The sequence below is a fragment of the Thermalbibacter longus genome, from assembly GCF_023806485.1.
Taxonomy (GTDB): Bacteria; Chloroflexota; Chloroflexia; order Thermomicrobiales; family Thermomicrobiaceae; genus Thermalbibacter; species Thermalbibacter longus.
The window spans coordinates 230686-287472 of record NZ_JAMSLR010000002.1 but is presented as its reverse complement, the minus strand read 5'-3'; the positions used below and the strand labels follow the sequence as shown (position 1 = coordinate 287472).

The window sequence follows — 56787 nt, the reverse complement described above, 5'->3', positions numbered from 1 at the left end:
CGACAGCGTGCTGTTGCGGCACCAGCGTGAACGTCTCGCCCTCGTACTCGGCCGTCAGCCGGGGCTGAACGCTGGCCATGTTGGTCATCCAGACCACGACCGGGCGGCCACGATCGAGCTCCGAACGCAGCACGCTGGCATCACCCTGGGCATAGACCACCTGCGCCTGGAACCCGTAGCGCTCCAGGAGCGGCACGAGTGGCTCGGCGTAGACGCCGTAGTCATCGGTGCCGCCGAAAGCCCCGTTCATGTCGCCGCGGAAGCCCCGGTGCGGGTTGGGGTGGTACGGCATGTTCTCGATGAAGACCCACTCCGAGACCTGCCGGCCGTAGTAGGCAGTCACCATGCTCAGCGAGGCGGACTCACAGCTCAATGGGAGAGACTGCCGCAACGCCGGCACGCCGCTCAGCAGCACGCCCTGGCCGGACTGGGTCGTGGTCGGGCGAGCTGCCGGTACCCGGAGCATCTGTCCCTCGAAGATCCGATTGGCATCCGGCAGGGCATTCGCCTGCATCAGCGCGGCGACGTCCACACCGTAGCGCCGGGCGATCGCGCTGAGCGTCTCACCTGGAGCCACAACGTGGATCAGGCTATCGGGCTGGCTGGACGCTGGCTCGTTGCTCTCTGCGGGGATCACCAGCTCGACCCCGGCCGGCACCAGGTCGGGATCGGCCAGCTCGTTCGCGGCGGCGATCGCCTCGACCGTGACGCCGTATTGTCGCGCGATCTCCGCGAGGGTCTCGCCCTCCTGGACGCGGTGGCGCCTGGCAGTGATGCTCGATGCTTCGGAGATGCGGAGCTCGCTCCCGGCGAGGATATAGTCGGGGTTCGCGATGCCGTTGAGCTGGACCAGGGCCTGCACGGTCGTGCCGTAGCGGGCCGCGATCTCGCTGAGGGTCTCGCCTGGCTGGATCAGGTGAGTGGTGGAGGCGTCGACGACCCCGGGGCTCGCCAACATGGCCGAAAGTCCACCGAGGAGCAGGGCCGGTGGGACATGGCGGCGAGGTGAGCGCTTGACCGGCCGCCGGCCGAACTGGTGTACCCGGCGTTCCGGTACCGGCAGCGCCAGGAGGCGCTCGCGCCGGAGCTGCCGTTGCCTGGTCGCGTAGAGTGCCACCAGGCTCCGGTTGGTCTCTCTCCGTCTCTCCATCGGCACCCTCTCCCTGGCTCACTGTGACCGTACATACTGTACGTACAGTATAGCCACGGTTAGAGACGCTGGCAAGCGGCTAGCGGGCTGCCCGGGGCTGCTCGCGGCGCAGCACCCGCACCCCATCCGGCTCGCCGACGATGACGGTATCGGTGAGGCCGAGGAAGAGCCCGTGATCGACGACTCCGGTAATCAGCTTGATCTCGCGCGCCAGCGCCTCCGGCTGGTCGAGCGGGCCGAAGTCGACATCGAGGATCAGGTTGCCGTTGTCAGTACGGTACGGCTGGCCGAGCGCGGTATGCCGGAGCACGGGTTTCCCGCCCAGGCGCTCGAGTTCCCGTGCCGGCTCGATCCAGGCGAACGGCACCACCTCTACGGGAACCGGCGTCCGTTCCCCTAGGCGGTCGACCAGCTTGGAGACATCGACCACGATCACCAGTCGCCTGGCCAGCGCGGCGACCAGCTTCTCGCGAACTAGCGCGCCGCCTCGCCCCTTCAGCAGGTGCAGCGTCCCCCGCTCGACCTCGTCGGCGCCGTCGATCGCCAGATCGATGCTCGGCGCCTCCTCCGGGGCCAGCAGCGGGATCCCGAGCCGTCGCGCCAAACGCTCCGAGCGTCGCGACGTGGAGACGCCGGTCAGCACGGTTCCGGCGCGAACCCGGGCCGCCAGCTCGTGGATGACCAGCTCAGCCGTCGAGCCGCTGCCCAGCCCGACGACCATCCCCGGCTCGACCAGCTCGGCGGCAGCCGTCGCCGCCAGGCGCTTGAGCCTCGCCGTGCTGCCCCGGTCACCCCCGGACCTTGTTGTCACCGGCGCGCCACCACGCTCTCGGCAGCCTCGACGATCCGCTCGGCGGTCAGGCCGTAGGCGCGTAGCAGGTCGTCGGGCGCGCCCGACTCAGCATAGGTATCGTCGAGGTCGACGAACGCCATCGGGCAGGGATACCGACGCGCGACCGTCATCGCCACCACGCTCCCCAGCCCGCCGTAGTGCAGGTGCTCCTCGGCGACGACGATACCGCCGGTCTCGCGGGCCGCCGCCACCAGGGCCTCTTCGTCGATCGGCTTGACGGTCGGCATGTCCAGCACGCGCGCCTGGATCCCCCGGCCCGCGAGCTCTTCGGCCGCATCGAGCGCCGCCGCGACCATGATGCCGTTCGCCACCAGCGTCACGTCGTGGCCCGCGCGAAGCTGGTACGCCTTCCCGATCACGAACTCGAACGACTCGTCGTAGACGACCGGAACCGGCGGGCGTCCCAGGCGCAGGTAGGTCGGCCCCTCGTGCAGAATCATGGCGCGCGTCGCCGACCGCGTCGCGTGCTCGTCGGCCGGCACCAGCACCGCCAGGCCGGGCAGCGCGCAGGCGAGCGCCACGTCCTCGATCCCCATCTGCGACGGGCCATCTTCGCCGATGCTGATCCCAGCATGGCTGCCCACGAGCTTCACGTTGAGGCGCGGGAACGCCACGCTCATGCGGATCTGGTCGAAAGCGTTGCAGAGGAGAAAACAAGCGAAGCTGGCAGCGACCGGGATCTTGCCGCTGGCTGCTAGCCCCGACGCGACACCGACCAGGTTGGATTCGGCAATGCCGACGTTGAAGAAGCGGTCGGGGAACTCCTTCGCGAACCATTCGGTGCGGGTCGAATTGCTCACGTCACCGTCGACGACGACGACATCCGGGAATTCACGGCCCAGATCGCGCAGGGCCTCGCCGAAAGCGTCTCGGGTCGCCTTACCCAGCTTGAGTCCAACGCGAGTGCCGAGGTTCATCCGAGCTCCTCCAATGCCTGTTGCAGCCGGTCGCGCGGCACTGCCCGCCCGTGCCAGGTAAAGTCCTGCTCCAGGAAGCGCACCCCTTTGCCCTTGACCGTGTGGGCAATGATCGCGAAGGGGCCGTCCTCGAAGGCCGTTGCGAAGCGCAGTGCCTGATGGACTGCGACCAGGTCGTGCCCGTCGACCTCGTCGACCTTCCAGCCGAAGGCACGCCACTTATCGGCATAGGACAGCGGGTCGGTGACGCTTGCCACCCCGGTCGTCTGCTGGTAGCGGTTGTGGTCGACGATTGCGACCAGGTTGCCCACGCGGCTGTGGGCAGCGGCCATGGCGGCCTCCCAGACCTGGCCCTCCTCGATCTCGCCGTCGCCCAGGAGGACGTACACGTGGTAGCTCCGGCCTTCCAGCCGTGCCGCCAGCGCGTGCCCAAGCCCGATGGAGAGACCCTGCCCCAGGCTGCCCGTGGAGGCTTCGACCCCAGGCAGCCGCCGCATATTCGGATGACCCTCCAGCGGGCTGCCGAGCTGGCGCAGCGTCCGGAGCTGTTCCTTGGGAAAGTACCCGGCTTCCGCCAGCACCGCGTAGAGGATGGGGGCGGCATGCCCCTTCGACATGATGAAGCGATCGCGATCTGGCCAGCGTGGCTGAGCGGGGTCGTACCGCAAGATACCGCCGAAGTAGAGCGCAACCAGGATCTCCACCGCCGACATCGAGCTCGTCGGGTGGCCCGACCCAGCCTCGGTGGTCATGATCAGCACCTCGCGTCGCAGTTCGCGGGCCAGGGCTGTGAGTCGCTCGATCTCCGTCGTGCTCAGCGTGGTTTGCACCTGTGCCATTGGACCTCCCATCCCGCCTCTCCGCGCAGGCACGCCCTTGATTGTACTCTCTGCCCGATCCATGCCGGCCCCGCGTGGTCTCACACTCTTTTCCTGGTTGCGCTCGAGCGCGAGCGGTGGTAGCCTCCATCACAACAAGAGAGCCGTATCCAGGACCGTACACCGGCCGGGGGCCGCGGAGTCGACCAGCATGGGGGAATGACCCGCGTGGCCGGTGCTACGTTGCAGGCACGGTGATCGCCCGGTCACGCATGAGCGATCACGGAGCGGGACACCTGGATGGGGAAGGGGAGCCGATTGGGGAAGAAGCGGGTTCTCGTTTGTCTCGCCCTCTGCTCGCTCCTGCTCTGTACCACCGCTCTCTCTCCTGTTCTTGCCACCGACTTCGCCCCTGGCGGCATCGCTCTTGTCAGCGGTACCGATGGCGACGGGCTGCGACTGCGCGATGGCCCGAGCTTCGCGGCCGCCACGCTCGCGGTGATGCCCGAGGGAGCCGAGGTACGGGTCACCGGCACGGCGACGATTGACACCGAGGGGAACGTCTGGATCCCGGTCAGCTACGGCGACCTCGCCGGATATGCGCTGAGCGATTTCCTCGCGTTGTCCTCTGATGATGACGCTCCCGCTCGGGCCCAGCAGGCGAGCGGATCGTCGGCTGCCACGAGCCTGGGAGTCGGTGTCACCGCGCAAGTGTCCGGCACCGATGGTCAGGGTCTAAACGTCCGCCAGCAGCCCGGCTATGGCGCGACGGTGCTCACGGTGGCACCGGAAGGGGCAGCCATGCTGGTGATCGGCGGTCCCCAGGTAGACGGGCAGAGCATCACCTGGTGGCAGGTGAGCTACAACGGCCTGGTAGGCTGGGCTCAAGCAGACTACCTGCGCGCGACCTCCGGCGAGAGCGCGTCGCCTCCCCCTCCGCTCCCCGGTTCCCCCGGCGCGACCTTCCGCGTCTACGCGCATCGCCTGGGGCTGGTCGGGCAGGTGACCGCCAACGGCCACGTGATCCAGGAGAACGACCGGTTCGTGGCCCTGCCCTGTGCCTGCGTCCTCTCCTCGAACGGCGGGAACGAGTACCAAGTACTGATCGAGTACAAGGGGCGATCGGTCGTGTTGCCTGTCTGGGATGTCGGCCCCTGGAATATCGACGATAACTACTGGGACCCGCCGGAGAAGCGCCGCTGGAAGGGTTTGCCCCAGGGGACTCCGCAAGCGGCGGCCGCCTACTTCAGCGACTACAACCATGGCCGCGACGGCAAGGGGCGCGAGGTAAAGAGCCCCGCCGGCATCGACATCGCGGACGGTGCCTTCTGGCACGATCTGGGCATGACCGAGTCGGACTGGGTCACAATCACGTTCCTCTGGATGGTCAAGGCACCGGCCCAGCTCCCAGCCGCCCCCTCCGGCTACGAGGATGTCCCGACCGTCAACCCGGGCAACCGGCCACCGCTCGATCCGGTGCCGGCCAAGGACCCCTCACGATACGCGTACTTCCCCGAGACCGGTCACAACGTCCCGAAGCTGCTCATGGACTACTGGTCGGCCAACGGCGGCTGGCGCGTCTTCGGTCTTCCGATCAGCGAGTTCTTCCGCGAGGTTCGCGTTGATGGGGCAGTACGCTTCGTCCAGTACTTCGAGCGGGCGATCCTGACGTACGACCCGGCGGCTCCGGCGGCCGAGGCGATCCAGCCCGTGCCGATTGGCTACTACACGTCGGCCCCAGCGGATGCCTGGGTTCCGGTGGCGCCCTTCGAGGACAGCGCGGAGCGCTGGTACTTCCCCGAGAGCGGACATTCGCTGAGCTTCGGCTTCAAGCAGTACTGGATCGACCACGGCGGCCAGCACACGCTAGGGCTACCGATCACTGAGGAATACCGCGTCGACCTGCCGGATGGGCGCTGGTACACCGCGCAGCTCTTCGAGTACGGCCGTCTGGAATGGTGGCCCGATCAAGCCGGGACAGGCAGAGAGATCACGCATGGATTGCTAGTGGTCGAGATGCTGCGTGAAGCCGGATGGCTCCCACCCGGTCCTGGATAGGCCCCTCGACTGCTGATCAGCGTGTACCGATCTTTACGACGAGCCTGGCCAGTACCGGTGTTGACCGAAGAGCGATTCATGGTACAGTTGAGGTGGCGTCCACGAAGGGTGCAGTCTGACGAGGCTCCGCGGGACGATGCCGAGCGAACGCCTCGCGGACCCGATGTGATCGATCCGGCAGTCGATGCGGAGCCGCGCAGGTTTCAGCGCCTCCTGGCTGTGAGGCAACAGGTGGGAGGGACTACCCGGCCAGCATGAAACGGCTGGTTTTCTTCGTCGCAATTTTGGCTTCGGTTCTCGCTATAGCCGTCCTCACCGACCTCAGCGCGCTCATGACGGCATTGCTCAGCCTGTCGGCTGGGACAGCCCTCTCGCTGCTCATCGTCCTCCTCGCGAACGAGATACTCAAGGGACTTCGCTGGGCGTTCTATCTCCGCGCGGCTCATCTCGACATCCGGGTTATCGATGGCTTGACCAGCTACCTCGCCGCCCAGGCAGCCACGGCCATTCCTGGAGGCTCCGTCCTCAGCGCGCGGCTGGTCGAGGAGCATGCCAGGGGTCGAGTACGCATGCGCCAAGCCGCACCTGGCCTGATCGTGCAGATGTTCGGTGACTTCCTGGCGGTCTCCGCCCTGGCGACGGCGGCGATCTTGCTGACGGAGCAGCGCCCCGTTCAGCTCCTGATCCCGGCCCTCGCGGCGGTGATTACTACCGTATTGATCGCGGTTTTCCGCAGCGAGCGGCCGGCCGAGTGGCTGCTCCGCGCCATGAGCCAGCGCCGGATCACCCGCCGGCTTGTCCCGACCGAAGAGGATTTTCGGATCCACCTGAAGCGCATGCTGCGCTCCGGCGTGCTTACCGGCGGCACCGTGTTCAGCGTCGGCACGACTCTGCTCTCGGTCACGGTCGTCTGCATCCTGGTGAACGCGCTGACCGTGCGAGGAGTGGCCTTCGCCGAAGGGCTGTACGTCCACAGCTTCAGCATGCTGGCCCACCTGTTCGTCCCCACACCTGGTGGAATCGGAGCCAGCGACGCGAGCCTGGCCGGCATGCTGAACTACATCGGCATCGGGCTCGGCCGCGCGACGTTCATCGCACTCACCTATCGCTCCGTGGGCGTGCTCTTCCGCACAGCGATCGGGATGGTCACGTTGCTCGCCCTCTACCCCTCGGTGCTGGTCGAAGTCCGGCGCGGCGAGCAGCCAGCGCCTGCCCGCTCCTCGCCAGCGCTCATCGGCCTCGGCTCTGCAGGGCTCGCTACCGCTTCCGAGCTGCCTGCGCCGGCCGGTGAGAGCCTCGTCACCGGCGGCGAGGACTGACCGGCCACCTTCAGGGTGATCTCGGGCTCAGCCTTCAACGGCGAGCAGCGGAGAGCCTCGTCCGCGCCTGTCTCCACTCGCGCAGCAGCGGCTCAACGACGACGATGAAGCGAGCGAGTCGCCGGCCGATCTCTCCCGCCAGCGCTTCGGTCAGCGGCTGGTACGGAAGGTGCTGGTAGAGGTGGCCCCAGCTCTGCGTCCAGCGTTCCAGCTCCGTCTCCGGCCCCAGTTCATGCTTCAGTTCCAGGATGTGCCGGTCGAGCCAGAGCAAGAGCTGCTCGGTGCTCTCGGGCCCGTCTTCGAAGTGCAGGCCGATCTCGATGTGCCTGTCACGGCCATTCACCCAGACCTCGTAGTGGATGCGCGGTTGCGCGTAGTAGATCTTCAACAGATGCTGCGCCTGCGCGATGCGAAAATCTGCCAGCCCGGCAGGTAGCCGGCTGCGCAGCGCTCCGATCACGTCGTGAAAGAACTCTCGCCGTGTCAGCGTCGTCATGGGTGAACCAGATCGTGCAAGCGCTGCTCCTGTGAGCCACACCGGCCCGGCTGCCAGAATAGCATCCTGAGAAGAGGAGGACAGGTGGAAGAGACGGTACGCTTTCGCCAACTCATCGAGGCGGCGTTCCCGGAACTGGACATTCGGAGCATCGTCTTCCTCGGCGCCGGCTGGGACAGCACGACCGTGCTCGTCAACGGCGAGCTGGTATTCCGGTTCCCTCGCCGTGCCGACGTCGCGCGGGCGATCGAGGTCGAGCGCTGCCTCTTGCCGAGCCTTACGCCACGCTTGCCTCTGCCGATCCCGCGGTTCGACTTCGTCGCTGGGCCACTGCCCGGCTACCCCTGGCGCTTCGTCGGCTACCGTGCCCTGCCCGGCAGGCCGATGGCTGATATGCCGGCCAGTAGCCTCTGCCTGGAACAGATCGGGCGCGCGCTCGGGGCCTTCGTGCGCGCGCTCCACGACGCGCCAGTCGAGCTGGCCGACCGCTGCGCGGCGGTCTTCTACGCTCCGGAAGCCTGGGTCGAGCGACATTGGCAACTCGCCCAAGACACGCTGCCGATCGTCGAGCGAGCGCTCGGGGAAGAGCCCGCTCGGCGGCTCCAGGCGTTCTGGGCCGAATACCGGAACGACCCGCGCTCGCGGCGATTCACTCCCGCCATCGTGCACGCCGATCTCAACCCCGACCACGTATTAATCGACCCGGCAACCGGCGAGGTGACCGGTGTCATCGACTTCGGCGACGCCTGCATCGGCGACCCCGCCATCGACTTCGCTGGCTTCCCTGAGGAGATCGTCGCGGCGATGCTCGCGACCTACGGCCGGGACGATCCTGGCCTGCTCCACCGAAGTCAGGCGCTCGCCCGCGCGATCCCGCTGCACGCAATCCATTTCGGCGCGCTCGTCCGCGACGAGACGATTCTGTCCGCGGGTCTGGCCGAGCTGGCTCTCCAACTCGGCGGCTGATCGCGACCCTTTCCCAGCCCGCGTACGACCGCTATAGTTCTGCTACGGATACCGGTACCACCGTGGAGCAGCCATGCGCAACTTGCTGGGCCGCTTAATCGAGCGCTCGCCACAGAGCCTGTCCAGCGTCGCCCAGTTCTGGGAGGTTCCGCTGCAGGGGATCGACCCGCACCGGGAGGCCGGCCAGCTTTACCCGGTGCTGACCGATGCCTGGAGCCTGGCGCTGGCCTGGGAACGGATCTCACCTCGCGAGCAGCAGGTGCTCGGCACGCTGGTCAAGGCGCCGCGGCCGCTCGACCTGGAGTCGCTGGCAGCGGCGCTCGGGCTGGACGCGCACGCGGTGTTGCCCTCGCTGCGTCGCCTGTACCGCATCGGCTTGATCGCCACGGAGCGGAGCCAGGAGCCGGACGACCCCAAACTGCACTTCTACGTGCCAACCGAGATCGCTCATACCTTATCGAGACTCGATCACGAGCGATCCCACCCGCCCACTGGGGACGAGCCGCTCGCGTGGTTCCTCGAGCGATTGGAGGACGTCGAGCTGCTGGAGCTGGCCGAGCACCTGGGCATGACTGTCCTGCCGGCCGTGACGCAGCGCCAGGAAGCGCTTCGCTTCGCGGTGCAGCGGTTGCAGGACCGGCGCTGGCTGGCTGAGAAGCTCGATGCCTTGTCTCCGTCCGCCGCGCGGCTCTGGGGCTGGCTGAACACGAAATCCAGGCCAGCACCGGCCGGCGAGGCCCAGTCGGAGACGGGGACCTCCTTCGGCGAATACCGGCGAGCGGTCCGCGAATTGGCACAGCTCGGCGTCCTGTGGCGCGGTTACGACGCCCAGGGAAGACTGTTGCTACTCGTCCCCAGCGCGCTCCGACAGCCAGCCCAGCCACAATCGCGCCCGCTGCCGGCTCTGGCGACGTCGGAGGCCGTGACCACCTCTCCACTCGCCTACCCCTGGGCGATCGCCTGGGATCTGCTCACCGTCCTGCGCGCGCTCATAGTTGCCGGGGGTCGCTGGCGCCCGGACGAGGAACTTCCACCGACGGCGGTTCTCCGGCGGGTGGACGGCCGGCTGTGGATCGGCCGGCCAGGCCAGGCGCCGCCGGCCTACTTCGCGCTCCTCGGAGCGCTCGCCGTGGGCCTCGGGCTGATCGACGGTGACGGCGCGCCGGCCCCACGCGAGCGGATCCGCTCCTGGCTTCGCTTCCCGTTCCCCGAGCAGGGGCGCCGGTTGCTCCGCGCCTGGCGTCGCCTGCCGGGCTGGCCCGAAGGCCACCACGAGGCCCTGATCACCGGGCTGGGCATCGACTGGCCGGCCCTGCGCGCGCGCCTGCTCACCGGCCTCCGCGAACTGCGGAGCGAGCAGTGGTACGTGCTGGAAACTGTAGTCACCCGCTTGAGCGCGCAGATGGCTAGCTCCGGGCGGAGCCCGTTCTCGGAGCATCCGCGTGCAGCCTGGACGGATCGTGACCGGGCAGAGGCACTGGAGCAGGTCATCGCGGCCACGCTCGGGAGTGCCGGCCGCTGGCTGGGGATCGTGGAGTACGGCCGTGATGCCGACGGAGCGGTCGTCGTCAGGCTGACCGATGCTGGCGCCTGGCTGCTCGGGCTGCACGGCGCGCCCCCCTCACCGCACCGCACCGGCCCAGCGATCGCAGCCGACGAGGACGGCTGGATCGCCGTCATCCACCCGTCGCCAGCTCTCGTCTGGGCACTCTCCGCCTTTGCCGATCTGGCGGAGCTCGGCCCGCCGGCGCGCTACCGGGTCACGCGAAGTAGCCTGCTGCGAGCGCTGCGCAGCGGGCTGCAGCTCAGCCAGATCCTGCGCTATCTCGAAGCGCAGCTCGGCGAACCGCCACCCGGCGAGCTGGCACAGCGACTCCAGCGGTGGATGACGGAGCACCGCCCCGCCTGGCTCGCGCATGCCCTGGTCGTCAGGGCGGCTGAGCCGGACCAGCTCGAGCAGGCACGCGAGAAGCTCGCTCAGGCCGGGTTCATGGTCGAGCTGGTCGCCAGCGAGCGGCTGCTGGTGGAGCTACCCGAGCGGGCCCAGCCCGATGCCGTTCTCCGGCGCATTCGCCAGCTCCTGCGCGAGGCCGGGCTCAGCCCGGAGTGGCGAGCAAGGCCAGGCCTCTGAAACCCGATAGAATTGCGGCGGTTCGATCCCGGCCCCTCGCGGCCGGCCACCACGTCAGAGCGAACGGTCGGAAAGGGAGCATCATGAGCCGAACCACGTCCGTGTACCTGGCCAGCGCTGTGGTTGTGTGGGCGGCCATCCTGGCAGCGTCCGCGCTTATCCTGCGCGGCACGCCGCTGTTTGGCCAGTTGCTGCCGATCCTCGGCGCGGGGGCAGCCTGGTTCGTCGTGATCGTGCCTGGCATGCTCACGCGCAGCCGGCAGCGATGACCGGCCGGCCACCCGTCGCCTGGCGAGGAGTAACCGTCTACCTGGCTCTGGCGTTCGGGCTCGCCTGGGCCGCCCAGATAGCCTTCGTATCGGCTCAGCGCGCCCTGGCTGACCTCCCCGCAATACTGACCGGCACGGCCATGCTGGTGAGCGCTGCCGCGCTGATGTGGCCACCGGCCGTCGGGGCGTTCGTGGCGCGCCGCTGGGTCGAGCGCAGCGGCTTCGCCGACGCGGGACTGCGCTGGCCGCGCGGGCGCTACATTCTGTTTGCCTGGCTCGGGCCCCCGGTGCTGACGCTCTCGGCGATCGCCGTCAGCCTGCCGCTGTACCCGATCGACTGGAACCTCGAGACGCTCCGCGAGGCGCCGAGCCAGAGCGGGCAGGTGTTCCCTCTCCCTCCAGCCGCCGTCCTGCTGATGCAGGCTCTCCTGGCCTCGACGCTCGCCGTGCCGATCAACAGTGTCTTCGCCTTCGGGGAGGAGTTCGGCTGGCGCGGCTATCTGCTTCCCCGACTACTGACGGTACTCGGCCCCTGGCCCGGTCTGCTCGTGCACGGAGCGATCTGGGGGTTGTGGCACGCGCCACTGATCTACCTGATCGGCTACAACTACCCGGGCCACAATCTGCTCGGCGTGCCGCTCTTCATTGTCTTCTGCACGCTGGCGGGCGTGCTGCTGAGCTGGCTCCAGCTCGCCTCGGACAGCGTCCTGGCGCCGACGATCGCGCATGCCTCGCTCAACGCGATCGGCGGGTTACCATTGCTGCTCCTGCACGGCGTCGACCCGGCAGTAGGAGGCGTCATCTACAGCCCGCTGGGCTGGATTCCCCTCGCAGTAGCGATCGTCCTGGCGCTACGGATCGGCGGGCTCGCCTCGCTGCTACACCGGCCAGCTTCCGCGGCGAGTACCCCCGGTATCGCGCCAGGATAGGGCACCGGTCCTGACCCGGCAGGCTACCCGCGATCCGCCTCCGCGCTGCCGGCAGACGGCTCGCCCGGCGCCTCGTCGCGCTGCGGGATCCGCCCCAGCTTGCGGTTGAGCACCAGCGTGCCGAGAACCTCCATGATCACCCGGGTGCCGAGCAGCGAGGTCACATCGGCCACATCGTAGGGAGGCGAGACCTCCACGACCTCCATCCCGGCCAGCCCCTCGCGGGCGATCAGCCGCAGCATCTGGAACACCTCGCGCGGCAGCAAGCCGCCTGGCTCGGGCGTCCCGGTCCCCGGCGCGAATGCCGGATCCATGCAGTCGATATCGAAGCTCAGATAGACGCAGCGCGCGTTCTTCCAGGCGATCTCCAGCGCGTACTCGCAGACCCGCTCGATCCCGTAGCGATCGACGTCGTCGATGGTGATCACTGTCGCCCTGCGCTCGCGGGCATTGCGTAGCCCGTCGCGCGAGCTCGTCCAGCCGCCGATCCCGATCTGGACGAGGTTAGTAGGCGGCGCGTTCGGGATGTTCGTCGCATGGAAGAACGGGGTGCCGTGCATCCGCTCGTCCATGTTGTACTCGCTGAGATCGCTGTGGCGGTCGAAATGGATGATCCCCACATTGCCGTCGATGTAGCGCGCGAGGCCCCGGATGTCGGGATAGCCGATCGAGTGGTCTCCGCCGAGCACGACCGGGAAGACGCCGCGCTCGATGATATAGCCGATCGCTCGGTCGATCTGGTCGAAGCTCTTCTCGATGTTGGCGGGAATCACCGAGACATCGCCGACATCGACCATCGTCAGCGACTCTACGAGGTCGACGCCGAGCACCAGGTTCGACCCGCCGCTGAGCGAGGAGATGCGGCGCATCGCCTCCGGCCCCCAGCGAGTCCCCGAGCGGAAGGTCGTACCGGTGTCGAGCGGCACACCGACGAACGCGACGTCCTGCCCGCCGAGCTCGCGCATATCGTGGAGGAACGGGACGCGCAAGAACGTGCCGCTGTTCGAGAAACCCCATTGCCCCCGGTTGAAGAGCGGGATCTCTCGATCGCGGATCGACTCAGCCGATTCCAGCCCGTGCTCGAGCGCGAGCCGGGTCAGCTCTTTCCGTCGTGCAGGTGGGATATCGTCCGCATGCTCCATGGCCCAGGTGCCGCGGAGATCCTCGCGCCTGATCGGATCCTCGGGAGCCATTGACCCCTCCTCGCACCTATTGCAAAGATTTGCTCTACGGCCTGTCGTCTACTGCATCATAGCATCTCGTCCACCGTTCCGGTCGTGCGTCGAGGAACGCGTGACGTTTGCGGCACGTTCCGCCCGGATGAACAAGATCGCGCGCAGAACGGCCTCCGCCGGGTACGGCGCCACCACGTTGGCGAGCGATCGCCCGGCCTCGTCGAAGGCGAGGCAGGCATAGTCCCCCTGGTTGTAGTCCAGCACGAACACCGGCGCCTCTTCCTGGAGCAGGCGCAGCAGACGCTCGAGGCGCGGGAGCAGCACCTGCTCCGGGCTGCGCCCCTGCGGGGGCATAGTCACGATCTCTACCCCGTTCGCTGGCCCCCATAGCCAGTCGCCAGGCTCGGGATCGAGCTGGCTCGTCAGCGAGCGGGCGAAGCCCTGGCAGAGCTTGAGGTAGGAGCGCGGAAACGGCCACTGCTCGGTGGTCTCTTCGGCCACGCGGGATACCCTCCCTCCGGTGCGCTGCGCGTCCGCCCGCGCTGATCGTAACCCGTCGCGCAGTGTGGAGCTAGCCCGGCGTGAGCTGCTGGGAACTGGCTTCGGGACCTCGCCGTGGGCCTGCAGTGGAGCCACGTTCGCGCAGGACAGGAGTCGAGCGCCGGTGTACACAGGGATCGTGTGGCTCCTGTCAGCTCCACCGGCGCTGGTGCACTGTACGATGCAAGAGGCAAGCGGTAATGCAGAGAGCCAGGAGGGTCACTCCTGGCCCCGACGATCGCACTGGTCTCGGTTTCGCCTGGAACGCCCGCGCGAAGGTTACGCCACGCGCTCGCCGCGCATGCGCTCCCGATCCTCCATGATCTTCCCGAGGATCAGGAAGGTGGGGACCCAAAGGCCAACGAACACGCCCATCCGCTCCCAGCGCGGGCCCTTGGTGAATTGGCCGCCGAACAGGCCGGTAACGAACTCCGCCAGGCTGACCAGGATCGAGAGCATGCCGGCCAGATAGAGTCCGGAGCTGCTCACTCCCAGTCGCTCGAGCGTGCGCACCAGCGCGTTCTCAGCCTGGATCATGCCATGCCGCTGCTGCTGCATGGCCTGCATGAACTCTTCTCCCTCATGGCGCATCCTGATTCACTCCCTTCACCCAGGTCGATCAGCTCGCTCGACAGCCGCGGAAGTAGGAGCACCGCGGAGAGGCGCCGCGAGACTGGGCCAGGCTGGCTCTTCCACCGCGCTGCCGGTCACGTCCACGCCACCTCATCCAATCCGGTGCTCCCGCCTGCTGGTGGCCGGCAACCATGATGCCGCGCATGGGCAGTCTACGCTGCCTGGAGAAATATGTCAAGTGAGTGCCCCGGGCCTTGAGCCGTCAGGCAAACCGTGCTACCGTCCCATCGCCTGTCGGTGACCGGTCAGCGCGGGCTGTGAGGAACAGGAGACAGTACATGGCAGATGCCTTCCTGATCACCAACGGCACGATTCTGACGATGAACCCAGCGCAGCCTGAGGTGGAGGCAGTCGGCGTCATCGGCGAGCGGATCGTCGCGACCGGCGATCGCGAGTCGGTCGCGAGCGCCCTGCCGCGCGGCTACCGCACGCTCGACCTGGCCGGGCGCACCTGTCTTCCAGGGTTCAACGAGGCGCACAACCACATGATCAGCTTCGGGCTCACCTTAGGACACGTGCCCTGTGGATACCCCGCTGTGCGCTCGATCGAGGAGATCAAGCGGGGTGTGGCCGAGCGTGCCCGGCAGCTCCCGCCCGGGAGCTGGATCCAGGGCCGGGGCTACGACGACAATAAGCTCGAGGAGCGCCGTCACCCCACCCGCTGGGATCTGGACGAGGCCGCGCCCGACCACCCTGTCATCATCGTCAACGGCTCGGGTCACATGTGCGTCGTGAACTCGCTGGCGCTCAGGCTCGCTGGCGTCACGCGGGAGACACCCGACCCCCAGGGCGGGCATATCGTGCGAGACGAGCACGGCGAGCCAACCGGCCTCCTGCAAGAGACGGCCCAGGAGCTGGTCTACACGGTCATTCCGGAGCCCACGGTCGAGGACATGATCCAGGCGCTCCGGCGCTGCAGCGAGGCCTACGCCGCCGCCGGCATCACCTCCAGCACCGATGCCAGCAGCGACTCACCGCTCCAGATCGAGGCGTACCAGCGGGCGGTCCAGCGTGGCGCGCTCAAGCTGCGCACCACGCTGATGATCCGGGAGAACCTGCTGCCCCACCTAATCGCGCTGGGGATCAAGCAGGGCTTCGGGGACAACCGGCTGCGCATCGGGCCGATCAAGCTGTTCATCGACGGTAGCCTCATCGGCCGCACCGCCGCCGTCAGCCGCCCCTTCCTCAACGACCCGCGGCCGGACAACTACGGCCTGACCATGATGCCCCAGGAGCAGTTCGAGGAGTACGTCTGGCAGGCCCACCACGCCGGCTTTCAGGTGGCGGTGCACGCCATCGGCGATCGAGGCATCGAGATGGTGCTGGACGCTTATCAGAAGGCGCTCGAGCGAGAGCCGCGGCCCGACCACCGGCACCGGATCGAGCACTGTGGCATCCTGCGGCCCGATCTGATCGAGCGGATCGCGGCCCTGCGCGTGCTGGTCGTGAGCCAGCCGATCTTCATCACCGAGTACGGCGATGGCTTCATCCGGCATCTCGGCATGGATCGCATCCAGCTCACCTACCCGTTCCGCAGCCTGCTCGAGGCCGGAATCACGCTGGTGTTCTCTACTGACTGCCCCGTGTCGTCGTACCAGCCGCTGAAGTGCATCCAGGCAGCCGTGACCGAGAAGACCGGGAGCGGTCGCTCCTACGCGCTGGAGGAGGCGATCAGCGTGGAGGAAGCACTCCCCCTCTATACCGTGGCCGGGGCCTACGCGACCTTCGAAGAGCAGGTGAAGGGGCAGATCCGGCCCGGAATGCTGGCCGACTTCGCCATCCTGGAGCAGGATCCCCGCGTCGTTGACCCAGAGGGGCTGAGCGAGATCCGGGTCAGCCAGACCATCATCGGTGGCGAGACCGTCTACGAGGCGTGACCGTCGTAGCAGGCGCCTGGAGCGATTGGCTAGGAGGAGCAGGGTGGTGCCCGAGGGGACGCATGCGGAACGACCGCTGGCGGTACCGACTCGCCAGCTCGAGACCGATCGAGTGATCGTGACCGAATGGCGGTTCGCGCCGGGCGCACACACTGGCTGGCACGTACATGCCTACGACTACGTGGTGGTGCCGATGACGACCGGCCAGCTCCGGCTCGACACCCCCGATGGTCCAGCAACGGCCGAGCTGGTGGCTGGCCAGGCCTATAGCCGGAGCAAGGGCGTGGCCCACGACGTGATCAACGAGAACCCCTTCGAGTTCGTCTTCATCGAGATCGAACTGAAGGGGTGAGGTAGGCCTCAACGCGCAGCGAACCCCTGGCCCGTGATGCCAGGGGTTCGCGCACGTGCTCGCCTGTGCCAGGCTAGCCGGCCGGGGCGAGCCGATCGGGACTACCTGGTGGACGCGTCTCGCGCCCACCAGGGCGCGCAATGTTGCGCTAGTTGCGCTAGTAGATCAGCGCGCGGCTGACAACGCGCCGCACCGACTCGAAGTCGCGCCGGGCCTCGCTGGCGCTCGGCGCGCCGGCGCCCGTCCGGCTCAGCAGCGCGCTGTAGTAGTCCTCGAACATCAGATCGGTCCCGGCACCGTCGCGGAACCGGCGGAGCAGCTCACTCAGCGTCCTCATCTCTTGACCCTCCGTCGTCGAAGTGGCAGCGCCGAAGCACAACCCTTTTGCACACCGCTTCTACTATATCACAATATCGCGATATGTGCAAGTCCGCAAAGTGCGGTTGCCCATCCCTGATCACAGAGGACTCGAACATCTCTTCCGGGCACCGGCCCCGCCGGCAACACAGCCGCATCTCGCGATCGCCCTCGCGCCTGCGCGAGCCTCTCTCGTCTTCCGCTGCGCCACGCCGACCGGTACACTGCGGCCGGTTGGCACTAGTCCCTGAGCAGGAGAGCGGAGCGAGCGATGGACAAGCTGATCATCTCGGTGGCGACCACCGGAAGCTGGACCACCAGGCAGCAGACACCGTATGTCCCGATCACTGAAGAGGAGATCGCCGAGCAGGCCGTGCAGTGCTGGCGCGAGGGCGCCGCCATCGTCCACATCCACGTGCGCGATGACGAGGGCCGGCCCACCTGCGACCCGGCCCGCTACGCCCGGGTGCGCGAGCTCATCCGTGCCCGCGGCTGCGACCTGATCATCAACATGTCGACTGGTGGCGGGGCGGGCCAGGTGCCCGACGAGGAGCGGATCGCCCCGGTGCGGCTGCGGCCGGAGATCGCCTCCTTCGACGCCGGGTCGCTCAACTTCGGCGAGCGCGTCTTCGTCAACTCGCCACAGTTCCTCGAGGCGCTGGCACAGGAGATGCAGGCCTACGGCGTCAAGCCGGAGATCGAGTGCTTCGAGAGCGGCTTCATCGAGAACGCCCGCCGCTTCATCGAGCGCGGCCTCTTCCAGCCGCCCTACTGGTTCCAGATGGTGCTCGGTGTCCGCGGCGGCGCGCCGGCCACTGTCGACCAGCTCGTCCACATGGTGCGCCAGCTCCCGCCGAACTCCCTGTGGTCGGTGTGCGCCATCGGCCGGCACCAGCTCCCGCTGAACGTGGCCGCGATGGTCATGGGCGGGCACGTCAGAACCGGGCTGGAGGACAACATCTACTACTCGTACCGGGTACTGGCCGAGGGCAACGCGCCGCTGGTGGCCCGGCTGGTTAGGATCGCCCGCGAGTTAGGCCGCGAGGTGGCCACCCCGGCCGAAGCGCGCCAGATCCTCGGCCTGCCCGAGCAGCCGGAGGCCTAGGCCCGTGCGGGTCGCCATCGCCGAACTATCGCACGAGACGAACGTCTTCAGCAGCGTGCCGACCGACCTGGCCGCGTTCGAGCGTTCCGGCATCCGCCGGGGTGCAGAGATGGTCTATGCCTTGCGGGGCACCGCGACGACCATCGCCGGCTTTCTCGATGCCGCCGAGCGTGCTGGCTTTACCGCGCTGCCCATCCTCGCCGTCTGGGCGACCCCCTCGGGGACGGTCACCCACGACGCCTTCGAGGCGCTGGCCGGGGAACTGGTGGACGGGCTCGAACGGGCTGCCCCGCTCGACGGCGTGCTGCTCTCGCTCCACGGAGCCATGGTAGCCGAGCACGCCCGCGACGCCGACGGCGAGCTCCTGCGACGAGTCCGCGCGGCCGTTGGGCCGGACATACCGGTCGTCGCGGTGCTCGACCTGCACGCCAACATCAGCGCGTCGATGGTGGAAGCAGCCGACATCCTGATCGGCTACGATACGTACCCGCACGTGGACCAGCGAGAGCGTGGGCGAGAGGCGGGCGACCTGCTGGTTCGGCTCATCCGCGGCGAGATCCGGCCAGCGAAGGCGCTGGTGAAGCCGCCGATGCTGCCGACCTCGCAGAACATGACGACCGATCGTGACCCGATGCGAACACTGATCGCCCGAGCGCACGAGCTCGAAGCGATGCCTCACGTGCTGAACGTGACCGTCGCAGGTGGCTTCCCGCCGGCCGACGTGCCGGAGGCTGGGCTGAGCGTCCTGGTCACGACCGACGGCGACCCGCCCCTGGCACAGGAGCTGGCCGAGGAGCTGGGGAAGCTGGCCTGGGAGCTACGCGAGGGCTTCCTCGGTGGTGTCTCCTCCTGGGATGAGGCAGCCCAGGCGATCCGCGAGGTCCGATCCGGGCCGCTTGTTCTGGTGGACATCGCCGATAACCCCTGGACCGGCGGCCCGGGCGACAGCGCCGAGCTGCTGCGCTTCCTGCTCTCGAACGGTGTCCGGGACGCAGCCCTGGCGCTGATCAAGGACCCAGACGCCGTCGCGGCCTGCCTGGCGGCCGGGGTAGGGCAGACCGTCGAGCTCGAGCTGGGCGGCAAGACCGACCGCCTGCACGGACCGCCGTTGCCGGTTCGCGGCTACGTGCGCATGCTCTCCGACGGGCGCTACGTCAATCGCGGGCCGATGCACGCCGGAGTCGTCGTCGACCTGGGACGCAGCGCCGTGCTGGTCTGCGACGGCGTCGAGGTGCTCGTCACCGAGCGCGCTGAGTCGCCGATCGACCTCAACGTCTTTCGCTCGCACGGCATCGAGCCGTCCGAGCGCCGGGTGATCGCGCTCAAGGGGAAGGGGCACTTCCGAGCTGCTTTCGAGCCGATCGCCGAGCGGGTGGTGCTGGTAGAGGGCCCAGGGATTACCGGCAGCGATCTGACCCGGCTGCCGTTCCGGCACATCCGGCGACCGATCTGGCCGCTCGATCCGTTGCCGTGAACCGGGCCGACCGCCGGCCGCGAGGAGACGGCGACTGACTGCCACCGTCCCGACACCACCGGCGGTCGCGCTAGATGTCCTTGTTGAGCGTGGCCAGGAACTCGGCGTTGTTGGCTGTCTTGGCCAGCCGGCCCAGCACCAGCTCGGTGCCGTCGGTACCGCCCAGCATCGAGACCATGCGCCGCATCGTCCAGACCTGGCGCAGGGTCTGCTCGTCGAGCAGCAGCTCCTCGCGCCGGGTACCCGAGCGCTGGATGTCGATCGCCGGGTAGATCCGCCGCTCGGCCAGCTTGCGGTCGAGATGCAGCTCCATGTTGCCGGTCCCCTTGAACTCCTCGTAGATGACGTCGTCCATCCGGGAACCGGTATCGATCAGACAGGTGGCGACGATGGTCAGGCTGCCGCCGCCCTCGATGTTTCGGGCAGCGCCGAAGAAGCGCTTGGGCGGGTAGAGCGCCACCGGGTCGATACCACCGGAGAGGGTTCGCCCGCTCGGCGGGACGGCCAGGTTGTAGGCGCGCGCCAGCCGGGTGATCGAGTCGAGCAAGATCACCACATCGTAGCCGCACTCGACCAGCCGCTTGGCCCGCTCGAGCGTCATCTCGGCCACCTTGATGTGGTCCTCGACCGGCTCGTCGAAGGTCGACGAGATGACCTCCCCCTCGACCGAGCGGCGCATGTCGGTGACCTCCTCCGGTCGCTCGCCGATGAGGAGGACGATCAGGTGGATGTCCTTGTAGTTCGCGGTAATGCCGTTGGCGATGTGCTTGAGCAGGATGGTCTTGCCGGCCTTCGGCGGGGAGACGATCAGCCCGCGCTGGCCCCGCCCGATGGGCGCGACCAGGTTGAGCAGCCGGGTCGAGAGGATGTGCGGTTCGGTCTCCAGGTTGATCAGCTCCATCGGGAAGATCGGCGTCAGGCTATCGAAGTTGGGCCGGCGCCGCGCGGTCTCCGGATCCATGCCGTTGACCGTCTCGACCCGCAGCAGGCTGTAGAACTTCTCGTTCTCCTTGGGAGGCCGCACCTGCCCGGCGACCCAGTCGCCGGTGCGTAGCCCGAAGCGGCGGATCTGCGACTGCGAGACGTAGACGTCGTTCGGCCCCGGCAGGTACCGCTCGCCCCGGAGGAAGCCATACCCCTCCTCGACGATCTCGAGCACGCCCTGGCCGAAGATGCCGCCCTGCTGCTCGGTCTGGATCTGCAGGATACGGTTGATCAGCTCGGGCTTGCGCAGGCGGGTCGCGCTCTGAATGCCGAAGTCGCGAGCGATCGTCTGAAGCTCTTCGAGCGATTTCGTCTCGAGCTCAGACACGGTAAGGCCGGCTGCCTCCTTGACCTCCTCCACGGATGTCGGTGTCGTCGTCTTCATGGTTTCCGATTCCTCCTCTAGGACAGTTCTAGACTCTGGTCTCGCTGGATCTGCGGGGGCACGACCAGGCATCGGCACGCGAGGCGGATGCCGTCGCGCCGGGAGTCGGCGCTGGGGGCCCAGCGCCCGACAGGCGACTGTGGGAGAGCAGGCTCCTCATCCCGTATCGGTCCTCACCCTCGAGGCGATGAGGGTGCCGCGCACACTGCTGCCGGCTGCAACGCCACAGCCGCGCAGCGCGTAGCGGGGTCTAGCCCTGCAGCGCAAGGATCCAACCTATCGTCGGTGTTGAAACGCGGCAACGGTGCCGATTCCGCGTTGGGCTTATCGTCATCCAGTCGTTACCGTGCGGCGGAGGATGAGGCGGGAGCGAAGAATACGGTACCCGCGACATCTACTTTAGCACACTTACCTTGTCTCGTCAAAGGGCAACGCCTCGTACTCCCGCAGCTTCCCGAGCCGGTGCTCCGCCTCGATCCGCCGGATCGTGCCGGTGCGCGACCGCATCACCAGCGAGTGCGTCCGCGCTCCCTCATGCGTAAAGCGGACGCCATCGAGCAGGTCGCCGCTCGTGATCCCGGTCACGGCGAAGAACACGTTGTCCGAGCGAACCAGGTCGTCTGTGTGCAGCACCTTGTTGAGGTCGAGGCCAGCCGCTTCGGCCGCCTGGCGCTCCTCCTCGTCCCGCGGGTAGAGCGTGCACTGGATCGCCCCGCCGACGCACTTGAGTGCGGCCGCCGCCACCACCGCCTCCGGGGAACCGCCGATGCCCATCAGCACATCGACCCCGGTCTCCGGGAAGGCGGTCATCAGCGCGGCGGCGACGTCGCCATCGGTGATCAGCTTGATCCGCGCCCCGGCCCGCCGGATCTCCTCGATTAAGTCCTGGTGCCGCGGGCGATCCAGCACCACCACCGTGAGCAGCCGTACGCTCATCCGCTTGGCATCGGCGATACGGTGCAGGTTCTCGGTCGGAGAGCGCGTGATGTCGATCGCGTGCGCGGCTTCGGGCCCGACAGCCAGCTTGTTCATATAGACGATCCCCGGCGGGTAGTACATCGACCCGCGCTCAGCCAGCGCCACCGTCGAGACGGCTCCCGGCATGCCGTTCGCGCAGAGCCGGGTCCCGTCGATAGGGTCGACGGCCAGGTCTCCCTCCGGGGGCTCCCCAGTTCCCACCTCCTCGCCGATGTAGAGCATCGGCGCCTTGTCCTTCTCGCCCTCGCCGATCACCACCACGCCTTTCATGTGGACGGTCGAGAGCATGCGTCGCATGGCGTTGACGGCGGCCTGATCGGCCGCGTTCTTATCGCCCCGGCCCACCCACCGGGCAGCCGCCAGGGCAGCCGCTTCCGTCGTGCGCACCAACTCCATCGCTAGGTTGCGATCGAGGTTGTCCACCTTACGCCTCCTCTCCAGCCGGCGACGTCGCCAGGAACGTCTCCTGGCGCCGATGCAACCACTCGCTGGCCTTGCTCGGCAGCTCGGCGAGTGTTGTCACCTCGAGCCGGCAATCCGGCAGCGAGCGGAGGAATGTCCGACCATAACGCCGGCTCAAGATCCGCCGATCCAGCACGACACAGACGCCGTAGTCGGTCCGGCTCCGGATGAGCCGCCCGAACCCCTGCTTGAGCCGCAGCACGGCCTGTGGCACCGCGTACTCCTGGAACGGGTCCGCGAACTGCTCGCTCCGCGCGGCGAACACCGGGTCGGTCGGCACCGAGAACGGCAGCTTCGCGATGACGAGCACGCTGAGCGCCTCGCCCGGAATGTCGACCCCCTCCCAGACGCTGTTCGTCCCCAGCACCACCGTCTCCGGCCGGCTCTTGAGCCGCTCGACGAGCTGGCGCGGGCTACCGTCGATCCGCTGGCCGAGCACCAGGATCCCGGCCGTCTCCAGCGGGCGCTTGATCGCCCGGTAGGTGCTCTGCAACGCGCTGTGCGAGGTGAAGAGCACCATAGCCCGGCCCCGCGTTGCCCGCAGCAGTGGCACGAGCACCTCGTTGAGCTGTCGCTGGTACCCTGGCTCTCCCGGCTCCGGCAGGTCTTCGGCCACGCACAGGAGCGTCGAGGACGCGTAATCGAACGGCGAGGGGACGAGCAGCTCCCGCGCCTCGGGGAGTCCCAGCCGCTCGCGGATATAGCCGAACGACCCCTCGATCGTCAAGGTCGCCGAGGTCAGCACGACTGAGTCGCAGCGACTGAACAGATGCTCGCGCAGCGGGCCGGAGACGTCCAGCGGAGCCATATTGAGCGCCACCTGACCGGTGCTGGGATTGAGCGAAAGCCAGTATACCCGCTCCGGGGACGGGGCCGCGACCGTCTCGACCAGGCGATCGTGCAGCTCATGGCCGACGCGGACGAGCAGATCGAGCTCGGTGACCAGGTCATCCTGACTCGGGAGCTCGTCGCCGGCGAGATCGCCGAGCCGGGTCAGCGTCCAGCTCAGCGCGCCAAGCAGGCCGCGCAGCTCGATCGCGACGTCCTCCGCCGCCTCCTCGACCAGATCCCAGGCCGGATCGTGCCGCACGGCGGCCGTCAGCCGCACCTGGCGCTCGTAGCTCCCCTGGTCGACCTGGTAGCGCAGCGCGAAGTCGCCGAGCTGGGTGAACAGTCGCTCGACCTGCTGGATCCCCCGCTCCACCGTTGGCAGAAGCCCCTCGATCCTGGCGTGCAGATCCTGAGCCAGGTCACGCGCCCGGCGGGCGGGCACGTCGGCCAGCGCCTGCCAGAGCTCGCCGAGCACTCCGCTGAACCGGCCCAGGCTATCGAGCGAGAGGCTGCGCCGGAAGAGATCCCGCACCTGCTCCTGGGTGAGCCGGAAGCCGAGCTGGGCAGTGGCCTCGTCCTCCAGGTTGTGCGCCTCATCGATGACCAGGTGGCGGTACGGCGGCAGGACGCGGTTGTCGGCCAGCATGTCGGAGAGCAGGAGCGCGTGGTTGACGATGACGATGTGCGCGGCTTCGGCCTCCGCCCGTGCCCGGAAGAGGAAGCACTGGTTGCGGCGATGGAAGACGCAGCGCCCAGGCACGCACGCGCCCTCCTCCTCGGCGAGCTGGGCCCAGACAGCTTGCTCATCGGGGCTAAGATGCAGCTCGGCCCGGTCGCCAGTGTTCGTCTGCGGCAGCCAGGCGGTGATCTTCGCGTACAGCAGCGCCTCGGCCGGCGAGCGCGCCGGCTCGCGCTGGCGCAGGAACCAGCGGCGCAGGCAGAGATAGTTGCTCCGCCCCTTCAGCACCGTGGCCCGGAAGGCCGCGGCCGGGGCCAGCTCAGGGTCGCGGCGGGCGGCTTCCTCCAGCGCCCGCCTCAGCAGCGGCAAGTCCTTATTGAAGAGCTGATCCTGGAGCGCGATCGTGTTAGTGGAGATCACCACCGTCTCGCCGCGCTCGACCGCATGCAGCACCGCCGGCAACAGGTAGGCCAGCGACTTGCCGGTACCGGTGCCGGCCTCGACGAGGAGCTGACCGCCGCGGTTCAGCGTCTCCGCCACCGCTTCAGCCATCTGCACCTGCTGGGCCCGCGCCTCGTAGGCTGGGAACGAGCGAGCCAGCGGGCCGTCCTGGCCATACCAGGCGCGCAGCCGGGCCAGGTCGATCGGCCGCGCGCGGCCGGTCGGCTCCAGCCGCTCGGGACGATCGCGCTGGAGCAAGAAGACTGCCTCCGGGGCATGGCTCACGCCCGGCAGCGCGGCTCGCAGCCGCTCAGCCAGCAGGTCGGCCAGCCCGCCAGCGCCCTGGCCGGTCAACTCGCGATGCACCTCGTCGAAGAGGCGAGCGACCGGCAGGCCAGCCGAGCGGGCGTAGTCGGCCAGCCGGCGCAGCGTCTCCGGGTCGTACTCGAGCAACAGATCGCGCAGCCCGAGGAAGACCGCCATCGTCGTCTCGACGTCGGCCATCGCCCGGTGCTGCTGGTTGACCGAGATACCCAGCCGCGCGGCGATGCTTGCCAGGCTGTAGGCCGGCAGATCCGGCAGCAGGATGGTGGCGAGCTGGAACGTGTCGTAGACGGGGTTCTGGAGAGCCAGCCCGGCCGCGGCCAGCATCTGCAAGTCGAACTCCGGCGACTGCCCGACGATCGGGTGGTTGCGGACGAACTCGCGCAGCCTGGACGCGACCGCGCTGAACGGCGGCGCCTGGCGCAGGTGGCGCATGGTGAGCCCGGTCAGGCTGGTGATGGACAGCGGCACCGTCGCCCGCGGGCGAACCAGCGTCTCCCAGCGATCGAGGACGCGGTCGTCGCGAAACTTGATCGCGGCGATCTCGATGATCTCGTCGCGCTCGGGATCCATCCCGGTCGCTTCGAGGTCGAGCGCGACGTAGATCTCGCTCACGCGCGGAACCCTCTTCTAGGCCGAGCGTTCTGGCGAGGGCGCCGGGCCGGCCCCGACGGGGAACTGCTGGACCAGCCGGACGAGCTGCGCCAGGCCCAGCCGGATCGGCTCGATCTCGATGCGCTCCTGTAGCGTATGGCTTCCCCGGCCCCGGGTCAACCCGACGCAGACCGCCGGGATCCCGTGCGCGATCGGGATATTGGCGTCGGTGCTCGAGGCGTCGAGCGCAGGCTCCAGCCCCAGCTCGCGGAGCACCCCGATAGCTGCCTGCACCAGCGGCGCTTCGACCGGCGTCTGGCCGGCCGGCCGCTCGCCCAGCACCTCTTCGGCGATCTCGACACCGTCCACCCGGTGGCGCTCGACGATGCCGGCCAGCGACTGGCTGAGCCGGGCCAGTTCGGCTGGATCGATCGAGCGCAGATCGATCACCGCCGACGCGCTCGGGGCGATCGTGTTGACCGAGACACCACCCTCGATCAGGCCGACGTTGTAGGTCGTCTTCGGCTCCTTGGGCACCGGCAGCCGGGTCAGCTCAGTGACGATGCTGGCCAGCACGTGGATCGCGCTGGGCTGCCCGAAGGCACCCCAGCTATGCCCGCCCGGCCCCGTCACGGTGAGGCGCAGCCGCAGGGAGCCGACCGCGATGTGGGTGACCCGTCCCAGGTTGTGGCCTTCGACCGCGATGACCGCGCCCAGCTCCGGGCCGTACCGCTCGACCAGCGCGCGGATGCCGCGCAGGTTGCCGAGACCCTCCTCACCGACGTTGGCGGCCAGCAGCAGGTCGCCCGGCGTCCGCGCGCCGGCGGCCTGGAGAAGGTCGACCAGCGTCAACAGGGCGGCCAGCCCCAGGCTGTTATCGCCGATCCCCGGGCCCTGCAGCCAGCCCTCCCCGTGCTCGACCGAGATCGGCGTCTCCGGCGGGAAGACCGTATCGAGATGGGCGGCCAGCAGCAGGGCCGGCGCGCGCCCCTCGCCTGGTCGCCGCGCCACCACGTTGTCGAGACTATCGACCTCCACTGCCAGGCCGCGCTGGCGGAACTGCTCCGCCATGAAGCGAGCGCGCTCGGCCTCGTGGAACGTCGGGGCCGGGATCGCGCAGATACGCGCGGTGAGATCGACGATGCGGGGAAGATGCTCCTGGATGAGGCTACCGAGCCGATCGTCCTGTCGTCCCTGCATTGTCCACCTTGATCACGGGATACGAAATGCCACGCGCCCGGCGCCGGCTCCTGGCGCCGGGCCAACAGCTCGCGCGACCGGTTCTTGGTGCACCGCTCGGAACGACCAGCGCAGAAGCCCGATCGCCAGGCTAGTGTAGCACAGCCTATGTTCGGCCGCTCCTGGCCGGCCAGCACCCCGGCGGAGCAGCAGAAACCTGACGTGTGTGGAGTGATCCCTTAGGGCTCGGGGTGCTCGGCTCGCCCGGCGTGAACCCTGACACCCGCGGGCCGGTCCACCAGCGGGGCGATCCTCGTGCCAGTCTCTCTGCATGAACCCTGACGCGCGTGGGCCGGTCAGGTACAATAGGAGAGGCCCGAATGGGCGTTCGGACGGCTGGGTAGCTCCGCGGAGCGGGCATCTGCCTCGAACGTGGCCCGAGCGTCCGGGCGAGCGAGCATGCCCCCGTAGTTCAGCGGATAGAACGGCGGCCTTCTAAGCCGCATGTCGCAGGTTCGAATCCTGCCGGGGGTGCCGTGGTTTCGCGCTCTGCCCCTCCAAGGCAGGCCGGCCGGCTCGGCCGCCTCGCTGTGACCGCGGTCAGCCGCCACCTAAGCTGCCAGTCGTCCCACCCTGCATCGGTCGCTTCCCTCGTGCCGGCTCGGGCTGAGCTACCAGCGCCGGCAGTGATGCGCACCACCCAGCCCGAGAGCGATGCTAGCTGCACCGTGCAAGCGTGAGTGCCCGCAGCCTCCTGGAACCAGCCCATCGCCAGTGCCGTGACGGCCCCTGACTGGTCATAGTTGACCGGCGGTGAGATACCAGGCCGGCTCGCGCGGGAAGACGAGGCCCCCGGTGACTGGGGGCCGTCCACGGTCGGGAGAGAGACGCACCCGACACCTGGCGAGAGCGTTCGAGAGCACCGCGTCCTCGGGGCGTGGTAAATTCCCCTCGCCGGTGACCATTTCGAGCCGGACAGAGCTCGCAGGCGCCTCGCCAGTGAGGTCGCACGATGGGCAGGCAGGGTGGGAGCCGTCGCACAGGTGATCGAGCAGAGATGACCAGGTACCATTGGTGGAGACGCGCAGAGGATAGTTGGCGCCGGTAACGCCTGGGCAGTGATTGCGTGATGGGAGCAACGTCATGGACTGGCGAGAGCGGATCACGGTCGACCCGGAGGTTCTCATGGGCAAACCGGTGATCAGGGGCACGCGGCTCGCCGTGGAGTTCATTATCGACCTGCTCTCACAAGGCTGGTCGGAAGAGGACATCCTCCGGAACTACCCGGGGGTAACAATCGAGGACATCCGCGCCTGCCTGCGGTATGCGCAAGAGGTTTTGAGCACCGAGCGCGTCTATCCAATAGGGCCATGATGCGACTCCTTGCGAACGAAAACGTGCCTGCCGCAGTCATCGACCGGCTGAGAGAGCTCGGTCACGACGTTGCGTGGATAAGGGTAGAGAATCCGGGTTGGCCAGATAGGAAGATCCTGCGGAGGGCAGCTACCGAGGATCGAAACCTGATGACCTTCGACAAGGATTTCGGAGCGCTCGCCTTTCATGCCGGTCTCCCGGCATCTTCCGGCATCGTTCGACTGCGGCTGAATGCACCCCTCTCCCGAAGAACTGGCAGACAGGGTGACCGCCGCATTAGAAAGCTCGATTACCTGGGAAGGATGTTTCACCGTCATCGAGGAGAACCGCATCCGTGTTCGTCCCTCGCAGCGCAGGCAGAACGGGCGAAACGCGCAGTAGTACCCTGACCCGCATCCCCAGCCACCCGGCGCCGAGCCCTGGCGGAATGCACTTCGCGGTCCATATGCCGATGGCTGAACCCTCAAAGCGCTCTTCGGTGCATGGCTGGCGAGCCGCTCACCAGCCGCGGGCAGCGAGGGTATCCGCGCCCAGCCTCCCGAGCTGTATCCGGTACGGTTCCGGGTGTTCGGGTGGTACTCGAAGTGCGCTCGCTCGAAAGCACTGCACGGTCAGGCCCCTGGCCGGGTTGGTGAACTCCTCGCTGATCGGGTAGCCGAAGAGCGCGAGCGACTCCCAGAAGCTCACCCGGGATCCCCGAACTCCAGCCCATGCGACTGCCAGTAGGCGCGGAAGCCGAAGCAGAGCCGGTGCCCGGTCTCGCGGATGAAGGTGCAGTGAGCATCGCTGCCCGTCTCCGCCGGGAGCGGGCGGAATGCCTCGGTACGACCACGGTCACGCCGTCGATCCGCGGCGAGAAGCCTTCCCCAAGCACGCTGACGAGCCTCCGCTCGGACAACGCCGGCTCCGAGCACCACCGTGAAGGCCAGGGACAGGGACAGCACGATCACGACCAACCATGAACGCACCGTTGTCTCAGATCAGAGCGGGTAGCAGTACACGGGAGACAGGGAAACAACGGCAATCCCCCACCGCCCCGATCCTATCAGCTCTTAATTACGTTATGCCCGCAGGCCGGCTTCACTCGGTAGCTATGAGGAAACCTGGTACTTGCGACTTCGCCGCTGAACCTGCTATCGCGCCTGGCTTTCCTGTCCATAAGACCATAACGCTGTCCCGTAGGCGTGAGTTGACGCCCCTGATTCGCGGACGTATCCTGCCGGACGATAGACCGGTAAGATAGCTTCGTGGTGGTCCTCGACGCCATCGTCCAGCCGGTACGCCGCAGGGAGCGAACGAAGGAATCGCTTCCGCTCGAAGAGGTAGTCGCGCTGCTGCGGGAGGCCGAACAGGGGCGCGCCGAAGCAGCCAGGGCTAGCTGGAGTCCTGGAACCCTCGGGATTGGAGAGACTGCGGGATGGAACTACGCGAGGGAGAGCAGATCGAGCTGAAACGCCAGTGGACCGATGAGGCCCTTAAAGACCTCGCGGCTTTCGCCAATACCCGAGGCGGGACGCTTTACATTGGCATTGCAGACGATGGTGAGGTTATCGGGACCGAAACTGGTGAGGAGCACATCCGCCGCATCGTCAATGTGATCAGGTCTCGTCTAGGGATCGCGCCATCCGTACAGATCGAGGAAGTGTCCGGGAGACCAGTGATTGCGATCCAGGTTGAGCCGGTGCGAGAGCTGGTCCATTGCAATGGCCGCTACCTGCGCCGAGTGGGTAATACGAACCGCGATTTCACCCCTGAGGAGCTGACCCGCCGCGTGCTCGAACATTCAGCGCTGACTTGGAACGAGCTGCCAACGCCCTGGGGACCGGATCGCGTCGACAGGGAGGCACATCGGAGATTCGCATCCTTAGCACGAGATCGCCTACCCCAGGTCGACCCAGAAGATCCCATCCTTACGTTAAAGAATCTGGGGCTCATCCGCGAGAACCGGCTTACCCGAGCTGGCGCTCTGTTGTTCGCTGAGAGACCGCAGGAGTTGTTCCCGCAGGCTCGGCTCCGCGTCGGTGTCTTCAAGGGTGTTACAGAGATCGCAGACAGTCATGAGTTCGAGGGGACGCTCTGGGCTCAACTGGAAGGCGCCACGGAGCGTTTCCGCCGCCTCCTCCAGGTACGATTTGAGGTCACGAGCGGACAACTGTCTCTCGAAGGCTTACGCCGTCAGGAGGTGTGGGAGTACCCGTTGCCCGCACTCCGTGAAGCGATGATCAATGCTTTGATCCATCGAGATTATACGTTGTCCGCGGACGTTCAAATACGTTTGTACGACGATCGCCTCGAGATTTGGAGCCCGGGTGGACTACCGCCTGGGATCACTATCGACGACTTGCGTCAACCAGGGCACCCATCTTACCCGCGCAACCCCCTCCTGGCGAGAGCCTTCTACTTCGCCAACCTAATAGAGCAATGGGGAACGGGAACCACGCGCATCATTGAACAGTGCCGACAAGCTGGGTTACCGGAACCCGAGTTTAGGGAAGACGCTGGCGGCGTCAGGGTCGTCTTCATCAACGATTTGTATACCCCCACGAGGCTGCGGAAGCTTGGCCTGCAGGAGCGTCAGATCCAAGCGGTGGTGTTCGTGAGGCATCGGGGCAGCATCACTAACCGTGAGTACCGCCAGCTCACAGGGGTTTCCAACAAGACAGCATACCTCGACCTGAACGATCTCGTTCAACGAGGCATCCTGGTGCCAGCCGGCGAGGGTCGGCACGTTCGATACGAGTTGAAAGTAACGGAAAAGTAACGATACGGTAATGCAAGAGGGGACACCACCCGGAGATCACCGGTCAGTCCCTCGGGAAGCTCTCGAAAAGGTTTACCCGTGACCGAACTCGGGTCCTCCGCTCGAGGATTAGAAAGTCATGCACCTCACAGAAAAGGCTCGCTGTGCCGCGAGAACCGACGAGCGAGCAAACCACGGGCACAGGCTCTGAGATGCTGACACCTGCGGTATCGAAAATGCGGGAGGGGCATTGCCCTTCACTGCATTGGCCACAACGGTGGAAACTGGGGATCCGGGCAGTCCCCTCACTTGACCAGGGGCTGCGGCCTCTGGCACGCTATCTGCAGGAAAGCAGCGCGTCCGTCTTGTGCAATCGGGAGGGGCGTCCGGCGTGCCGACTGTCTCACGCAACGCGGCACTGCTCTTCTTCTGCGGCAGCGCTCTCGAGGCCGCGCGCTCGCTCGTCGAGCACGGGCCTGGTATCCAGCTCGACGACTTCGCCGGCGGGCTGCTGACCGGCATCGGCATCGGCTTGCTCGTCCTCAGCCTGCGGCTTCAGCTCGGCCCGGCGAAGGCCAGTAACCGTTGATCGCTCGTCTTGCGTCCCTTCTCGGAGCACCGCTATGCGCGTCACTGTCCGCTACTTCGCTATCGTCCGCGAGCTGCTCGGCCGGGCCGTCGAGGAGCGCGAGCTGCCGGCCGGCACCACCGCTGGCCACCTGCTCGACGAGCTGGCCCGCGAGCACCCGGCTATCGAGCGGCTCCGGCGCTCGACGATGCTGATGGTGAACTACCAGTACGTGCCGCCCGAGCACGTGCTCCAGGAGGGCGACGAGGTGGCCCTGATCCCGCCCGTCTCCGGCGGGTCCGGCCCCTTCGCGATCACCACCGATCCGCTCGATGCTGAGTCCGTGGCCAGGGCCGTCGCCTGGCCGGGCGCCGGGGCCGTCGTCACCTTCACCGGCACGGTGCGCGCTACCGCGCGCGGCAAAGCCGTCCACTACCTGGAGTACGAGGCCTACCCGCCGGCCGCCGAGCAGGCCTTCCGGCAGATCGCCAGCGAGATCCAGGAACGCTGGGGCATCGACCGCGTGGCCATCGTCCACCGGGTGGGACGGGTCGAGATCGGCGAAGCCTCCGTCGTCATCGCGGTCGCCTCCCCCCACCGGGCCGAAGCCTTCGATGCCTGCCGCTACGCTATCGACCGGCTGAAGCAGATCGCGCCCATCTGGAAGAAGGAGGTCTACGAGGACGGCGAGGTCTGGATCGGCAGCGAGGCAGCCTACCAGCAGGCCTTCGGCCACAGCACCCCGCCTGTCTCCTGACTCCGATCCCTCAGTAGCTCGGGCGTGAGGCGACGGTTCACCGCGAGCGCCTGGCACCGAGACGACTGAGACGTCGCTCGAGGCCGCGAGACCGTCGTCGCGAGCGAGGGGAGACCGAGGAGGGGCACTGGAGAACCAGAGGGGTAGGCGATCGCGCCCTCCTTCGACCCACCGGTACCCTCGCCATGCCGCCGGGCGTGATCCCGCGTCGAGCTTCCATGTCCGGCTGCAGCGCGGCACTCACCAGCTTCGGTATCCCAGGGCAGAACTCCGGTCACCGGCTCGCCCCATCGAGAACGGGTATGCGCGCGGCCCAGCTCGAGCGCCCACCGTTGCCCGCTGGCGGGAAGCGACATACCATGCCGCTATGACGGTGCGGTTCCTGAGCCTGCGAGGGGGCAAGGATGGCGAACCGGTTGGACCAACTGCTCCGGATGGTCGACGATGCGCGCGACGAGGTGATCGCGCTCACCCAGGAGCTGGTGCGCATCCCGACGGTCAACGACGGTACGCCGGAGAGCGGGCACGAGCTGGCCGCGGCCGAGTTGCTGCAGCGCTCGCTAGCCGAGGACGGCATCGAATCGCAGATCTTCCGCTCCGCCGAGCACCGCGGCAACATCGTCGCCTCCATCGGCTCGGGCTCCGGCCCGCGATTGCTCTATATGTCGCACACCGACGTGGTGCCGGTGGAGGACGAGAGCCAGTGGACCCACCCGCCCTTCGGCGGGATGATCGCCGAGGGCCGCATCTGGGGCCGCGGCGCCGCCGATATGAAGTCGACCGTCGCCGCGCAGGCCATGGCGCTCAAGCTGCTCCAGCGTGCCGGTGTCCCACTCCGGGGCACGCTCGCGCTGGCGAGCTGCGCCGACGAGGAGGCCGGCGGCGCCTTCGGCTTCGGCTGGATGGCCCAGCACTACCCAGAGCTACTGCGCGCCGACTACGCCATCAACGAGGGCGGCGGCTGGCCGATCCGCTCGGGCGGCCGGCTCGTGTACCCCATTCCTACCGGTGAGAAGGGCAGGCTCGAGGTGCACCTGCGGATCAAGGGCCGCGGCTGGCACGCCTCGCAGCCGTGGCGAGCGGACAATGCCATCTACAAGGCGGAAGAGGTGATCCGCCGGGTGCGCTCCTATCGCCCACAGGTCTCCACCGCTCACGACCTCTTCCGCCACCTCGATACCCTGGCAGGGGTCGACGGGCCGGTGACCGACGAGACGATCGACGCCGTCCTGGAGCAGATCGAGGCGCGCGACGTCAACCTGGCGTCCATGCTCCGCGCCGCCTCGCGGATGACGCTCGTCGCCACTATGATCCACGGTGGGGTGAAGTCCAACAGCGTGGCCGAGCGCTGCCTGGTCACCTGCGATGTCCGTACCTTGCCGTGGCAAGATCGCGAGTACGTCCGGCAGGAGCTGGAGCGCCTGCTCGCCGGGCTCGACGGCGTCACGATCGAGGTGGTCGAGACGGCCATCTCCAACCAGTCGCCCTACGACCACCCGTTCCGCGCGCTGGTGGAGCAAGCGACCCGCGACGCGCTGGGCCGCGACGACCTGGCCTTCGTCCCCGGGCTGACCGTCGGCTTCACCGACTCGCGCTTCGTGCGACCGCTCGGCAACGTCACCTACGGCTTCGTGCCGAGCCACCCGGACGACGACCCATCCAAGAGCGGCGCACACAACATCGACGAATCGGCCGGGATCGAGAGCCTGCTCGCGGCGACGCGCTTCCACGTCGCGCTGGCCTGGCGCACGCTGGGTGAAGCGTCGTAGGGTGTGGGGGCGATTGCCTACTAGCTCCCACGACCGGGCTCCTCTGATTGCCCGTTGCCTGCGGCCCGGGATGCGGCACAGCGGCACCACCCGCCAGCCTCGCCTTCGTTAGGGTAGGGGCGAACAATCCTTCGCCCCTACCACGTTGCAGGGGCGACCGGCCGGTCGCCCCTGCAACAGAACAGGTCATCCGCGGCGAACTGTCCGCCTCCTGGCAGCCTGCCGGGTACGAGCATACGGCCAGCCCGCACCGCCCCTGCCGGGGGCTAGACCGAAAGCAGGCGGTCGAAGAGCGAGCGGTAGCGCTGGAGCGCCACCCGCAGATCCTCGGTCGAGACATCGCCGCCCTGGGCCCACTGGCCCTCGAGCCGGCTCCGCTCATCGGCGAAGATCTCGGCGAGTCGCTTGATGATCTGGGCAACCAGCTTGTCGGCCTGCTCGACTGCCTGCCGCGGCTCATCGACGAAGCCCGCCTGGATCTCGGTCCAATGCGAGCGGAACCGCTCGGCCTCGTCCGCCTCGAACAGCGGTGTCGCCTCCACCGGCGCTGCCGCTCCAGGCGCGGAGGTCGCTCGTATCTCGGCCCGCGCCGCCTCGCTCTCGGCGATGTCCGGCTGATCCGGGCGCTCTACCCGTGGCCGCTCACCGGCTCTGGCCAGGTCTTCGGTCGTCGGTTGCTCAGCCCAACGCTCGTCCATCGTCTATCCTCCGTCTTACACCACGCCCGCGAAGATGCCGGCGCGGTCCGCGTGTCACGCCTTCCGGCCGGATTCCACGATGCCTTCAGTCTCCAGCAGATGACCGAAGAGCGCTCGGTAATGGACCATCGCTTGCCGCAAGTCCTCAGTGGTCGCCTGGCCTCGCTCGTTAGCGAGCGCGATCCGGTGCGCAGCCCGGTAGTGCTCCACCACGTCAGGATGGTCAACCGAGATGTCAGCCGCGCGCTGCTCGAAGTCCCCGACCGGGTAACCGCGCGCCTGCATCACCTCGGCGACGAGCCGGTCCGCGTCGGCCACCGCGCCGCTCGGATCATCCACGAAGCGCGCCTGGACCTGTCGCCAGGCATCAGCGAAACGCTGGGCTTCGCTCAGCGGCAGGGGCCGAATCTGCAACTGCTCGACCCGCTTCTCTCGCCGCTCGAGCTCGGTCTCGGCCCGGCGCCGATCGCCGATCTGCTGCACCGTCCGCTCGTACTCCGGCCCGAACCGCTCGCGCAGGTACGTGCTCCGCCTCCGCTGCAGAACCAGCCAGGCGGCCAGCATCCCCGCTACCAGGGCCAGCGCGATCAGTCCAAGCCACACCCAGGATTCCATCGGTGTCTCTCCTTTGCCCGAACGCATCAGATACTGGAGCGACGCGCCTTCGAAGCGACGCTCCGCTCCAGGGTACTCCGAGGCAGCGATATTGTCAATGTTATGTCAATGAAGGAGACGAGGGGAGATGCCAGTGGAGATCGAGCTGGCTCCCGAGGAAGACGGCGAGCCGCTGAGCCTCGGCCTCGATCTGCTCACGAGCCCAGGCGGGCAGGCCGTCGAAGGGCTCGACCTCGACGCGCAGGCGGCGGCCGCGTCGCGTATATGCCCACACGCCTGCCATCCGGCCGTCCAGCAGCAGCACCGGCGAGATCCAGCCCTGTGGCCGGAAGACCCGTTCCCTATAGCGCGGCTCCAGCGCGGCGGGCTCGGCGCGCGACGCGCCCGCGACCCAGGGGTCGAACGCCGGCAGTAACCGAACGACGCCGGGCGGCGCAGCCCGAGCCAGATGCTCGACATCCCGCGCCAGAGCCCAGCGCGGTCTCTCGTCGAGCCACACCTGCACGATGTCGTCGCCGAGCGCGGCCAGCATGCGGTGCGCCCGTGCTGGGCCGACACCCCACCAGCGAGCCAGATCCTCGGCCGTGGCCGGCGCGTAGGTAGCCAAGAAGCGGCGCGTGACCTCGCGGAGCGCCTCCTCCGGCTCCCAGGTCGCCAGCCGGTCGCCGACCCAGAGGTGCTCGGCGTGGTGAACCGCACCCGCCCGCGGGCGCCGGGCGCGAAGCAGACGAGGCCGCGGAAGGCCAGCGCCTTCAAGTAGGAGCCCCAGCTAAACCTCATCCACTCGCCGAACTCCCGCGAACCGGTCCTCTGCTCGACCGCCTGCGCCAGCTCCTCGCGTGTGAGCGCCCGGCCATCGAGCGCCCCGGCGACAGCTTCTGCCAGCCTGCTGGTGACCGCCCGGTTATTCCCGTAGCCGGTATGGGTACCCAGCGCAGCGAGCCAGAGTCCCAGCTCGGCCGCTGGCAGCAGGTGGAGGGTGCCGCGCATGGCCCACGTCTTTACCAGATCCCGGCGCTCCCACAGCGCCTCGTCCAGCGCGCCGGGCTCCAGGCCCTCGATCCGCGCCCAGAGGCTCAGCTCGACCGAGGACATGAGCTGGGCGTGCAAGCCACAGAGGTCACTGGCTACCCGCACGAGGTCGGCGGGTGCAGCCCGCTGGGCCAGGTGGTGCCGCTCCATCCGCCAGGCGAGCGCTTGCTCCCACGAGAGCCGGTGTGATCGCTCGCTCCCGCTCGCCATGGAACGCTACCCCGCTCGTCCGGCCCGCTCGCATCAGTGGTATCTACGATGCGCCCTAGCCTAGCACGCCGAGGCCGCGGAGCATAGAAGCGTACCCTGCGGCCGCCGCGCGGTACGCGTCGGTTTGCTGGTACCCTCGGCAGTATCCCCCGGCTGGCCCGGCGGATACGAGGGAGCGCGGCGAGCAGTCTCTCCGATGCGAACGAGCGCGCCGGCTGTGGTCGTGCCTTCGCTGCTAGCTCTCCTGGTCGCGGCCGGCCGGCGGCTCGCCGCTTCGCGTCCACGGGGGCGCAGGTCGCTCTAGCAGGAGCTGACCGAAGCGGAGGAGTTCACTCGGAAGCCGATGATGGAACGCGCTCCGCGCTCGCGGTCACAGCCAGCGGTCGAACCAGCCGGCGATCGCCTTCAGTCGCTCGACCCGATGCCGCGGCTGCCCGGCGCGCGACATGCCGTGGCTCTCGCCGGGGAAGCGCAGGAGCTCGACCACCTGGCGCCGCCGCTTGAGCGCGGTGAAGAGCTGCTCGGACTGCTCGGCAGGGCACCGGTAGTCCTCCTCCTGGAGGATGATCAGCAGCGGCGTCGCGATCCGGTCGACATACGCGATCGGCGAGAGCCGCCAGTAGAGGTCGTAGTCCTCCCAGACCTCCGCCCCGAACGTGGCCCGGTTCCAGCTCAGGCTGATATCGTCGGTGCCGTAGGTGCTGACCAGGTTGGAGACGCAGCGCTGGGTCACCGCCGCCTTGAACCGGTCGCTGTGCGCGATCGCCCAGTTCGTCAGGTAGCCGCCGTAGGAGCCGCCAGTGATGCCGATCCGCCGCACGTCGATACCCCCGCGGGCGATGGCGGCATCGAGGCATGCCAATACGTCCGGGAGGTCGGCTTCGCCCCAGGCCCGGTGCAGCCCCTGGGTGAAGGACTCCCCATAGCCGACGCTCCCGCGGGGGTTGGCGTAGAGCACCGCGTAGCCCCGGCTCGCCAGCATCTGGAACTCGTGCATGAAGCCGTTGCCGTACAGCGTGTGCGGCCCGCCGTGCACCTGCACGATCAGCGGGCTCAGCGCGCCGGACCGGGCACCTCGCGGCCGCAGCAGCCAGGCGTGCACCGGCGCGCCGTCCGGCGCGGTCACCCAGAACTCCTCCGGCTCGCCCAGCCAGACGCTCTGCCTCCAGCCACGGTTGAGGTCGGTCAGCCGCCGCTCCCCCTCGCCGTCCGGCCCGCAGGCGAACAGGTCTCCGGGGTCGGTCGGGGTGCTGGCCAGGAACACGAAGCCACGGCCCCCTGGCAGGGGCGCGACGCTGATGATCCGGCGTCGCCCGCCGACGATCCGCCGCACCTCTCCGCCCGCGCTCGAGACCTCGAACAGGTGGGTGTTCCCCTGGTCGCTGGCCAGGAACCAGAGCCGGCTCCCGTCGGGCGCCCACCAGGCTGCCGGTCCGGCTGGGTACTCCGCTAGATCACCCATGATGTGGTCGCCCACCCAGCGATCCAGCCGCCCGGTCAGCGGCTGCGGCGCGCCGCCGGCCGCGGGCACGACCCAGAGGAGCTGGTTCGAGTCGTCGGCCCGTGTCAGGTCGCGCGCGCCGACCAGCGCGATCCGCGCGCCGTCGGGCGACCAGACGGGGCGGCCCCAAGTACCCGGCGACTGCGTGACCTGCCGTAGCCCATCGCCGTCGGGACGAACAGCCCAGATATCGCTGCGGACATCGAGTTCCCAGCCAGGGTAGCGCGCGGCGGTGAAGGCCAGCTCGTTCCCAGATGGCGACCAAGCGGGTGACCGGTGCTCGTAGGGGCCCTCGGTGAGCTGGCGCGGCTCCCCGGTGACGCGGCGCTCCGAGTCGACGTCGACCACCCAGATCTGGCGGTACTTGTCGTCGAGGAAGCCCTCGCCGTCGAAGCGGTAGCGGGCGGTGCGGATGACCCGCACGTCGGTATCCGGCCGTTCCTCGCCGATCCGCACCTTGCTGACGAAGGCGATGGCGCGACCATCGGGCGACCAGGCCGGGCTCTCCACCCCCTCGCTGAGCCGGGTCACCTGCCAGGCCTCGCCGCCCTCCACCGGCAGGCACCAGAGCTGACTCTTCTCGCCACCCCGGTCGGAGAGGAACGCAAGCCAGCGGCCATCAGGCGACCAGCGCGGAGAGTGGTCGCGCGCCCCCTCCCGCGTCAGCGCTCGGGGAGACCCGCCCTCGACCGGCACGACCCAGATGCGGCTCAAGGCGCGGTTCCTCTCCCAGTCGGGCGTCGTGACCACGAAGGCGACGAGCCGGCCGTCCGGGGATACCTGCGGATCGCTCACGACCCGGATCCGCAGCAGATCCTCCGCCTCTACCGGTCGTCCCCCAGGCATGCTCCATCTCCCCTCGTCAGGTCACCAGCTACACCTCGAGATCGCGCAGGCCGCTGTTGACGGCGGCCCCGAGCAACAGGCCGACTAGCCCGCAGAGGAGCCCCAACAGCGCCGCCAGCACCGCCTGCGTCAGCCCGTAGTTGCTCAGCCGCACCGCGTAGGCCGGCACGACGATCCCCGGCCCAGCCAGCAGGCCCCAGGTGAATACTCCACCGAACAGCGCCGCTGCCGCCACCTCCACGAGCGAGCGGCGGAGCTCGACGGTGGCCAGGGTCACCAGCGTCCCGACTAGGATCATGCCCAGTGCCATCCCCCAGATCGGCAGCCGGACCGGCGCCAGAGGCCCCAAGGCCACCGAGGCCGAGCCGAAGCAGCCCGCGAACGCCGCGCCACCCAAGAAAGCGACAACGAGCGCTCGGGCCAGGGAGGTCATCCTCGCTCCTCCCAGGTGCCCAGATACGGCACCAGTACCCAGTCGGTGAGGCGATCGACCCGCAACCGCACCTCGCCGGCCACCTGCCAATCCAGCCGGCCACCCTGCCGCTCGCGGTGGAGATAGTCGCGGAGATCGGCATAGACGCCGGCACGTAGCTCGAGGTCGTAGCGACCGCCCGGGACAAGCTCCACCTCGCTGAGGCTCGCCTCGCCCGCTGTCAGGCTCCGTCCATTGAGCCAGAGGCCAGCGCGCGCGGACGAGAGCCGCAGTGTCCGGCCCGAGCCGTTCTCCAGCCGCAGCCGCACGAGCACCGCGCTCTCGTCGTCCGTCACCTCGATACCCGTGAGGGTGACGCGGAGATCATCGAACGCGCGCCAGACGTCGAGCCACCGCCCGGCCGCCACGCCGGCGTTCGCGCTCGCCAGCGCGGCTACCAGCGCGAGCAGGGCCAGCGGCCAGCTCAGCCGCCGGGTTCCCACCCGCCGTCTCCTTCAGGCTGCCCCTCGATCGGCTCCCGGATGATGGCTCGTACCCGCTCGCCAGCTCGATAGAGCCGGTCACGCGGCGGGATCAGCAGGAACGCGTTGGCACCGATCAGCGACATCAGCCGGGCCGAAGACTGCGAGCCGGTGTTGCGCGCGCGCAGCACGCCCTCGCCGTCCGCCCAGACGACACCGCGCTGGTACTCGATCCGGTCGCCGCTTTCCACGTCGTGCTCCAGGACGACCGTCACTGGCCGCGGCAGCACGGGCTGCTGGCCAGTCATCGCCCGCAGCGCGGTCGCCACCAGGATCTCGAACCCGACGATGGCCGAGACGGGGTTGCCGGGCAGGCCGAAGACGTAGGCCTGGCCGACGGACGCGAAGTGGAACGGCTTGCCTGGCTTCATGAAGAGGCGCCGGAAGTGCACTGTGCCGATGTCGTCGAGAATGCGGGTAATCAGGTCCTTCTCGCCCACCGAGACGCCGCCGGACGTCAGCACCACGTCGCTCTCGGCACACCGCTCAAGCAGCACTCGGCGCAGGGACTCGGCGTCGTCCGGCCCGCGCCCGGACCAGACCACGTCGGCCCCGGCGCGCCGCGCGGCTACCACCAGCGAGAAGCGGTTGGAGTCGCGGATCTGGCCTGGCCCCGGCTCCTGGTCGGGATCGACCAGCTCGTCTCCGGTCGAGAGCACGCTCACCCGCGGCCGGCGGCTGACCGCGACTTGCGCCCGGCCCAGGCTGGCCAGCAGCCCGATCTCGGCTGGGCCGATCACCGTGCCTGCCGGGATGAGCACCTCGCCCCGCCGCAGATCGGCCCCGACTGGGCGGACGTTCTCGCCTGGCCGGACGTCGTCTTGCAGGATGATTACATGGTCATCCCTCACTTCGGTCCGCTCGACCGGCACGACTGCATCAGCGCCGCGCGGTAACGGCGCACCGGTCGTGATCCGGGCAGCGGTTCCGGGCGTCACCTCGACGTCGACGACCTGCCCGGCGAACTGGTCAGCGATGATCTCGCGCCAAGGGGAGGTGTCGTCGTGGATCACCGCGAAGCCGTCCATGGTCGCGGCAGGGAAGGGAGGGAGATCCTGGTCGGCGACCAGCGGCTCGGCCAGCACGCGGTCGCCAGCCTCGGCCAGGGGCACGACCTCGACCGGCAGGCGTCGCACCTCTCGCAGGATGATCTCGATAGCCTGGGTCGGTGGCAGCAGGCGATCGGTCACCGTCATCGCGGATTGCCCTTCGGCCATGCAGACAGGCACGCTCTCACAGCGATGATCTTAGCACCGGCCAGCAGGCGGAGTAACGACCTCCGTGGACGCCTGGCGCGAGCTTCGGGCGGGCAGCAGACAGCACAGGATCAGTCGCGATCCCCTGAACCCTTCAGGACCGGACGAATCACCAGCGGCGAGCCCGGTAGACAGTCCCCCGTGAATCGGCTCGCCTCATCGCCAACAGGTGGAGCGATACCGGAAACGGCGCCCGCCGGCGCCTCAGCTCCCGCCTGGAGTGCCGGCAGGCGCTGCCGGGGCCAGGCGTTCTGCCACGCCGCGCTCGGTTCCGAAGAGGGAGTGCACCCGTTGCCGGTAGCGCTCGATCTCCCGCTGGCGGGTCGCCTCGTCCCACCCCAACTCCCGAGCCATGATGGCGCTGATCCTCTCCAGGGCAGGCAGGCCGTGGTCCCAATCGGCGAACAGCACCCACACCCGCCGCTCCAGCGCGTCGGCCAGCGTCTGCGCCAGCTCGTACCGGCAGGCGTGCACCACCTGAGCCTGGAGGTACGGCAGATCGGGTACGACGGGGTGCCTGAGCGACTCGTCCTCTGCGACCTGCTGTAGCACCAGCTCGGCAACCACGCCGTGCGAGTGAATCAGCGCCGGCAGGCTGGCCTCCACCCCCAGTTCGGCAGCCAGCCGCTCTAACCGCGGGCGCGCTTCGGCCAGCCCGATCGTGCCGACGAGCGGGAGCCGGTGCGTCACGTGGCGGCTCGGCTGCCCGAGCCGGGCGGCGACTCGATCGACGGTCTCCTCGGCCATGTGCCGGTAGGTCGTCAGCTTGCCACCCAGGATCGAGATCAGCCCGTTCTCGTGCTCGACCAGCACGTGGGAGCGGGAGAGCTGGGCAGTCGACTCGGCCAGGCCGCGCCGGATCAGCGGGCGGTACCCCGCGTAGGCGCTGACCAGGTCACGGCGGGACAGCGGTCGCGTCCAGTACTGGTTCGCGTGCTCGAGCAGATAGTCGATGTCGTCGTCGTCCGCCCGGGGCTCATCCAGCGGCCCCATCCCGGTATCAGTCGTGCCCAGGATGGCCCGCGGCCCCCAGGGCACGACGAAGAGCAGCCGCTTGTCGCTCGTCTCCGGCAACACGACCGCCGCTTCGTCTAGCTGGACAGTCTCTCTCGGCAGCACGAGGTGCACGCCCTTGCTGGGGACGATGTGCACCTCCGGGCTATCGCCGGTTAGCCGCTCGACCTCCTCGCCGTGGATTCCAGTCGCGTTGACGAAGACATGGGCACGCACAGCGAACTCGTGCCCATCCAGGGTATCGCGCACGCGGGCTGCCGTGAGCCGGCCATTCTGCCGCTCGAAACCGGTGACCTCGCAATAGTTGCAGACGACTGCGCCGTGCTGGACGGCCGTCAGCAGCACGTTCATGACCAGGCGAGCGTCGTCTGTCCTGGCGTCATAGTAGGCGTAAGCATCGAAGAGCCCATCGCGTTGCAAGAGGGGTGCCAGGCGAGCGATCTCGCTCTGGGACAGGCGGCGATGACGCCCCACGTTGAGACGGCCAGCCAGCAGGTCGTAGGCGAGCAGGCCAGCGCGCACATAGAGACTCATCGCCAATCCCGGCGGCGGCGTTCGCTTCAGTCCCAGGGGGTGACGGTTGAACCGGTAGAGCGGCAAGACGAACGGCAAAGGCTCTACCAGGTAGGGAGCCAGCCGGATCAGCCGGCCGCGCTCGACCAGCGCCTCGTGCACAAGACCGATATCGAGCTGGGGCAGATAGCGGATGCCACCGTGCACCAGCTTGGTCGACCAGCTACTGGTGCCACTGGCGAAATCCCGCCGCTCTACCAGGCCGACGCGCAGGCCGCGCGCCGCCGCGTCGAGCGCGACACCGGCCCCAGTGATGCCACCCCCGATAACCAGCACGTCGAACTGCTCGCGCTCGAGCTGTTCCCGGATCTCCTGACGATCGAGCCGGCGTAGCGTGACCATGGGCATCTCCTCCGGATCGCATGGCGCCAGGATGGGCCGAAGGCAAAAGGTTTACCCCCGAAGCGGCGCTGGAGCTGCAATGGGTCGAACCCGGTGCCTTCGACTGGTTCCGGCACGAGGGCGCGGCAGCCAGCGGCTTCCGTGGAACCTGACAAAAGTATACCGGGCTGTTCGGCTCCTGGCTCTCACCGGCCTCCACGCGCCCCGGTTGCCTGCGCGAAAGTCGGCAGCTTGGCAGCCGGCCCCGAGCTGCTAGACTGAGGGAGGCTTGTTCGCTAACCCGAGGCCTGGAGGTGGCTCCGTGCGCACCGTCGCGCGTATCCTGGCCGGCCTCGCAATGGCAAGCGCCGGCGTGGCGGCCTGGTATCTGGCCGGTCTTCTGATCATGGCCTACGACGTCGGGAGCGTACCAGACTTCTGGGCCTCCGAGCGCCTGCTCGCTTATGGGCTGTTCATCCTCGCCCCAGTCCTCACGTTTGCCCCGCTGGCACGGCTGGCGTCGATCCCGCTGCTCGACCTCGAGGCCGTCTTCGCCTGGTCGATGCTGCTCTACGTCTGGACATTCGTCGATCCCGAGGAGGCACAGGCATTGCCCACGCTCCTGCTCTTCCTGGTGCCGCTGACGATGTCGCTGGCGACGATCTTCACCCTGTTCGCCTATCTGCTCGGAGCACGACTGGCCGCCCGGCAAGGCCGGCGCTACGACCCACTCCGCGCCCGGCGCCAGGGTTACCTGGCCGCGATGTTCATCGTCGGCTGCCTGCTGCTTCGGATGCTCGAGGTACTCAGCCCGGTCAACGCTGGCCTGCTGGCGCTGATTGTCCTGCTGATCGAGCTACTGCTGCTGGCCCGGCCGCCAGCGTCCGAGCACTCCGCCGCGTCATGACCATCCGCGCTCAATCTCGCACCCCGTAGAGCGAGGAATCGTTCCCGACATCGACCCCGCCTGCCGGCTGGTTCGGCCAGCCAGCAGGTAGCCGGGACGCTCGCCGCCTGCGGGCCCACCGCCCAGTCACCAGCAAGAGGCTGAGCAGCGCGACAAGCCCCATCAGCAGCAATGGAGCGTCCGCGGCGGCCGGCGGCTCGCTCCGAGACCGATCGGTGACCCCGGCCACCCGGTCACCGGGATAGCCGAGCCAGGCCTTCCACGCCTGATCCAGCTCTTCGATCGTCATCCCCAGCGCGCGCTGGACGGCCTCGTCGTACGAGACGCCTTCCTGGAAGACGCGAAGCAGCGCGGCCATCCGCTCCTCGCCCATCTGCTCGACGATGAACTGGACGATGCTCCGGCTCTCGGCATAGGAGAGCAGCGCCTGCTCCGGGTCGACCGGGAAGCTGGAGTTGAGAGCCCGTACCGGGATCAGTCGCCCTTCCCGGACAGCACGCTCCAGGATCGAATCGAAGCGCGGGTCGTCGACCTCCTGGTAGTACGTAGCGAGCCCCTCGTCCAGCCAGGACGGGGGCGAGTTGTACGGGTTACGCGTGACCTGAGCGACCATCAGGTGCACCACCTCGTGGCTCAGCACGCGGCGCAGCTCACCCTCGGCTCCCGGGCCGGGGGCAACCCCAGTCACGACTAGACGCAGCTCGGGCTGGGCGAACCCACCGATCCACTCAGCGCTCTGCGGCGGCAGCGCGCCCAGTAGATCCCGCTGGCTCGGGTACACGACCACTCGAACCGGACCCTCGACCTCGACTCCGAAGGCCGCGCGGAAGCGATCGATCGCCTCGAGCGTGACGGCGAGCGCGGTCTGGCCATGAGCAGGATCGGCAACAGCGGAGAAGATTTGTACCGGCCCCTGCTCGAACCGCGCCCAGGAGTACCGCTGGTCGAGGTAGAGGAGGGTCTGCTCAGGAGAGTCCACCCAGCTCCCATCGGAGAAGTGCAGCCGCCAGCGGTAGAGGATATCGATGCCCGGCGGCAAGTAGTTGGTCAGCATGTCGCGCCGGTACGAGACGCGCAGCTCGCGCCCCGGCTGGAACGGCGGCCGGACGAGGGTCGTGACCGGCGAGGGTTCAGGGCGGTAGAGCAGCTCAAGACGAGTAACCTCCTGGCCAGCGGTCGCGTCGAGCGTGAACTCGATCGCCTCGGGGAAGGCGATGGTTGCGCTCACCGCCCGGAAGGAGACCGCCGGCTCGGCTTCGACCGGTGGGGCGAGCGCGAGCAGGAGCAGGATCCCCAGCAAAACCGCGAGGAGCCGGCCCGGCTCGAATCGCCAGATCCCTGCCAGCCCACACGAAGGCCTTCGATTCCCGGCATGGACGGGCCAGCGAATGGGGATCATCGCCGGCCGGCCAGCGCGCGCCGCCGCTCGCCGCCGGCGCCTGCCAGGGTGGAACGAGTCGAGCGGGTCCTCAGAGGAATCATGGCCTCGCGCACTCGCTCTCGCGGCTCGAGACGTCGCCCACGCCACGATCGGCTTGGTGGCCCGATTCTAGCAGCGGGGAGAGGAGCCGGGCAAAGATGAGCATACCCTCACCCCTTGCTGCTCCCCCGAAGATTCGAGAGAGGGCCGCGTCAAGTGCAGGGTGAGGGTTGTTCGTGCTACACCGGCTCCAGGCTCAGGTCACTGAGCTGGCGCTCGAGGTAGGCCTCGATGAACGGCTCCAGCTCACCATCCAACACCGCCTGGATATTCGACGTGCTCACCTCGGTGCGGTGGTCGGTCACCATCGTGTAGGGATGCAGGACATACGAGCGGATCCGGCTGCCCCAACCGGTCACCGATGGCTTCCCCTTGAGACGAGCCTGCTGCTCCTGGCGCTCCCGTAGCTTCAGCTCGATCAGCCGGGCCCGGAGGATCTTCATCGCGGTCTCGCGGTTCTGGATCTGCGAGCGCTCGTTCTGGCAGGTCACCACGATCCCGGTGGGCAGGTGCGTGATGCGGACCGCCGACTCGGTCTTGTTCACGTGCTGGCCACCGGCTCCCGAAGCACGGTAGGTATCGATCCGCAGGTCCTCCTCGCGGATCTCGACTTCGGTGTCGTCCTCGACGTCGGGCAGCACCTCGACCAGCGCGAAGGCCGTATGGCGGCGATGCGCGGCGTCGAACGGGGAGAGCCGCACCAGCCGGTGCGTGCCGGCCTCCCCCTTGATGTACCCGTAGGCATAGGGGCCACGGATCTCGACGGTCGCGCTCTTGATGCCGGCTTCCTCGCCCTCGCTGATGTCGAGCACCTCCGCCTGGTAACCGGCGCGCTGCGCCCAGCGCAGGTACATCCGAAGCAGCATCTCGGCCCAGTCCTGCGCATCGACCCCCCCAGTTCCGGCGTGCACCGCCAGGATGGCATCCTGGGCGTCGTACGGGCCGCTCAACATGAGCCGCAGCTCGAGCTGGTGAAGCTGGCCGGCGAGCTGCTCGACCTCGGCAGCCAGCTCAGCCTGGAGGTTGTCGTCGTCTCCAGCCAGCTCGGACAGTTCCTGCAAATCGCGCGCCTGGCGGGAAAGCGACTCCCACTGCTCCACCTGCTCGCGGAGCTGGCTCAGTCGTCGCATGGTCCGCTGGGCACGCTGCGGGTCGTTCCAGAATTCCGGATCGGCGCTCAGCTCCTCGAGCTGGGCGATCTCCTGGCGCTTCCCGGGGAGGTCAAAGACGCACCCCGATCCGGTCGAGCCGCTCGAGGATCTCAGGCAACTGCAACGTGATCGACGGCGTCATGGCTCATCACCTCCGGCGCGAAAAAGTGGCTGACCATCTGGCCAGCCTAGGTGAACTATACCATACGTGATGGGCTTGTGCCCATCGGCCCGATCCCTCAGTTCGGCCGGGGCAGGTGCGCTCACTGTGGCGGTCTCTCGCGAACGCGCTCCCGAGGGCCGATCCTAGCCACCAGCATCGCTCGCGCGATCTCCAGCACGGCCTCCGGCGTAATCGCGTCCAAGCAGGTCCGCCGCGAGCAGCCAGCGGGCCGGCCCAGGCGGTAGCCGACGTAGAAGCAGGGTGAGCAGGGCAGACCGGCATGCAGCGCGATGGACGATACAGCGCGCGGTAGAGCGCTGTGTATCACATGGGGAACGGCGCCGTACGGCGCCCAGGCATCGATGTTGGAGGGGCCGAAGATCGCCAGGACCGGTGTGCCGACCGCGCTGGCGAGGTGGAGCACGCCGTTGTCGGCGCCGATGACCAGGTGGGCCTGCTCCAGCACAGCCGCAAGCGTCGCGATTCCGGTCCGTCCCACCAGATCGAGGACGCCGTCGAGGGCGAGCGCCGGTTGGGCGAGCGGCCGCTCCCGCTCGGCTCCGGTCACCGCAACCCGGCACCCGGCTGCCAGGAGACCGCGAGCGAGCGCTGCAAACCGCTCAGGCGGCCAGGCGCGCCCCGGGCCGTACGGCCCGACGCCTGGGTGGAGCACGACCAGGGAACTCTCACCGCCCCCCGGCTCCAGCAGCGAGATCGCTTGCCGGCGCGCCTCGTCCGTCAGGGAAAGCCGCGGCGGGCCGCCATCGGCGACGACTCCGACCGTCTTCATCACGTCCAGGGCGTACTGCCATTCGGGCTTTGCCCCGAAGCCGAGGTCAGGTGCAGTGTGAGTGAGAAACGTCGCGGTGCCATTGTCGAGCCCGGACCGCACCGGCGCTCCGGTAGCGAACAGCAGGGCGCGGTACTTCAGCCGGCCGAACGGTAAGGTGAGATGATGCAGCAGGATCACGGCGTCGAATCGCCTGCGGCGCAGCCCCACCGCCAGGCGCAGCAGCGGGAGCCAACCACGAGGATCGATGGCCTGGACCGGCCGATCGTAGCGGCTCTTCTCCAGAACGATCACCCGGTCGACGGCTGGGCTGAGGCGGAAGACCTGGCCTCCGACCGGCGTGGTCAGCACGTGGATCTCGGCCTGAGGATAGGTGCGGCGGAGCGCCTGCAAGGCGGGCAATGCCAGCACCGCGTCGCCCAGGTCGGCGAGCTTGATGACCAGGAAGCGCTGGAAGCGGTGGCTTGCGGTCACGCTTCGCTCCGCCTTCGCCCTGACCGCGCTGCCTCTTCGAGCACCTCCAGCGTAGCACGCCCGGCCACTTCCCAGCGGAAGCGCCGCGCGTGCTCTAGCCCGGCGGCCACGAGTCGCTGGCGCGCGTCAGGCTGGAGGGCCTGTCGCAACCCCTCGGCCAGCGCGTCGACGTCGAGCGGGTCGACCAGCAACGCCGGCCTCGCGATCTCTGGCAACGCCCCGCGGTTAGAGACGACGACCGGCACTCCACACGCCATCGCCTCGAGGGCCGGCAGGCCGAACCCCTCGTAGAGCGAGGGGAGGGTGAAGACTGCGGCCGCGCTGTAGAGGGCCGGCAGATCCTCCTCCGGGATGTACCCGAGGAGGTGAATCCGCTCGCGGTGGCGGCTGCACGCGATCGCCTGCTCGATCGGTTCCGCCAGCCAGCCACGCTTGCCGCCCAGCGCCAGCTCCAGATCCGGCATGCAGTCGGCCAGCCGCTCGAAGGCGCGCACCAGCCGCACCAGGTTCTTGCGCGGCTGGATCGTGCCAAGGTAGAGGACGAACGGGCGACGGAGACCATACCGCTCCCGGACCTCCTGCTGTGCCTCAGGAGGCTGTGGGACGAACTGGGGATCGACCCCGTGCGGTATGACGCGCACCTTCTCCTCGGGGACACCGTAGAAGCGACGCAGGTCGTCACGAGTGCTCTCGGAGATCGCGATGATCCGGGCGGCGCGCCGGACGCTCCAGCGCGTGGACCACTCCAGGTACAGCCTGCTCCGGCGGGGATGCGCCTCCGGCTCGTACCGGTACCCGACGTCGTGGATCGTCACCACGGCGGGGCCCCGGGCGAACAGCGGCACGACATGCGCAGGCACGAAGAGCACGTCGACGGGTCGCTGCCAGAGCTCGAGGGAGAGCCGCGCGTGCGTCCACAGCCTCCGGAGCGGGATCGAACGGAGCTCAGCCTTTGGCGGTAGCACGATGGGGAGCGCCCGCTGCTGGTTCAGATACAGGCGGTACCGGTGCTCGGGTCCGGCCGCGAGCACCGCCTCGGTGATCCGCAGCGAGTAGCGCTCGGTGCCGGTCGAGCGGCCGGGCAGGATCCGGCTAGCGTCGATGCCGATGAGGAGCGGGCGATCACGCATGGTCGAGCAGTTCCTGGCAAGCCGCGAGCACCTGCTCGGTCGAGATCGCCAGCATGCACCCAGCGCCTTCGGGCCGCTCGGGGCCGAGGTCGCCGCAGCGCGGGCAGCGCCAGCCCGCCTCGAGCGCGCGGTGCTTGCGCGGATCGCCCCAGGGACCGAAGTGCTCGGGCTGGCTCGGCCCGAAGAGATGGAGCGTCGGGGTGCCGACCGCGACGGCCAGGTGCAGCGGGCCGGCATCCGGGCCGATGACCAGCCGGGCGCCGCGGAGAACCTCGGCCAGGACCGGGAGCGTCGTGCGGGCCGCCAGCGAGACCGCCCCCTCGACGATCCCCTGTCGGATCGCCTCGACCAGCTCGCGCTCGTCCGGCCCGCCGGTCAGCACCACCTGAAGCCCACCGGCGACGAGCTGGCGGCCAACTGCGATCCAGCGCGTCGCCGGCCAGCGTTTGACCGGAGCGCCGGCGCCGGGGTGGATCACAGCGTACGGTTCTCCAACTCCGGCCTCGTCGAGTAGCCGACGGGCTTCGAGCTCCGCGCCCGGCCAGGGATACCAGCGCAGCGGAGCGCACTGGGGATCGACCGCTGTGGCTGGCGGTTGGCCGCCGAGCAGCCGGGTCGTGGCATCGAGGATTTCGCAGTTGCGCTCCACCCAGTGGGATCCAGTGAGGCGAACCGGGTGGGTAAGGTACGGGCGGACCGCGGGGTGGTCTGCGCCGATCCGGATCGGAATCCCGGCAGCGCGTGCGAGCCAGGCTCCCCACCAGTGGTCGTCGCGCAGGATCACGGCTGCCAGCGGAGCGCGCCGGCGCAGGTGCGCGGCTAGCCGGCGCAGCACGAGGTACGGGACAAACGGGCTCGAGGGTCGCTCCCGGGTAAAGCCGGGGAACGGGAAAGTGAGAATCTCGTCGACGTGCGGGTCTCGAGCTACGACTGGATGACTCCAGGGGCCGACCATCAGGGAGATGCGCAACTCCGGAAGCGCCCGGCGCAGGCGCTCCAGCGCGGGGAGCAGGAAGAGGACGTCACCCAGGTGATCGGGGCGGACCAACAGCAGCTCGGCCCTGGCCGGAATTGCCGGTACAACGGGCCAGGCGGCCCCCAGTCGCCGAATGGTGCCGCGCGCGAACTGGCGCATCAGCATCGAGTCGCCGCCTGTCCCAGCAGATGGGCACAGGCACCATAGACCTCGTCGACCGTGACCTGGCGGATGTCGAGCGTGGGATCCTCCCGCTGGCTGCGTCTCAGGTCGACGCCGGTCGGCAGGTGCCAGCTCGCCTCGGGCGCGCAGACCCGGCTCCGTGGCCCTAGGGGGCGATACTGGAGCGGGCTGGTCGGCCCGAAGATCGTGACCGTCGGCGTGCCGACCGCGGCGGCCAGATGGCTCGCGCCGCTGTCGTTGCCGACGAAGAGCTGGGCCACCGCGCAGAGCGCCGCCAGCTCCGGCAGGGCCAACCGCTCGCTGAGATCGTAGACCGAGCTCCGGGCCGCCTGCTTGACAGCCTCGACAGCCTCGCGGTCGGACGAGCCGCCGACGAGCACGACAGCGACCCCATGATCCACGACCAGCCGGTCGATAAGCTCGGCGTAGCGCTCCGGTGGCCAGCGCTTGCTCAGCATCGTCGCGCCAGGGTTGACCGCCCCGCCCGGATGGACTACCACCAGCGCCGAAGCGCGATCCTGGATTCTGAGGTCGGCGAGCAGACGATCGACCGCTGCGCGCGCGCCCGGAGGGACTTCGTACTCCGGATGGAGCCCCTCCTGCTCGATGCCCAATTGCTCCAGCACTTCGAGATAGAGCTCCGTCTCGTGCTGCCCCGGTCGCGGCCGGGCGCGATGGGTGAGCAGCAAGCCGCGGCGCCGGCTGTCGATGCCTGCCCGTACCGGGATGCCGGCCAGCCACAGCAGCAGGTTGACCCATGGAGAGCGATCCAGCCCGATCCCGAGCTGGTAGCGCTCACGACGAAGCCGGAGGCCGAGCCGCAGTATCTCCTGCGGGGTAGCGCGATCGGGGTAACGGATGAGGCGGCGGAGATGCGGGTTCCCATCGAGCACAGGCGCCGCCCAGGCAGTTACCGCCACGTCGATGCTGGCTTGCGGGAACGCGAGGTGCAGCGCGCGCAGGGCGGGCGTGGCCATCAGCACGTCGCCCAGGCAGCAGGGCTTGACCACGAGGATGCGCTCCGGGTGCTGTGGCCACGGAGATCGCCCGGGCCACGGTGGGATGACCGGCGGGCTCATCCGGATATCCCCTACCTGGCTGTCTCCGGGTCGATCAGGGCGAACATCAGCTCGCCCTCGGCGACGACCTGGCCGTCGACGGTCGCCCTGCCCGTCCCAGTGCCGATGTTGCGGCGCATCTTGCCCACCTGGACCTCCAGGCGGAGCACATCGCCCGGACGTACCGGCCGCTTGAAGCGCACGCGCTCGATACCGGCGAAGAAGGCCAGCTTGCCCCGGTGCTCCTCCATCCCCAGGATCGCGACCGCGCCGACCTGGGCCAGCGCCTCGACGATCAGCACCCCCGGCATGATCGGGTTGCCGGGGAAATGCCCCTGAAAGAACGGCTCGTTCACCGTGACGTTCTTGACTCCGACCGCCCGCTGCCCCCACTCGATCTCGACGATGCGATCGACGAGCAGGAAGGGATAGCGGTGCGGGATGATCTCCTGTATCTGCTGCGCATCGAGCATGGCACGCTCCCTGCGGTCTCGACGCACCACCCACGAACACCGGTATTCACCGGCCCCGAGCTTAAAGTGCGAGAAACAGGCTGTCCAGCCTCCGCGCGCGGGCTGCTCGAAGGCTCGATTCGCTCTCCGGGACGACAGGGTAGCGCTAAACTTCCCCTCAGGGACGCACGGAGAGACAGCTCGCCCTTCAGGCCAGGGCACCGGCCGTGCGCCAAAGAATCTGCCGGCGCGCCGGGCCCACGCCGATCATGGTGACCGGGATCCCAACCAGTTCCTCGATGCGCTGGATGTAGCGCGCGGCCGCCGCCGGCAGCTCTTCGATGCTCGTGGCCTGCGACGTGTCGGTGCGCCAGCCCTGGAGCACTTCGTACACCGGCTGGACCCGCTCCAGGAGATCGGTGCGGGCCGGCGGCACGGCGACCTCACGGCCGTCGATCCGGTAGCCGACGCAGATCGGGATCTCGTCGAGCGCGTCCAGGACGTCCAGCTTCGTGAGCGCGATCTCGGTCATGCCGTTGAGCTGAGCCGCGTAGCGGGCTGCCACCGCGTCGAACCACCCGGTGCGCCGGGGCCGGCCGGTCGTCGTGCCGAACTCCATGCCACGCTCGCGCAGGAGCTGGCCGGTGGCATCGTGCAGCTCGGTCGGGAACGGGCCGGCACCGACGCGCGTAGTGTACGCCTTGAAGACGCCGATGATCCGATCGACCTGCGTCGGCCCGATACCGGCCCCCTGGCAGGCGCCGGCCGCGGTTGGGGAGGTGGAGGTCACGTACGGGTAGGTGCCGTAGTCCAGGTCGAGCATGCACCCCTGGGCAGCCTCGATCAGGATCCGCTTGCCCGCGCGCAGCGCATCCTGGACGAGCGCCTCGGCAGCCACCACGTAGGGGGCTAGACGCTCTCCCCACTCTAGCGCTTGCGCCAGGATCTGCTCCAAGTCGAGGGCCGGGGCGCCGTAGAGCCCGGTCAACAGCACGTTCTTCTCCGGGAGGATCCGCTCGAGCTTGGCACGCAGCTCGGCCTCCGCCCCCTCGAGCAGATCAGCCACCCGGATGCCGCGCCGGGCGATCTTATCGGTGAACGCCGGCCCGTTGCCCCGGCGCGTGGTGCCGATGCTGGCGGGCCCGAGCCGCTCCTCCTCGTACTGGTCGAGGAGCGGGTGGTACGGCATCACGACGTGCGCCCGGTCGCTCAAGAAGAGACGCCCCAGGTCGAGCTGGCGCTGCTGAAGCGCCTCGATCTCGCGGATCAGGTCTGGCGGCGAGACGGCGACGCCGGCCCCGATGACGCAGGTGCAGTGCGGGTACAGGATGCCCGAGGGTACGAGGTGGAACTTGAACACGCCCTCTTCGGTCACGACGGTGTGGCCGGCGTTGGTCGAACCGTTCGGGCGAATCACCATGTCAGCCTGGGCCGCCAGGGTATCGGTGATCTTCCCCTTCGCTTCGTCACCCCACTGGCCGCCGAGGATGATCGTGGCGGGCATGGTCGTCCCCTTCTCGCTTCAATCCCCGCAGACGCTCGGTTGTCCTGCGGGCCGGGCAAAACTATAGCACGGCGACGGAACCTCGACGGGAACCCGCGAGCGCTGAGGTGAGCTGCAGCCGTACGGGAACCGATAGGCAGGTCAGGCCCGGACGCGAGACTCGCGCAGCTCGCGCAACCGCTCGAAGAGCTGTCGCTCTTCCGGCGTCAGCTTGGTCGGCAGCACGACCTTCACCCGAACCAGCAGGTCGCCCCGCTGATCGCCTTTGAGAGAGGGCATACCCTTGCCACGCAGGCGGAACACCTGGCCATTCTGCGTCTCCGGCGGGATGCGCAGCACGACAGGTCGATCGAGCGTCGGCACCACCACCTCGCCACCGAGCAGGGCGGTATAGAGCGGAACCTCGACCTCCGTCCGCAGGTTGTCACCGTCGACTTCGAAGCGCGGGTCGGGCAGCAGGACAACCTTCAGGTAAAGGTCGCCAGGCGGCCCGCCGTCGACCCCCGGCCCACCCTGGCCGGCGATGCGGATGCGCGAGCCGTCGCGCACGCCGGGCGGGATCTTGACCTCGAGCGTCTTGGTCCGGCTGACGAAGCCGGTTCCCTGGCAGGTCAAGCAGATGCCGCGGCCGTTGAGCCCGCTGCCACCGCAGGTCGGGCAGCGCTCGTCGATCTTGACGTCCAGCCGGCGCGTGGCGCCGTGATAGGCCTCGCGCAACGAGACCTCGATCGGGTGCTCGTAGTCCTGGCCGCGCTGCGGGCGCTGGTGGACGCGCCGCCGCTCGCGGGTACCGGCACGCCCGAGCGTCTCGCCGAATTCGCCGAACAAGAGGTCGAAGAAGTCAGAGAATCCCTGACCGGCTCGCTCTCGACGCTCCTGGCGCGTCTCGGCACCCGGCCGGCTGCCGAACAACCACTCGAAGAAGTCGGTCGTCTCGGCGCGCGCGCCCGCTGCCTGCTGGTAGCGCTCCCAGTCGGCGCCGAACCGGTCGTACTTGGCGCGCTTCTCCGGGTCCTTGAGGACCTCGTACGCTTCGTTGATCTCCTTGAACTTCTCCTCGGCCTTCGGGTCCCCCTTGTTGACGTCAGGGTGGTACTTGCGCGCCAGCCGCCGGTAGGCCGCCTTGATGGTCTTCTCGTCGGCGTCGCGCGGCACGCCGAGGATCTTGTAGTAGTCCTTGAATTCCATAGCTCACCCGGCCCGCAGCACGAGATGGCAGTCGATTTCGAGCCGATTATACGTCATTGCGTCAAGTTATAGCAACTTCCTTCAGCCGATCTGGGAGACCAGCTCGTGCGGTTCGCCTATGTGGTCCGGCTCAGAAGCCATCATCCGAGATCATGCTCGATGCCGGACCGTCCCGTATACTCACCTCTCGAAGGCCGGCTGCAGCTCGCCCCGACGAGAACCCGTTCAGGTGTCTTGCACCTGCGGCCGGCTCTCCCGCACGGTCATGCAGGCTGTGGCCAGGGCGGCCCGCATCGCGCCAGCGGCCATGGCCGTGCCTACGGTCCGGCGCGCTAGAAGGCCGGCGACGGCGCCAGCGGCTCGGCCTGGGTTCCCGTGATGCGCCGGCGCACCTGGCCGTACAGGTGACAGGTCATGCCGTAGCCGATGAACGTGGTAAACACGACCCCGACCAGACAGAGGAGCAGGCCGAACGACGCCACCAGGCTAATCACGAAGGCCACGAGCAGGACGACGAGCAAATCGACGAAACGACCCCGGGCTTCATCGAAGATAGCCCCGAAGGCGAGCCCGTCGCTGATCCGCTCGGTTACTGCCAGCCGGCTGTAGAACAGCGGCTGAAAGAACGCGACCACCAGCGAGAGGAGAAACGAGAGGCAGTTGCCCGCCAGAGCGAGCACAGCCGCCATCGCGCGGGGAGCATCCGAGCCCGTGCTATCACCGACCGCGCCGAGCGCTCCAGTGCAGACCGCCAGCACGATGACCGGTAGCGACCAGACCACCCCGACGACGAACCCCTTGAGGCCACGCACCAGATCCCCGCCGAAGTCGTTCCACTCGGGCAAGGGCAGATCGCGGCCCTCAGCGACCTGGCGGATCAGCCGTAGGAAATAACCCCCGATGATCAGCCAGCCGATGATCGGGATGAAGACGAGCAGCCCGCCGATCAGCACCTTTTTGAGCCACTGCTGATCCTGAAATATAAAGCCGATTGCGCGGCCGATATCCACAATCGTCCTCTCCTTCTCTCCAGGCAGATCGGGGTGTTCGTACAGATTCTACCGCGTCCGATACTACGGGACGGCTGTCCAGTGGTCAAGAGCTCCGGACACCAAGCCATACTGAATTCCTATGTCACTTGTTCTGACGACATCCATATCATGTCTTGGATCCGTCTCAGCAGGGATGCCTTCGCCTGGTCGGAGCACCACCTGCCGATTTCAGGGCGGCATGGAGTTAGCCCCGGTGGGGCTCAGATCGGTGAGCCGCCTGGAGATGCCGCTGCGCCGGTCGCTCCGATCGCGTACAGGCTCGCTATGTCTGAGAACGGTTCGCCGACCTGCTGAGAGGACGCATCGTGACGGGGGACGGAAACTGAGGCATAACCAGCCGCTCCGGCAACAGTAGATCGCGTTGCGAATTTCGGCGGCTTTACTCGGCGGGTTCGTCGCTTACGCTCCGCGCATCGGAGCCGGGGACGACATCGCTGCCGCTAGGAGACAGAGCGCAGTACCGTCACTAGCTTGCCCTGAATCTCGACGTTATCGGGTGTCGTGTAGATCGGGGCCATCGTCGCGTTGGCAGGTTGCAGGCGGATGCGATCCCCCTCATGGTAGAACCGCTTGAGCGTCGTCTCCTGTTCTCGCCGCAGCCAGACCGCGACGGTTTCCCCGTTCTCCGCTGTCTGCTGGCGTCGCAACACGACGATATCCCCGTCGCCGATCAAGGCGTCGATCATCGAAAACCCGTTGACCCGGAGCGCGAACAGGCCATCCTGCGACCTTCCCACGAGGTCGACACTGAGCTCGATGTGGTCGTTCACCGTCGCTGGGTCGACCTCCTCGAGGACCGGCAGGGGCTGGCCGGCAGCGATCTGCCCGACTAGCGGGATCCGAACGACGCGCTTCTCAGCGCTGCGACGGCCGACCAGCTCGATGCCGCGCGAGATATTCCGGTTGCGCCGGATCAGGTTGCGCTGCTCGAGTACGTTCAGGTTATAATCGACCACGCTGGTCGAGGAGATGTTCAGATCGTGCTGGATCTCGCGGATGGTCGGCGGGTAGCCGTTCTCATCCAGAAAGCGCTCGATGTAATCGAGAATCGCTCGTTGTCGCTGGCTGAGCGCTCGGGGCATCGTCTCCCTCGCTCCACTGCGCACGAAGAAACCGCCTCAGCCTATACTATACGAGCGAACAGATGTTCGTGTCAAGGGCGAGTCGCTAGACGGCGACGAAGGTCGCGGACGGGGTGAGGTATACCGGTGCCGATAGCCGATATTTTGATCATGGTCGTCTTTCTCGGGGCCTACACGCTGGCGTTTCTCGGCGGCATCGGCCGGACGCTGGTCGGCCTGATCGCCTTGTTCGCCGCAATGGTCGGCGCGGCGCTGTTCACTGAGCCGCTGGCCAGCGCCTTGCGCTCGATCGCGCCATCGATGTCGAATTGGGCGTCTCAGCTCATGGCCTTCGTGATCACCGCCGCGTTGCTGGCCGCCGGAGCGGTGCTGCTCATGCTGCGCTCGTTCCAGGTCGCACCGGTTCCGACGCGACGGTTGACCGCGCTCCGGACTGGCGCGTTCGGCGTGCTGCTGTTGTCGCTCCTGGCGTTCGTCTTCGCGGCCGGGGTGACAGCGGCAGTGGTCCAAGTGGCCAACGGGACGATCCGCCAACTGCCGCAAGACCAGTTCGGGCTGCGTCTCAACCGGGAGATGGACAGATCTCTGCTGGCCCCGGCCGCGCTCCGGGTCGCGCCGACCCTTTACCGCTTGACCATCGAATGGCTGCCCGGTGAGCCACCCGCCGTCCTCCGACCGCCATCGTAAGTCTCC

Annotated in this window: 52 protein-coding genes, 1 tRNA gene and 1 pseudogene (1 of these 54 only partly in view); 20 read left to right on the top strand and 34 right to left on the bottom strand. The window is 68.2% G+C overall.

Translation table 11 applies throughout. From position 1 onward, the window contains the following. The 4 genes from NET02_RS04405 to NET02_RS04390 form a co-directional block, all read right to left on the bottom strand. Positions 1 to 1150 carry the 5' portion of a LysM peptidoglycan-binding domain-containing protein gene (locus NET02_RS04405; RefSeq protein WP_284056160.1) on the bottom strand. The gene continues 146 nt to the left of window position 1, outside the view, so only the first 1150 of its 1296 coding nucleotides appear in the window; it begins with the start codon at positions 1148 to 1150; its stop codon lies off the left edge, out of view. A gap of 79 nt (positions 1151 to 1229) precedes the next feature. Further along, on the bottom strand, positions 1230 to 1961 hold the full coding sequence (gene rpiA / locus NET02_RS04400; RefSeq protein WP_284056159.1) for a ribose-5-phosphate isomerase RpiA: 732 nt from the start codon (positions 1959 to 1961) through the stop codon (positions 1230 to 1232). Then, a complete protein-coding gene (locus NET02_RS04395; protein WP_284056158.1) occupies positions 1958 to 2920 on the bottom strand; it encodes a transketolase family protein in 963 nt (320 codons plus the stop codon). Before NET02_RS04395 ends, rpiA begins: the two co-directional genes overlap by 4 nt. Then, on the bottom strand, positions 2917 to 3759 hold the full coding sequence (locus NET02_RS04390) for a transketolase (protein ID WP_284056157.1): 843 nt from the start codon (positions 3757 to 3759) through the stop codon (positions 2917 to 2919). The genes NET02_RS04395 and NET02_RS04390 overlap by 4 nt, the downstream gene beginning before the upstream one ends. Positions 3760 to 4038: 279 nt before the next feature. On the opposite strand from NET02_RS04390, the gene NET02_RS04385 reads away from it, so the two are divergent. Further along, positions 4039 to 5796, top strand: a complete 1758-nt coding sequence (locus NET02_RS04385) for an SH3 domain-containing protein (RefSeq protein ID WP_284056156.1) — start codon at positions 4039 to 4041, stop codon at positions 5794 to 5796. Positions 5797 to 6050: 254 nt separating this feature from the next. Next, a complete protein-coding gene (locus NET02_RS04380; protein WP_284056155.1) occupies positions 6051 to 7115 on the top strand; it encodes a lysylphosphatidylglycerol synthase transmembrane domain-containing protein in 1065 nt (354 codons plus the stop codon). Positions 7116 to 7149: 34 nt separating this feature from the next. On the opposite strand, the gene NET02_RS04375 is transcribed toward NET02_RS04380, so the two are convergent. Next, positions 7150 to 7611: a hypothetical protein gene (locus NET02_RS04375; RefSeq protein WP_284056154.1), complete on the bottom strand. Its 462-nt coding sequence runs from the start codon at positions 7609 to 7611 to the stop codon at positions 7150 to 7152. An 84-nt stretch (positions 7612 to 7695) separates the two neighbouring features. Between NET02_RS04375 and NET02_RS04370 the strand changes: the two genes are divergently transcribed. The 4 genes from NET02_RS04370 (at position 7696) to NET02_RS04355 (ending at position 11906) form a co-directional block, all read left to right on the top strand. Continuing rightward, the gene (locus NET02_RS04370; protein WP_284056153.1) at positions 7696 to 8577 is read left to right on the top strand and encodes a phosphotransferase; all 882 of its coding nucleotides are present in this window, start codon (positions 7696 to 7698) and stop codon (positions 8575 to 8577) included. Between the two features lie 73 nt (positions 8578 to 8650). Further along, positions 8651 to 10708, top strand: coding sequence for a helicase-associated domain-containing protein (locus NET02_RS04365; protein ID WP_284056152.1), 2058 nt, complete (start codon positions 8651 to 8653; stop codon positions 10706 to 10708). 83 nt (positions 10709 to 10791) lie between these two features. Beyond that, on the top strand, positions 10792 to 10977 hold the full coding sequence (locus NET02_RS04360) for a hypothetical protein (protein WP_284056151.1): 186 nt from the start codon (positions 10792 to 10794) through the stop codon (positions 10975 to 10977). Continuing rightward, positions 10974 to 11906 carry a CPBP family intramembrane glutamic endopeptidase gene (locus NET02_RS04355; protein WP_284056150.1) on the top strand — a complete coding sequence of 311 codons (933 nt, stop codon included), beginning with the start codon at positions 10974 to 10976 and terminating at the stop codon, positions 11904 to 11906. The genes NET02_RS04360 and NET02_RS04355 overlap by 4 nt, the downstream gene beginning before the upstream one ends. A 23-nt stretch (positions 11907 to 11929) precedes the next feature. Here NET02_RS04355 and NET02_RS04350 read toward each other — a convergent pair whose 3' ends face one another. The 3 genes from NET02_RS04350 to NET02_RS04340 form a co-directional block, all read right to left on the bottom strand. Beyond that, positions 11930 to 13099: an agmatinase family protein gene (locus NET02_RS04350; RefSeq protein WP_284056149.1), complete on the bottom strand. Its 1170-nt coding sequence runs from the start codon at positions 13097 to 13099 to the stop codon at positions 11930 to 11932. Positions 13100 to 13147: 48 nt separating this feature from the next. Then, positions 13148 to 13582 carry a hypothetical protein gene (locus NET02_RS04345; RefSeq protein WP_284056148.1) on the bottom strand — a complete coding sequence of 145 codons (435 nt, stop codon included), beginning with the start codon at positions 13580 to 13582 and terminating at the stop codon, positions 13148 to 13150. A gap of 318 nt (positions 13583 to 13900) precedes the next feature. Then, on the bottom strand, positions 13901 to 14212 hold the full coding sequence (locus NET02_RS04340; protein ID WP_284056147.1) for a hypothetical protein: 312 nt from the start codon (positions 14210 to 14212) through the stop codon (positions 13901 to 13903). 320 nt (positions 14213 to 14532) lie between these two features. Between NET02_RS04340 and NET02_RS04335 the strand changes: the two genes are divergently transcribed. Beyond that, positions 14533 to 16131 (top strand): amidohydrolase, encoded by a 1599-nt coding sequence (locus tag NET02_RS04335; RefSeq protein ID WP_284056146.1) that lies wholly within the window; start codon positions 14533 to 14535, stop codon positions 16129 to 16131. A 46-nt stretch (positions 16132 to 16177) separates the two neighbouring features. Further along, positions 16178 to 16483, top strand: coding sequence for a cupin domain-containing protein (locus NET02_RS04330; protein WP_284056145.1), 306 nt, complete (start codon positions 16178 to 16180; stop codon positions 16481 to 16483). Positions 16484 to 16640: 157 nt separating this feature from the next. On the opposite strand, the gene NET02_RS04325 is transcribed toward NET02_RS04330, so the two are convergent. Continuing rightward, a complete protein-coding gene (locus tag NET02_RS04325) occupies positions 16641 to 16820 on the bottom strand; it encodes a hypothetical protein (protein ID WP_284056144.1) in 180 nt (59 codons plus the stop codon). A gap of 291 nt (positions 16821 to 17111) precedes the next feature. On the opposite strand from NET02_RS04325, the gene NET02_RS04320 reads away from it, so the two are divergent. Next, entirely contained in the window at positions 17112 to 17945 is an 834-nt protein-coding gene (locus tag NET02_RS04320) for a beta-keto acid cleavage family enzyme (RefSeq protein ID WP_284056143.1), read from the top strand. A gap of 4 nt (positions 17946 to 17949) precedes the next feature. Beyond that, entirely contained in the window at positions 17950 to 19419 is a 1470-nt protein-coding gene (locus NET02_RS04315) for a M81 family metallopeptidase (protein ID WP_284056142.1), read from the top strand. Positions 19420 to 19489: 70 nt separating this feature from the next. Here NET02_RS04315 and rho read toward each other — a convergent pair whose 3' ends face one another. The 4 genes from rho to NET02_RS04295 all read right to left on the bottom strand — a co-directional run bounded on the left by rho (position 19490) and on the right by NET02_RS04295 (position 26297). Next, positions 19490 to 20788 carry a transcription termination factor Rho gene (rho, locus tag NET02_RS04310; protein WP_284056141.1) on the bottom strand — a complete coding sequence of 433 codons (1299 nt, stop codon included), beginning with the start codon at positions 20786 to 20788 and terminating at the stop codon, positions 19490 to 19492. 408 nt (positions 20789 to 21196) lie between these two features. After that, entirely contained in the window at positions 21197 to 22189 is a 993-nt protein-coding gene (glpX, locus tag NET02_RS04305) for a class II fructose-bisphosphatase (RefSeq protein WP_284056140.1), read from the bottom strand. Between the two features lies 1 nt (position 22190). Then, positions 22191 to 25118: a helicase C-terminal domain-containing protein gene (locus tag NET02_RS04300; RefSeq protein WP_284056139.1), complete on the bottom strand. Its 2928-nt coding sequence runs from the start codon at positions 25116 to 25118 to the stop codon at positions 22191 to 22193. 15 nt (positions 25119 to 25133) lie between these two features. Next, a complete protein-coding gene (locus tag NET02_RS04295; protein ID WP_284056138.1) occupies positions 25134 to 26297 on the bottom strand; it encodes a M20/M25/M40 family metallo-hydrolase in 1164 nt (387 codons plus the stop codon). A gap of 440 nt (positions 26298 to 26737) precedes the next feature. On the opposite strand from NET02_RS04295, the gene NET02_RS04290 reads away from it, so the two are divergent. The 3 genes from NET02_RS04290 to NET02_RS16555 all read left to right on the top strand — a co-directional run bounded on the left by NET02_RS04290 (position 26738) and on the right by NET02_RS16555 (position 28039). After that, a tRNA-Arg gene (locus NET02_RS04290) sits at positions 26738 to 26810 on the top strand. A 609-nt stretch (positions 26811 to 27419) separates the two neighbouring features. Continuing rightward, positions 27420 to 27650 carry a DUF433 domain-containing protein gene (locus NET02_RS04285; RefSeq protein ID WP_284056137.1) on the top strand — a complete coding sequence of 77 codons (231 nt, stop codon included), beginning with the start codon at positions 27420 to 27422 and terminating at the stop codon, positions 27648 to 27650. Then, positions 27647 to 28039 (top strand): DUF5615 family PIN-like protein, encoded by a 393-nt coding sequence (locus NET02_RS16555; protein ID WP_347710995.1) that lies wholly within the window; start codon positions 27647 to 27649, stop codon positions 28037 to 28039. The genes NET02_RS04285 and NET02_RS16555 overlap by 4 nt, the downstream gene beginning before the upstream one ends. 109 nt (positions 28040 to 28148) lie before the next feature. On the opposite strand, the gene NET02_RS04280 is transcribed toward NET02_RS16555, so the two are convergent. Together NET02_RS04280 and NET02_RS04275 are read right to left on the bottom strand one after the other, a co-directional pair. Next, positions 28149 to 28337 carry a hypothetical protein gene (locus tag NET02_RS04280; RefSeq protein WP_284056136.1) on the bottom strand — a complete coding sequence of 63 codons (189 nt, stop codon included), beginning with the start codon at positions 28335 to 28337 and terminating at the stop codon, positions 28149 to 28151. After that, positions 28334 to 28618: a hypothetical protein gene (locus tag NET02_RS04275; RefSeq protein ID WP_284056135.1), complete on the bottom strand. Its 285-nt coding sequence runs from the start codon at positions 28616 to 28618 to the stop codon at positions 28334 to 28336. The genes NET02_RS04280 and NET02_RS04275 overlap by 4 nt, the downstream gene beginning before the upstream one ends. 449 nt (positions 28619 to 29067) lie before the next feature. Between NET02_RS04275 and NET02_RS04270 the strand changes: the two genes are divergently transcribed. From NET02_RS04270 to NET02_RS04255, 4 genes are all read left to right on the top strand, one after another. Further along, on the top strand, positions 29068 to 30411 hold the full coding sequence (locus tag NET02_RS04270) for a helix-turn-helix domain-containing protein (RefSeq protein WP_284056134.1): 1344 nt from the start codon (positions 29068 to 29070) through the stop codon (positions 30409 to 30411). 370 nt (positions 30412 to 30781) lie between these two features. Next, a complete protein-coding gene (locus NET02_RS04265) occupies positions 30782 to 30979 on the top strand; it encodes a hypothetical protein (protein ID WP_284056133.1) in 198 nt (65 codons plus the stop codon). 34 nt (positions 30980 to 31013) lie between these two features. Beyond that, positions 31014 to 31715: a molybdopterin converting factor subunit 1 gene (gene moaD / locus NET02_RS04260; protein WP_284056132.1), complete on the top strand. Its 702-nt coding sequence runs from the start codon at positions 31014 to 31016 to the stop codon at positions 31713 to 31715. 404 nt (positions 31716 to 32119) lie between these two features. Next, on the top strand, positions 32120 to 33484 hold the full coding sequence (locus NET02_RS04255; RefSeq protein ID WP_284056131.1) for a M20 family metallopeptidase: 1365 nt from the start codon (positions 32120 to 32122) through the stop codon (positions 33482 to 33484). A gap of 266 nt (positions 33485 to 33750) precedes the next feature. On the opposite strand, the gene NET02_RS04250 is transcribed toward NET02_RS04255, so the two are convergent. The 8 genes and pseudogenes from NET02_RS04250 to NET02_RS04210 form a co-directional block, all read right to left on the bottom strand. Then, a complete protein-coding gene (locus tag NET02_RS04250; protein ID WP_284056130.1) occupies positions 33751 to 34182 on the bottom strand; it encodes a hypothetical protein in 432 nt (143 codons plus the stop codon). Between the two features lie 54 nt (positions 34183 to 34236). Then, positions 34237 to 34797: a hypothetical protein gene (locus NET02_RS04245; protein WP_284056129.1), complete on the bottom strand. Its 561-nt coding sequence runs from the start codon at positions 34795 to 34797 to the stop codon at positions 34237 to 34239. 100 nt (positions 34798 to 34897) lie between these two features. Further along, a pseudogene (locus tag NET02_RS16660) lies at positions 34898 to 35892 on the bottom strand (winged helix DNA-binding domain-containing protein). A 517-nt stretch (positions 35893 to 36409) separates the two neighbouring features. After that, complete coding sequence (locus tag NET02_RS04230; RefSeq protein WP_284056127.1) at positions 36410 to 38386, bottom strand: S9 family peptidase; 1977 nt, start codon at positions 38384 to 38386, stop codon at positions 36410 to 36412. Between the two features lie 28 nt (positions 38387 to 38414). Then, positions 38415 to 38819 (bottom strand): hypothetical protein, encoded by a 405-nt coding sequence (locus NET02_RS04225; protein ID WP_284056126.1) that lies wholly within the window; start codon positions 38817 to 38819, stop codon positions 38415 to 38417. Then, entirely contained in the window at positions 38816 to 39301 is a 486-nt protein-coding gene (locus NET02_RS04220) for a hypothetical protein (RefSeq protein ID WP_284056125.1), read from the bottom strand. Before NET02_RS04220 ends, NET02_RS04225 begins: the two co-directional genes overlap by 4 nt. Beyond that, positions 39283 to 40536, bottom strand: coding sequence for a molybdopterin molybdotransferase MoeA (locus NET02_RS04215; RefSeq protein ID WP_284056124.1), 1254 nt, complete (start codon positions 40534 to 40536; stop codon positions 39283 to 39285). The genes NET02_RS04220 and NET02_RS04215 overlap by 19 nt, the downstream gene beginning before the upstream one ends. Before the next feature lie 264 nt (positions 40537 to 40800). Next, positions 40801 to 42525, bottom strand: coding sequence for a glycerol-3-phosphate dehydrogenase/oxidase (locus tag NET02_RS04210; RefSeq protein WP_284056123.1), 1725 nt, complete (start codon positions 42523 to 42525; stop codon positions 40801 to 40803). A gap of 20 nt (positions 42526 to 42545) precedes the next feature. On the opposite strand from NET02_RS04210, the gene NET02_RS04205 reads away from it, so the two are divergent. Further along, on the top strand, positions 42546 to 42677 hold the full coding sequence (locus NET02_RS04205) for a hypothetical protein (protein ID WP_284056122.1): 132 nt from the start codon (positions 42546 to 42548) through the stop codon (positions 42675 to 42677). Positions 42678 to 42826: 149 nt separating this feature from the next. Next, entirely contained in the window at positions 42827 to 43411 is a 585-nt protein-coding gene (locus NET02_RS04200; RefSeq protein ID WP_284056121.1) for a hypothetical protein, read from the top strand. A 10-nt stretch (positions 43412 to 43421) separates the two neighbouring features. On the opposite strand, the gene NET02_RS04195 is transcribed toward NET02_RS04200, so the two are convergent. The 11 genes from NET02_RS04195 to lexA form a co-directional block, all read right to left on the bottom strand. Beyond that, positions 43422 to 44810, bottom strand: a complete 1389-nt coding sequence (locus tag NET02_RS04195) for a peptidase MA family metallohydrolase (RefSeq protein ID WP_284056120.1) — start codon at positions 44808 to 44810, stop codon at positions 43422 to 43424. Between the two features lie 260 nt (positions 44811 to 45070). After that, positions 45071 to 46184, bottom strand: a protein-coding gene (gene prfB, locus NET02_RS04190; protein WP_284056119.1) for a peptide chain release factor 2 whose coding sequence is annotated in 2 segments (ribosomal slippage) — positions 45071 to 46114 and positions 46116 to 46184 — 1113 coding nt in all. Because the reading frame shifts where the segments join, the coding sequence is not laid out codon by codon here. Positions 46185 to 46305: 121 nt separating this feature from the next. Beyond that, positions 46306 to 47469: a glycosyltransferase family 9 protein gene (locus NET02_RS04185; protein WP_284056118.1), complete on the bottom strand. Its 1164-nt coding sequence runs from the start codon at positions 47467 to 47469 to the stop codon at positions 46306 to 46308. After that, positions 47466 to 48599, bottom strand: a complete 1134-nt coding sequence (locus tag NET02_RS04180) for a glycosyltransferase family 4 protein (RefSeq protein ID WP_284056117.1) — start codon at positions 48597 to 48599, stop codon at positions 47466 to 47468. The genes NET02_RS04185 and NET02_RS04180 overlap by 4 nt, the downstream gene beginning before the upstream one ends. Further along, complete coding sequence (locus NET02_RS04175) at positions 48592 to 49740, bottom strand: glycosyltransferase family 9 protein (protein WP_284056116.1); 1149 nt, start codon at positions 49738 to 49740, stop codon at positions 48592 to 48594. Before NET02_RS04175 ends, NET02_RS04180 begins: the two co-directional genes overlap by 8 nt. Beyond that, the gene (gene waaF, locus NET02_RS04170; protein ID WP_284056115.1) at positions 49734 to 50837 is read right to left on the bottom strand and encodes a lipopolysaccharide heptosyltransferase II; all 1104 of its coding nucleotides are present in this window, start codon (positions 50835 to 50837) and stop codon (positions 49734 to 49736) included. The genes NET02_RS04175 and waaF overlap by 7 nt, the downstream gene beginning before the upstream one ends. Positions 50838 to 50848: 11 nt before the next feature. Then, entirely contained in the window at positions 50849 to 51289 is a 441-nt protein-coding gene (gene fabZ / locus NET02_RS04165) for a 3-hydroxyacyl-ACP dehydratase FabZ (protein ID WP_284056114.1), read from the bottom strand. A 187-nt stretch (positions 51290 to 51476) separates the two neighbouring features. Next, complete coding sequence (locus tag NET02_RS04160) at positions 51477 to 52772, bottom strand: adenylosuccinate synthase (protein WP_284056113.1); 1296 nt, start codon at positions 52770 to 52772, stop codon at positions 51477 to 51479. Positions 52773 to 52913: 141 nt separating this feature from the next. Next, positions 52914 to 53960, bottom strand: a complete 1047-nt coding sequence (locus NET02_RS04155) for a J domain-containing protein (protein ID WP_284056112.1) — start codon at positions 53958 to 53960, stop codon at positions 52914 to 52916. A gap of 332 nt (positions 53961 to 54292) precedes the next feature. Next, entirely contained in the window at positions 54293 to 54970 is a 678-nt protein-coding gene (locus NET02_RS04150) for a DUF4013 domain-containing protein (RefSeq protein WP_284056111.1), read from the bottom strand. A 482-nt stretch (positions 54971 to 55452) separates the two neighbouring features. Then, complete coding sequence (gene lexA / locus NET02_RS04145) at positions 55453 to 56094, bottom strand: transcriptional repressor LexA (RefSeq protein ID WP_284056110.1); 642 nt, start codon at positions 56092 to 56094, stop codon at positions 55453 to 55455. Between the two features lie 126 nt (positions 56095 to 56220). On the opposite strand from lexA, the gene NET02_RS04140 reads away from it, so the two are divergent. Then, complete coding sequence (locus NET02_RS04140) at positions 56221 to 56781, top strand: hypothetical protein (protein ID WP_284056109.1); 561 nt, start codon at positions 56221 to 56223, stop codon at positions 56779 to 56781. Positions 56782 to 56787 lie beyond the last annotated feature (6 nt).

Excerpts from the sequence above, each read along its gene's own strand:
- NET02_RS04395 (WP_284056158.1), bottom strand. The coding sequence starts at position 2,920 with ATGAACCTCGGCACTCGCGTTGGACTCAAGCTGGGTAAGGCGACCCGA.
- NET02_RS04390 (WP_284056157.1), bottom strand. The coding sequence starts at position 3,759 with ATGGCACAGGTGCAAACCACGCTGAGCACGACGGAGATCGAGCGACTC.
- NET02_RS04385 (WP_284056156.1), top strand. The coding sequence starts at position 4,039 with ATGGGGAAGGGGAGCCGATTGGGGAAGAAGCGGGTTCTCGTTTGTCTC.
- NET02_RS04380 (WP_284056155.1), top strand. The coding sequence starts at position 6,051 with ATGAAACGGCTGGTTTTCTTCGTCGCAATTTTGGCTTCGGTTCTCGCT.
- NET02_RS04375 (WP_284056154.1), bottom strand. The coding sequence starts at position 7,611 with ATGACGACGCTGACACGGCGAGAGTTCTTTCACGACGTGATCGGAGCG.
- NET02_RS04365 (WP_284056152.1), top strand. The coding sequence starts at position 8,651 with ATGCGCAACTTGCTGGGCCGCTTAATCGAGCGCTCGCCACAGAGCCTG.
- NET02_RS04360 (WP_284056151.1), top strand. The coding sequence starts at position 10,792 with ATGAGCCGAACCACGTCCGTGTACCTGGCCAGCGCTGTGGTTGTGTGG.
- NET02_RS04355 (WP_284056150.1), top strand. The coding sequence starts at position 10,974 with ATGACCGGCCGGCCACCCGTCGCCTGGCGAGGAGTAACCGTCTACCTG.
- NET02_RS04350 (WP_284056149.1), bottom strand. The coding sequence starts at position 13,099 with ATGGCTCCCGAGGATCCGATCAGGCGCGAGGATCTCCGCGGCACCTGG.
- NET02_RS04340 (WP_284056147.1), bottom strand. The coding sequence starts at position 14,212 with ATGCGCCATGAGGGAGAAGAGTTCATGCAGGCCATGCAGCAGCAGCGG.
- NET02_RS04335 (WP_284056146.1), top strand. The coding sequence starts at position 14,533 with ATGGCAGATGCCTTCCTGATCACCAACGGCACGATTCTGACGATGAAC.
- NET02_RS04325 (WP_284056144.1), bottom strand. The coding sequence starts at position 16,820 with ATGAGGACGCTGAGTGAGCTGCTCCGCCGGTTCCGCGACGGTGCCGGG.
- NET02_RS04320 (WP_284056143.1), top strand. The coding sequence starts at position 17,112 with ATGGACAAGCTGATCATCTCGGTGGCGACCACCGGAAGCTGGACCACC.
- rho (WP_284056141.1), bottom strand. The coding sequence starts at position 20,788 with ATGAAGACGACGACACCGACATCCGTGGAGGAGGTCAAGGAGGCAGCC.
- NET02_RS04295 (WP_284056138.1), bottom strand. The coding sequence starts at position 26,297 with ATGCAGGGACGACAGGACGATCGGCTCGGTAGCCTCATCCAGGAGCAT.
- NET02_RS04285 (WP_284056137.1), top strand. The coding sequence starts at position 27,420 with ATGGACTGGCGAGAGCGGATCACGGTCGACCCGGAGGTTCTCATGGGC.
- NET02_RS16555 (WP_347710995.1), top strand. The coding sequence starts at position 27,647 with ATGATGCGACTCCTTGCGAACGAAAACGTGCCTGCCGCAGTCATCGAC.
- NET02_RS04270 (WP_284056134.1), top strand. The coding sequence starts at position 29,068 with ATGGAACTACGCGAGGGAGAGCAGATCGAGCTGAAACGCCAGTGGACC.
- moaD (WP_284056132.1), top strand. The coding sequence starts at position 31,014 with ATGCGCGTCACTGTCCGCTACTTCGCTATCGTCCGCGAGCTGCTCGGC.
- NET02_RS04255 (WP_284056131.1), top strand. The coding sequence starts at position 32,120 with ATGGCGAACCGGTTGGACCAACTGCTCCGGATGGTCGACGATGCGCGC.
- NET02_RS04250 (WP_284056130.1), bottom strand. The coding sequence starts at position 34,182 with ATGGACGAGCGTTGGGCTGAGCAACCGACGACCGAAGACCTGGCCAGA.
- NET02_RS04245 (WP_284056129.1), bottom strand. The coding sequence starts at position 34,797 with ATGGAATCCTGGGTGTGGCTTGGACTGATCGCGCTGGCCCTGGTAGCG.
- NET02_RS04230 (WP_284056127.1), bottom strand. The coding sequence starts at position 38,386 with ATGCCTGGGGGACGACCGGTAGAGGCGGAGGATCTGCTGCGGATCCGG.
- NET02_RS04225 (WP_284056126.1), bottom strand. The coding sequence starts at position 38,819 with ATGACCTCCCTGGCCCGAGCGCTCGTTGTCGCTTTCTTGGGTGGCGCG.
- NET02_RS04215 (WP_284056124.1), bottom strand. The coding sequence starts at position 40,536 with ATGACGGTGACCGATCGCCTGCTGCCACCGACCCAGGCTATCGAGATC.
- NET02_RS04210 (WP_284056123.1), bottom strand. The coding sequence starts at position 42,525 with ATGGTCACGCTACGCCGGCTCGATCGTCAGGAGATCCGGGAACAGCTC.
- NET02_RS04205 (WP_284056122.1), top strand. The coding sequence starts at position 42,546 with ATGGCGCCAGGATGGGCCGAAGGCAAAAGGTTTACCCCCGAAGCGGCG.
- NET02_RS04195 (WP_284056120.1), bottom strand. The coding sequence starts at position 44,810 with ATGATCCCCATTCGCTGGCCCGTCCATGCCGGGAATCGAAGGCCTTCG.
- NET02_RS04180 (WP_284056117.1), bottom strand. The coding sequence starts at position 48,599 with ATGCGTGATCGCCCGCTCCTCATCGGCATCGACGCTAGCCGGATCCTG.
- NET02_RS04175 (WP_284056116.1), bottom strand. The coding sequence starts at position 49,740 with ATGCTGATGCGCCAGTTCGCGCGCGGCACCATTCGGCGACTGGGGGCC.
- waaF (WP_284056115.1), bottom strand. The coding sequence starts at position 50,837 with ATGAGCCCGCCGGTCATCCCACCGTGGCCCGGGCGATCTCCGTGGCCA.
- fabZ (WP_284056114.1), bottom strand. The coding sequence starts at position 51,289 with ATGCTCGATGCGCAGCAGATACAGGAGATCATCCCGCACCGCTATCCC.
- NET02_RS04160 (WP_284056113.1), bottom strand. The coding sequence starts at position 52,772 with ATGCCCGCCACGATCATCCTCGGCGGCCAGTGGGGTGACGAAGCGAAG.
- NET02_RS04155 (WP_284056112.1), bottom strand. The coding sequence starts at position 53,960 with ATGGAATTCAAGGACTACTACAAGATCCTCGGCGTGCCGCGCGACGCC.
- lexA (WP_284056110.1), bottom strand. The coding sequence starts at position 56,094 with ATGCCCCGAGCGCTCAGCCAGCGACAACGAGCGATTCTCGATTACATC.